Genomic DNA, 57,671 nt, shown 5'->3' on the forward strand with positions numbered 1-57,671 from the left:
CAAAAAATCTACACACATTCTTTAACAAAAAATCCTGAAAGTGATATTTGGATAATGCTGACAAGTTTTTCGCAGGTAAGTCTTCTAGTTTCAATTGGAAATGATTTTGTAAATCCTAAGTCAAAAAACAAAAAACGAGAAGATAAATTAGCTGAGCATTTTTTTGACAACAAAGGATTTAAGTTCTCTGAAAATCAAAAAATCAATTTTACAGAAGCTGCATTAATTAAATATTTTGAGCCAGTTTATAATAGTGAATTTAAAAACAATTTTCCAAATGAGAGACACAAATCGTATTCTGAATGCTATGATTTGGATATTAGAGCGGTAAATATCGAAATAGACACAACAGAACACATAAGAAAATTATTTACAAAAAAAGCAGGAAACAAAAGCTATCATTCTGCAATGTTTGAATTTAAAAATGATGAAGACCGATTAAGTTTCTTAGGAATGATGAATGACCAATAATACTGCTGCTAACAAGGTATTTATGAAAGGCGGGCTGACCGTCATATTTTCAGCGACAGGAGTTCTATTGAACAGTAGTGCAAAACTGAACTTTAGTGCTTCTAAACCCGCCCTTCATAAATACCCGTCCCGTTAGGCGATATTATACACAATGCTGCAAACAGAAACTAAAAAAGCTATTAGAGTAATTTCCGAAAAATATTTTCATCAATTAACTTTCGATCGTGATGTACTAAAAATACACAATGAATTAAATCTAATTTCAATATATCATATTAAAAAATCTGAATTTGAAGTTAAATATAATTGTGAAGATTTTTATGACTCTATTTTAATCGAAGAATCGGAAGTTTTTGATGTTTTAATAAATATTTTTGAAAGAAGTGAATTAGAAAAAATTTCAAAGAGTAAAATGGAATTAATTACGATTGATATTCTTTTAGAGGAAGGAGAAATACAATCAGTTGAAGATATTAAAAATTTCTTTGAATTTTACAAAGTTATTGAGCAAGATTACCTTAATGTAGGAGGAAATAGAATTTTACAAGAGTATTACAAAGGATATTTAATTCTTAAAGATGATTTTAAATATAATTACAAATCGAATGTTATAAAGATAAAATAACATCACCTAACATTGTATTGCCAAGCAGTGCTAAAGTACTTCTATTGTACTTTTTTGTTATATTTGAACTATGGTATTTCTATTGAAGTTCAGCGCTAAAAATCCCCATTTTCAACAATACTCGAACTTAAAAATTAAAAAACTATTGAATAAACAGAAATCAAATATATCATCAAGTTTAATAAACATAAAATAAATGATCCTAATTTTTGACACATACTATTATGAAAATAAAGCAAAAACAGTTTGCATAAGTTTTGAAGATTGGGAAAAAGAAGATGATTATCAGATCTATTCTGAAACAATTTCAAATAGCAATGAATATGTTTCAGGAGAATTTTATAAAAGAGAACTTCCTTGTATATTAAGTTTAATTTCTAAAATAGATGTAAAAAAAATTGAATTTATCATCATTGATGGTTATGTTTTTGTGGATGATAACTCAAAACTTGGTCTTGGTGGATTTCTTTATGAAAAACTGAACAAAAAAATACCGATAATTGGAGTTGCAAAAACAGATTTCATTTCTCTTACTAAAAATAAAATTTCTTTATTAAGAGGAAAAAGCAAAAATCCATTATTTATTTCATCAATTGGAATAAATCTGAATGAAGCAACAGAGAAAATAAAACAAATGAGTGGAGAATTTAGAATTCCAACTTTACTAAAAAAATTAGACACACTCACAAAAGAAAAGTAAAAACTACTGGTAACAGGCGTTTGGCAAGATTGCGAATTTTGTAGTAAATACACGTTTTCATTTCGCAAGAAATTTTATCTTTAACAGAAAATAATCGGTTCCGAAGCTCGCAACCTCGCCAAGCGCTGGAACGTTATCGGCAATTTTATGAGAGAAACCCTAACATTAAAAGAAGTTAATGAGTTTTTAGAGTCATTTAAAAATAATATTTTTGACTTAATCATCTGCGTAGACAATATTGAGCAAATCATTGAACAACAGAATAAAGATATCAGAAAAATCAGAATAATTAATCCATTTTTAGGTCATTATGTTTCTCTATGTTATTCTTATTGCGCAATAACACTATCAAAATTATTTATTGACAAAGAAAAACGAAGTTTAATAAAATTTATTAATAAACTTGAGAATTTTGTTTATGATGAACACTTGAAAGAATTATTGAAAAAAAATACTGAAACATTTGATTCGGGTGACGTTGGTGAATATGATTATCTTTTCAAAAATAAGAACGAAATCAAAAGTAAGATTGAAGATATAAAACTATTAATTAACCCATCTCAAAATCTTGTAGATAAAGTAAAATCAAGAAGAGATTCTTTTTACGCACATTTTGACCCTGATAAAGTAAAGAACATTGAAGTAGAATCATTAACAGAAATCAAAGAATTAACAGATATTGCACAAAGAATTTATGATTCGTTTTTTAGAGGATTAAAAAATTCTACTTTTTTATTCATAAATTTCTGGAGCATTGATAAAATTTTGGAATTTAATATAGATTATTTTGACAAATTAACAGAGGAAATCGAAAAATTGGAAAAGGGAAAATAAGTAAACCTTCATATAACATTGGTAACCGCTGCACAACTCACTAATTTGTAAAAAGCAACCTCTTTTAAAGCGATTTAAGTGAGGTTTGTTTTTTAAACAGAATACAAAATTCTAAAAATTCCCGTGGCTTAAAATTGAGGTTTTGAAGTGAGAAAAAAGTGGTTTGGTAAAAACTCATTACTTTTCTTGTTTTAACCCGAACTTAGGTTATTTAGTAACTTTTTTGTTATATTTGGGCTTCATTTTAAACTTAAATAAAATAAATATGCTTCGAAATTATACCGGCTTAGCAATAGTATTAATCGTTTTTCAATTGACTGGATGTACATCTGTTAAAGAACAAGGAAAAGGAACAAAAGAAGATAAAGATTTAGCGGAATTGGTTTCTCTAATGGATGGTAAATTTTCCAGTGAGCAACAATCGAAAACAGACAGCAGTTATTTTGATATAAGCCTTGTTATGACTCCTATTTGGAAAAATCGTACAGATGGCAAATGGATGTATGTAGAGCAAGCGGTATCTTCTCAGCTTAAAAAACCTTATCGTCAAAGAGTATATCATTTGCAGCATACTTCTAAAAATGTTTTTACAAGTGATATTTATACATTAAAAGATGCCCAGAATTTTATCGGAATGCAAGATGATACAGCTAAACAGGAGAATCTAACCTTTGATAAAATTGAACTTAAAGACGGATGTACAGTGACATTGGTTAAGAATAAAGACATTTACGAAGGAGGAACAAAAGACGATCATTGCCCTTCCGATTTGAGAGGAGCAAAATATGCAACTACAAAAATCACACTCAGCAAAGGAAAATTGGTATCTTGGGATCAAGGATTTGATGCTTCTGGAAAACAAGTTTGGGGCGCAACTAAAGGCGGTTATATTTTTATAAAAAAATAATTTCTATAGATTTATTATTCAAATAAGTAATAGGAATCAAACGTAGGTATCAATTTTAAAGCGAGCCAAAATAATGGTTTAACATTTTGGCAAAATCCATAAGCAAAAAACATGAAATCCATTATTAAGCTAACTGTATTACTATTTTCACTGAGCATCAATTTGTGGGGACAAAATGCTAAAAAAAATTTTATACAACCCATTAAACAAATATCATTGACTAATAATGTCGATGATATTTCTTTTTTAGACAAATGGATCGGTTCTAAAAAAGTAATCGGTTTAGGTGAAGTTACTCATGGATCAAAAGAAATTTTTGAGTTTAAAACACGGCTTGTTCAATACTTAGCATTGAAAAAAGATGCAAAAGCAATCGTGATCGAAGCTAATATGGCAGATTGTTTCGATATTAACAAATTCGTATTAACAGGAGAAGGAAATCCAAACGAACTCATTAAAAATTTGAAAATTGCAACCCTCAATTACAAAGAGTTGGTAGATTTATTAACCTTATTGCAAGACATAAACAAAACAAGAGAGCCAAAAGACAAAATAGAATTTTGGGGTTATGATGTGCAAGCTCCGCAATCGGCAGCAAAAATGTCACTTGCTTACTACGAAAAATCAGGATTAACATTACCGGAAGATATTAAAACAGGTGTAAACGAAATAATAAATTCGGGGAAAAATATTTTTAGCATCAATCCTAAAAACGTGGAGAATTATCAAAAAAGCATTGATATGTTTTACACTATTTTTCAAACCAATAAAGAAGCATTGATAAAATCCGGAAATGAAAATGATTATCTCTTTAATGAAAGGTTGATCTATTCTGTAAAGCAATCTTTTATGCTTTTTTCTGCAAAATCTCAAATGGATGCATTTTTCATGCGGGACAAACTTGGTTTTGAAAACATAAAATGGATTGTAGAAAGTAAGAAAAAATACCCTGTTATCTATTGGGCTCACAATGCTCATGTTTTGAAGAAAGAACTTTTTTATGAAAATTTTATCACAACAGGAAATTACCTTGCTGATGAATTTAAAACGGATTATTTAGCAATTGGTTCGGTTTTTTATGAAGGTTCAGTTAGAGCCATAAAAGACGAGAAAAATCCCAAATATGAAAATATTGATCTACCATTAGCCGAAGCTGCAAGTGCCGAAACATTCTTTTCAAAGCAAAATTTTGAAAACTTTGTTTTAAATATCCAACAGGCAGCAAAAAATAAAAACTGGGCAAAGATTTTGACCGACACCACAACTATTCGCAGTATAGGTTCTGCATATCAACCCAATGAACCGGGCAGAAATTATCGAAAAACCATATTCAACCAACAATTCGATCTGATATTTTTTGTACGAAAAAGCAGCATACCTACAGAAAACAAATGAAACGACTATACAAAATAACAGTAACATTTATCTTGGGAATTTGCATCAATTCAATTTGTTTAGGACAAGATACAAATGATATGCTTTTAACGAAAAAATTGGATAGTACATTTGCAAAAGTATTTTCAGATAATGAACCAGGTGGAAGTGTATTTATTCAAAAAGCGGATAAAATTCTTTATAACAAATCTTTTGGTTTGGCTGACTTAAAGAAAAATACAAAATTTACGGATAAAACAATTTCAAATATCGGTTCATTAAGCAAGACATTTGTGGCTTATGGAATATTAATTCTTCAAAATCAAGGAAAACTTTCCATTGATGATAGCATTGATAAATTTTTCCCAAATTTCAAAAACAAAGAATTAGCAAGGAAAATAAAAATAAAACATTTGCTAACACATACTTCGGGGATTCCTGACAATAGAAATGTTGAAAAAGACAGTATTTATTATTTAACGGCTAAAGATTGGGAAAACTTTAAACCTCTTTTACAAACAGATACTTTAGAATTTGAACAAGGCTCTAAGTGGAATTATTCAAATCCAGCGTATAACGGTTTGGCTTTGATTATAGAAAAAGTGAGTAAAATGAAATGGCAAGAATTTATTAGAAGAAATATTTTTTTGCCTGCAAAAATGAAAAACAGTAAAATTACTGATGGTGATTTTCCAAGTAAAAACATTGCCCATAGTTATAGAAAAATAGGTGATAAATTTGAAGAATATGATTATGGAGAATATCCAACTTTTTGTGCTTCAGGAAATGGCGGGGTTTGGAGTTCAATATCAGAATTAAGAAAATACATCTTAGCATTAGATAATTGCTCTTTTACAGATTGCTCAACAATTGAGTTTTCAAAAAAAATTTGGCGACCAGAAAATTGGAAATCAAAGAATGAACCTGTTCATTCAATGGTTTGGTTTGTTCATAGAGCTATATTTGATGATTTTGGAGACGAACAGTGTCAAGTTATTGAACATTCTGGAGATCAAGCAGGTTTTAAATCACACTTGATATTAATTCCTGAAAAAGATATTACAATTATATGGTTAACCAATAATGACAAATTTATAACCGGGTTAATCCGAAAGATATTATTAGAATTACATTACATAGAATAAAACGGCTCGACTTTCGATGGAAGGTTTGAGTTTTTTCTTTTATAGAATCAAAACTCAATATTGAAAATATGTTCTTAATTTTAGATGAAGCCATTATCGAAAATTTTGCATGGTATTTAGCCATGAATAAAGATGAAAAACTAAAAATTAATTGAAAATTTGAAAATCGATGAAAAAACAATTGAACAATTAGTTTTTTTAGCATTCCCCATTCAAAACCTCCTGTTTAGCTGCATCCAATTTTTTCTTGACAGATTTTAGTTCTTTAATTTTTTCATCAAGCTGAAGCAATTTTTTATCTAAAATGGATATTTTTTGCTCAATGGATAACTTATTTTCATACCAAGCATCTATCACTTCTTTTATTTCGGACAAAGTAAAACCGACTGATTTTGCTTCTTTTATAAATTCTAATTTTTCTACAATCTCATCAGAATAATAGACATAATTATTGGTTTTATTTTCAGGTTTTGTAGTTCCTTTAAATAATCCTGATTTTTCATAAAAACGTATAGTACCAATTGGTACTCCCGTTTCTTTTGATAGCTGACTGATAAGTTTCATTTCAATTTTTTTAAAAAATAGTAAACCATACAGTATACTGCATACTTTTCAGTTACAAAATTAAATATTAATTTTGCAACACAAAAATAAAAAACATTAAAAAATGGCTAAAACAATTTTTATTACGGGAGCATCATCAGGTTTGGGAAAAGCTACGGCAAAATTATTTTCTGCAAAGGGCTGGAACGTTATTGCTTCCATGCGCAGACCCGAAGAAGAAAAAGAACTTTCCAAAATATCCAACATACAACTTATAGCATTAGATGTTACCAATTCTGCTCAGGTTAAGGAAAATATTGCAAAATTATTGCAAACAACTTCGGTAGATGTAGTGTTTAATAATGCCGGTTATGGTTTGGGTGGTACTTTTGAAGGAGCTACCGAAGAACAATTGCAACAACAGATTGATACCAATTTGATGGGAGTTTTTAGAGTAACACAAGCATTTCTACCGCATTTCAGAAATAAAAAAAGCGGGATGATCATCACTACAACTTCTATCGGTGGACACGTTGCTTTTCCATTTTTTGCACCTTATCACGCCACAAAATGGGCTTTAGAAGGTTGGAGCGAAAGTTTGTATTATGAACTTAGTGCACACAATATTCAAGTAAAAACAGTAGCACCTGGTGGAATATCCACTGATTTTGACGGACGCTCATTAACATTGGCAAAACACGATGCTTATGAAAGCGTATTCAGTAAAGCAGAAACTGTTCTAAGAGATCCAAAAAGAAGAAAAGATTATTCTACTCCGGAACAAATTGCTGAAATCGTTTACGAAGCTGCAACCGATGGAAAAAATCACTTAAGATATATTGCAGGGAAAGATGCAAGAAAAATTTACAAAGTACGAAGACTATTCGGATACAAATTTTTTATGGGTCAAATGAAAAAAGCGTTTAGTTTATAAATTCTTCTTTCATTAAATAATCTACTAATGCTTCTCAATTATTAAATAATGAGGAGCATTTTTTGTGGTTCAACATTAAAACTTTGGTATTTCATTTTTCAGTAATTTAGGCAAAGTATTTAATCCTAATGCAAACGAATTTCAAAAAAACAGAAAAAGGCTAAAGTAAAGCAAATCTTGTTATGAATTTCAGAGGATTTACACTGACAATTAAAATTTTAAACAATGAAAAAACTTTCATCAACACAAAGCGAAGAATTAATCAAAATAGTAAAATCTCGTTTTGAAAAAAATAGGAATCGCCATAAAGATCTTGAATGGGAAAAAGTGCAAGCAAAATTAGAGACAAATCCCGAAAAATTATGGTCACTCTACCAAATGGAAGAAACTGGCGGTGAACCAGATGTGGTAAGTTTCGACAAAAAAACAGGCGAATTTATTTTTTATGATTGTTCAGCAGAAAGTCCGAAAGGTAGAAGAAGTCTTTGCTACGACTATGATGCATGGATGTCCAGAAAAGAACATAAACCTGAAAGCAATGCCATAGACAAAGCAAAAGAAATAGGAATTGAAATCTTAACTGAAGAACAATATCGCGAATTGCAAAAATTTGGAAATTTCGATACCAAAACTTCAAGCTGGGTGAAAACTCCTTCCGAAATCCGAGAACGCGGCGGTGCTGTTTTTTGCGATCGCCGTTACAATCATGTTTTCTTATATCACAACGGTGCGGAATCGTATTATGCAGCGAGAGGTTTTCGGGGAATGTTAAAAATTTAGAACCTATTTAAATTTTATTCAGTACTATTTTATACTATTTTCTTAATTTTAACATTAAGATTTTCAGTTAATTAAATTTAAATACCATTAAGAAATCAATACATTGATTTTTTAAACTAATGATCTTAATTTGATTTTGTCGAACCTAAAGGTTGCTTAATGTTAAAAATAGATTTAAAATTTGAACAAGCACTTAATTTCATAAAATAATTTGATTAAATTTATATGGAGTTTTAATTTGATTCGTTAAAATACAAATAGCCGTTAAAAATAGTATGCCAACAGAAAATTTTAAAATAAACGGCCTCTCTGATGAGCAAATTATCCAATCCAGAAAAGAGTTTGGCAAAAATCAATTAAACTTCAAAAAAGAAAATTTTCTCCTGACTACATTTCTCAGTATCATAAAAGAACCGATGATTATCTTATTATTGGTTGCTACATTTATTTATTTTATTAGCGGAGAATTCAATGATGCTTTATTTTTGATTGCTGCCATTTTTATAGTTGCAGGAATTTCATTTTTTCAGGATACACGAAGTCATAATGCGTTGGAAAAATTGCAGGAATTTATTCAGCCCAACTGTAAAGTGATCCGAAACGGGAAAACCGAAGAGATCAAAAGCGAAGATCTCGTTCTTGGTGATGCTCTCATTGTAGAAGAAGGAACACTGATTGCAGCAGATGGAGAAATACTTCACTCCACCGATTTTTCTGTAAACGAATCCATACTTACCGGTGAATCTTTACCCATTTCAAAAGATAAAAATGCAAAAGAACCTTTCATTTTTAAAGGAACAACAGTAGTTACCGGAATAGCCATAGTAAAAGTAACCCAAATTGGAAACAATACGCAATTAGGCAAAATCGGAAAAAGCCTCGAAAATATTAAGAAAGAAAAAACACCTCTTGAAATCCAGATCAATAATTTTGTAAAAAAAATGGTAATTGCAGGATTGGCCATTTTTCTTATTGTTTGGGGAATCAATTTTTACAATTCTCGCCTCGTTATTGATAGTTTGCTTAAAGCGCTCACTTTGGCAATGAGCATTTTGCCGGAAGAAATTCCGGTTGCCTTTACCACATTTATGGCAATGGGAGCTTGGAGATTGATGAAATTGGGAGTAGTGGTAAAACAAATAAAAACAGTGGAAACTTTGGGAAGTGCTTCTGTTATTTGTACCGATAAAACCGGAACACTCACTGAAAACAAAATGAGTCTCGCAAAAATTTATACTCTTGAAAATCAAAAAATTATTAATCCTTCAGAAATAAAAGATGAAGCCGAAAAAGAACTCATGAAAATTGCAATGTGGGCAAGTGAACCTATTCCTTTTGATCCTATGGAAATAGCTCTCCATCAAGCCTATAGCGAAATTTTTGAAAATGATGAGCGCCCTTTTTATCATTTATCCCACGAATATCCACTGGAAGGAAAACCACCAATGATGACTCACGTTTTTGAGAACGAAAATCATAACCAAATTATTGCAGCAAAAGGAGCTCCCGAAGCAATTATTAGTCTTTGCCATTTAACAGAAATAGAAAAGGAAAAAATCTATAACACGATACAAACCATCGCCATTGACGGATACAGGATTTTAGCTGTTGGCGAAAGTTTTTTCAAAGAAACTTTACCTGAAAAACAACAGGATTTACCATTTGTATTTAGAGGATTGGTTGCATTTTATGATCCTCCGAAAGAAAATATTTCTCTGGTTTTAGAAAATTTTTATCAGGCAGGAATAGAGGTCAAAATTATTACGGGAGATAATAAAACAACCACTGCTGCTATTGCTAAACAAATCAATTTTAAAGGGTATGAAAACAGTATTTCCGGTGATGAATTGATGCAATTATCAGAGGAAAATTTTAAAATTGCTGTCCAAAAAAACAATATTTTTTGCAGAATGTTTCCGGAAGCAAAATTAAAAATTGTAAACGCTTTAAAGTCCGAACAAAAAATTGTAGCCATGACCGGAGATGGAGTAAATGACGGGCCTGCATTGAAATCCGCTCACATCGGAATTGCAATGGGACATAAAGGAACTGAAATTGCAAAACAAGCTGCTTCACTCATTTTGCTGGAAGACGATCTTTCTAAAATGGTGGATGCAGTAGCAATGGGAAGAAGAATCTATACCAATCTCAAAAAAGCCATCCAATATATTATTTCCATTCATATTCCAATTATTTTGACGGTTTTTATTCCTTTGGCTTTAGGCTGGAAATTCCCGAATATCTTCTCTCCTATTCACATTATTTTTCTGGAATTAATTATGGGGCCGACTTGTTCCATTATTTATGAAAATGAGCCGATTGAAAAAAATGCAATGTCTGTAAAACCTCGTCCTTTCACAACTACTTTTTTCAATTTGAAAGAATTGACAACCAGCATAATACAAGGAATTGCAATTACAATAGGAACACTTAGCATTTATAATTATTCGGTTCATAATAATTGGGATGAAATTACAACACGAACGATGGTCTTCATCACATTAGTTTCAGCCAATATTTTTTTGACGCTGGTTAATCGATCATTTTATTATTCATTTTTTACAACTTTGAAATATAAAAACAATTGGATTCCGGGAATAATTGCAATTACCGTTTTGCTTTGTATTTCAATGCTTTATCTTTCACCATTTACAGATTTTTTTAAGTTCAGAACTTTAGATTTTCAACAACTTTTAATAAGTGTTGGTGTTGGTTTTATTTCTGTGGTTTGGTTTGAAATCGTAAAATGGATCAAAAGGCTAAAAAATTGAATGCATCATTAGCATTAATAGCTTAATTTTGAAAAACATATGAATATTACACAAAAAAATAGAAGTTTCATCGCGTTTTCCCGATTTTATAATTTTTAAAAACCTTTGAATGTCAAGAAAAACGCTCATCCTTTTAGGGTTCATAATTTTAAAATTTTTGATTCAGTATTCTCTTATCGATTCAGGATATGATTTACACAGAGACGAATATTTGCATCTGGATCAGAGCAATCATTTAGCATGGGGATATTTGTCTGTTCCGCCGGTTACTTCTTGGATTTCATATATCATTAAATTATTAGGAAACGGATATTTTTGGATAAAATTTTTCCCTGCATTATTTGGAGCATTAACCATTTTGGTTGTTTGGAAAACTGTTGAAGAACTAAAAGGTGATTTATTTGCACAAATTCTTTCTGCAACAGGCATTTTATTTTCTGTTTTTTTGCGGCTAAATACACTCTACCAGCCAAATTCTTTGGATGCTCTTTTGTGGACTACTCTATTTTTTACGTTGATAAAATATTTTTTTAATACCGAAAAAATAAAATGGCTCTACTTTTCAGCAATTGTATTTGCATTAGCCTTCTTAAATAAATACAATATTGCTTTTTTAATTATAGGATTATTTGCTGGACTGATATCCACTTCACAAAGAAAAATATTCCTCGAAAAGAAAACCTATTTCGCAATTGTATTGGCTTTGCTACTCATTTTGCCCAATCTGATATGGCAGTATTACAATGGTTTTCCTGTCATCCATCACATGAATGAATTAGCCCGAACACAACTTGTAAATGTAGACCGAATAGAATTCTTCAAATCTCAGATTTTATTCTTTTTTGGCGAAATTTTTATCATTCTTGTCGGATTATATGCTCTTCTTTTTTATAAAAATTTTGAAAAATTCAGGTTCATTTTCTGGACTTTTATTTTCACAATAATGGTCTTTGTCTATTTCAAGGCAAAAGATTATTACACTATTGGTTTATATCCTGTTTATATTGCTTTCGGAGCAGTATATGTATCTCAAATCCTAAATCGAAAATCTGCAATTATTTTCAAAATTATTCTTATAGCATTTCCAGTCATTTTCTTTGCATTTATTTATGATTTTGCATTTCCAAACAAAACTCCGGAATACATTATTCATCACAATGAAAAATACAAAAAACTCGGAATGCTGCGTTGGGAAGACGGAAAAAATCATCAGCTTCCACAAGATTTTGCAGATATGCTCGGCTGGAAAGAACTTGCAAAAAAAGTAGATCGCATTTATTCTAAATTACCAAATCGTGAAAATACTTTAATCTTATGTGACAATTACGGACAAACCGGAGCCATCAATTTCTATTCAAAATACAGAATACGTGCAGTTTCTTTCAATGCAGATTATCTCAATTGGTTTGATCTCAATAAAAAATATGCAAACTTGATTCGTGTGAAAGAACGTTCCGGAAGAAATACCGAACTTCAGGAAACTTCGCCATTTTTTCATAATTCTAAAATGGAAGATTCTATTACTAATAAATATGCAAGGGAATTCGGAACAGTGATTTTTAGTTTTGAAAATGCTAAAATAGACATCAATCCGAGACTTAAAAGTGAAATTGACGAAGTGAAAAACAGAAAATAAAATTTTTGATGTCATAGTTTAATTACATACTATTATATATTTACAATTTTGATTTTCTATAAATTACAAAAATATGCTCGAAATTTGTCATGCTGAAAGCATCTCTACAAAGATTATTTAGATTCCTACGGAATGACAAACTCCCTGTTTATAAGGATTTTTAAATATGAAGTTAAGTTATGACCTCAATAAATTTTTTATATCACATTCTTTTAATAAATAATAAATCTACAATTTCTCAGCAAGACAATAAAATGGAAAATATATTTAATGAAATTAAAAGAGTAAATGATAGTCTGCAAATAGTTTTTAACGAAAGAAAGTAATATCCACAATAGTTTTAAATGCAAATGATGTTTCGATACTATTACATTTTATTGGCAATTACATTTAGCTGTAACGAAAAAACAGAAGACAAAGATTTTGATTGACCGATAATAGATCAAAAGATAAAAGAAAATGTTGCAATAAAGAAACTTTCCCATCTTCCTGAAACCAAAAATTATGGAAACGAAAAGATGGAAAGCAAAACCAGAACTGCTTCCGTATTGCAAACTGTTTCTGTTTCTAACTCTTCCAGCAATACATTTAGAAGATATGATGATGGTCGATCTATTTATTTTGATAACTATAAATGCGAGGCAAAATATACAAAGGATACTCTACATATTCTCATCAATAACAACAACAGCTATTACGGAAACGGAATACTGATCAAAATTTTTGAGGGAAAATACATCATCACAAATGTAGATCCCAAAACATTAAAAAATGAACAGAAATATGTAGAATATCCTTTAATAGATCAAAAAGTAATTGTAGATAAGAAAAGCTACAAAAAGAATGATAGCATTTTCGGATATGTAAATTATTCTTGCAAAATTATGGATAATCATCTCAAAAAAATGGAAGGCTACTTCAAAGCAAAAATTAAATAGTATTTAAAATTAGCAATCTTATTGATCAGCACATTAAAAATAATACGATAATTGTAATTCCAATTTGTAATCTGAAAAATTGGACATTCATATTTATTAAATTTTTCTTATCAATTCAAATTTAGTTACAGGTTGATAAATCAATGGTGCATGTTCTACTTCAACATCGTTTTTATCAAGTCCGAAGGCATCATTATCACTTTGTGCCATTTTTTTCAGAAAGAAGTAAGAGTTCAGGAGAATACCTTCGCGAAGTGCAAATTCATTTTCCACTGAAAGAAATTTTTCAATAACAATAAACTTGAAGTCGGGCTCGTCGTTATATTTAGTGGAACCATCAGGATGAATGTGAAGATTCAGTTCTTTATTTTTCACTAATTCTTGCACAATTTTTTTGAAATACATTTCTGTTTTCGGTTGAATTTTGAAGCCAACATTGATATTGATTTTTATAAGCTTATCATCTATAAGTTCGGTTACATCATAAGAAAGGGTATAAGGTGTTTCTATATAATTGATATGGATAAACCAATATACATCAGCACGTTTAGGTTTTTTTGCAAATATTGATTTGATGATCTTCTCCTCCACTTCATGTCTTCGATTGGCTTTTGTAAGATAAATAAGATGAGTAGAAAATTTTGGAATTTCTCTATCTGAGCTCAGTTCTTTGATTTTTTCTGCATATTTTCCTAAATCTACAAAATGAGTAAAACGGTTATTGATTTTTCTGGCATAATACCAAACATACATTGTAAGGAAAATAAACAATTCAAAAAACAGGAACATCCATCTTTCCTTAATTTTAGCCACGTTTGCAACAAAGAAAGATGTTTCTACCAAAACAAAAACTGCCAAAATTGCAAATACTATAAATTTATTCCATTTTAGCTTATAGATAAGGAAAAAACCAAGCAGATAAGTTGTCATCATCATAGCAATTGTAATGGAAAAACCGTAAGCTGCTTCCATATGTCCGGATTCTTTAAAGTATAAAATCATCAGAATACAGCCAAACCAAAGAATAGTATTAATGCTCGGAATATAAACCTGCCCTTTCATTTCGGTTGGTTGGCGCACTTTTACTCTTGGGTAAAAATTCAGGTTAATAGCTTCGCTGATTAATGTAAAAGATCCGCTTATTAAAGCCTGTGAAGCAATAATAGTAGCTGAAGTGGCAATAATAATACTCGGAATTAAAAAACCATTCGGAATAATTTCAAAAAATGGATTTCTGCCATCCAAAACATTACTATTCTGATGCATCATCCATGCAGCTTGCCCTAAATAATTAACTATTAAGCTCATTTTTACAAAAATCCATGTAATTCTGATATTTTTAATTCCGCAATGTCCCAAATCCGAATACAATGCTTCTGCACCAGTGGTACATAAAAATACAGCTCCTAAAAGCCAAAAACCTTTCGGATATTGAGTAAGCAATTCGTATGCATAATGTGGACTCAGTGCTTTTATAATTTCGGGATGTTTGGTAATAGCTATGCTTCCTACAACAAGAAGCATTGTGAACCATATTGACATAATTGGTCCGAAAAATCTTCCTATTTTTTCGGTTCCGAAACGTTGAAAAAAAAATAATACTGAAAGTATAAAAATCACGATTCCGATGGTAATACCATTTCCGGGAACAATGATTTTTTCCAATCCCTTTACCGAATTCAAACCCTCAATTGCAGAAGATACGGAAATAGGAGGCGTAATAATACCATCAGCCAATAATGTAGTTGCACCGAGAATGGTAGGAATTACAAGTTTTTTTCCGTATCTGCGAACCAATGCATAAAGTGAAAAAATACCACCTTCTCCATCATTATCTGCTTTTAATGTAAGCCAAATATATTTTGCGGTAGTCTGAATCAGAAGTGTCCAGAAAATACAGGAAACTCCTCCATAAACCAAAATTTCTGTAATAGGACGATCACCAATAACGGCACGAAGTGCATACAGCGGACTGGTTCCTATATCTCCATAAATAATTCCGAGTGCTACTAGCAAAGAAGCGGCTGTTACTTTTTGAAGGGATAAATCATTTTGCTTTTGCATTTTTTTAAAATTTTATAATGCAAAATTGTTTCAAAAAGCATTAGTGAAATATAAAAATTAAAAAGAAGATATAAAGAAAATATAAAGATGAAACACCTTATTGAAAACGATAACCGATACCACTTTCAGTAATAATATGTATTGGTTGATTCGGATTGTCTTCTATTTTTTTTCGTAAACTCCCTACAAAAACCCTAAGATACTGTGTCTCTGTCTGATAAGCAACTCCCCAAACTTCTTTTAATATAATTTGATGTGTCATAACGCTTCCTTCATTCTTAGCAAAAAGAGCCAGTAAATTGAATTCTGTAGAAGTGAGTTTGAGAATTTCTCCATTTCTAAAAACAGTTCTCGCAGATAAATTAATCTGCAGATTGCCAATTTCTATAATATTAGAAACTGAAACCGGCTCATTCTTTCTGATTGCAGAACGTATTCTTGCTAATAACTCTGCTGTACGAAAAGGTTTTGAAAGATAATCAGTAGCACCATTATCCAAAGCATTCACAATATCTTCCTCTCCATTTTGTACAGAAAGGATAATAATAGCTTTGTTGTACCATAGGCGCAATTCTTTGAGAACTTCATGTCCATTTTTGTCCGGCAAACCTATATCAAGAAGAATAAGTTCAGGAGGATGATTGGCAGACAAAATAATTCCTTCTTTTCCAGTTTCTGCAAGCCTTACTTTATAGCCGTTACTTTCCAGAGTGATCTCAAGAAGTTTCCTAATTTGCGGTTCATCATCTATAACTAAAATCTCGGTTTTACTCATTTTTTAGATTATTAATATAGGATAATTCCGACGGAATTGTAATCGTAAATTTTGCACCACCATCAGGATTATTTTCAAGTTTTACGATTCCATTCTGCGCTTCTGCAAAACCTTTTGCAATGGAAAGTCCCAAACCGCTTCCTCCTGATTTAGAACCAGGCAATCGATAAAATTTTTCAAAAACTTTTGAAATTTCATTTTCAGGAAAACCGTTACCATTATCAGAAATCGTGATAACGCATTTTCCATTTTCTTCTTTAACTGAAATTTCGATTTTGCTTCCATTTGGCGTATATTGGATAGCATTATGCAAGATATTCAGCAATATCTGTTCTGTAAAACCGGTATCAATTTTAAAAAGCGGTAGATGTTCATTAGGTGCAAATATAATTTCAGATCCATTATTTATTGTCACTTTTTGAATAATGGAATGGATAAGTTCATTTATTTCGCACCAATCGGCTTTCGGTTTCAAAATTCCACTTTCCAGCCGGCTCATATTCAGTATATTTTCTACCTGTCTGTTCAATCTCAACCCAGCTTTTCCTATTTCACCCAATAAATCGTTTTTCTGTAATTCTGAAAGTTGATTATTATTTTCTTTTAATACATCTACAGAACCTATTATAGCAGAAATAGGTGTTCGCAATTCATGGGAAAGAGAATTAAAAAGCGTGTTGTATAGTTTTATTGTATGTTCTTTTTCTTCATTATCTCTCGCTTTTTTTTCAGATTTTTTTATATTGAAAGTAAGAATGGTGTTCAACAAAGCAATTATAAAATATGATAAAAACATGAGCGTATCTTCAGTATTATTAATATTGAAAGTAAATAATGGAGGAATAAAAAAATAATTCCAAATGAAAGCGCTCAAAATTGCAGATATCAATACCGGAAAAATATCGAATAGCATTGCCAAAACGGAAACTGTCATCAATAAAATAAGGGCAACTGTTCTATAACTTACTATTCCTTTTACTGAAAAACATACGATGGAAATAATAAAAACCACAGCAATACTTATAATGTATTGCAATGAATGGGGTAATTTCCGGGTTTCTGAGATATTCACGGTTTATTCTTTGAAACTATAAAAATAATCAAACCGATATAAAGATTTTATAAAATTTTACATAAAAAACTGCCTCAAAAAAAGACAGTTTATATTGTATTTATTCCCATTCAATTGTTGCAGGTGGCTTGCTGGAAATATCATACACAACTCTATTAATTCCCCGAACTTCATTGATAATTCTGTTGGACACAATTTCCAAAAAATCGTAAGGAAGTCTGCTCCATGTTGCCGTCATAAAATCTATAGTATTAGCAGAACGAACAGCCGCAGTATATTCATACGTTCTTTCGTCTCCCATAACTCCAACTGATTTTACCGGAAGCAAAACCACAAAAGCCTGCGAAACTTTCTCGTATAAATCATGTTTGTATAATTCTTCAATGAAAATATCATCGGCTTCCTGCAAAATCTTTACTTTTTCAGCACCTACTTCACCTAAAATTCTGATTCCTAAACCAGGACCAGGAAACGGATGTCTGTAAACCAAATGATGCGGAATTCCCAATTCTTCGCCTACTTTTCTTACTTCATCTTTGAAAAGTTCACGAAGCGGTTCCAAAAGTTCAAGTTTCATTTCTTCCGGAAGTCCACCTACATTATGATGAGATTTGATAACAGCAGATGGTCCTTTTACAGACTGAGATTCAATAACATCGGGATAGATCGTTCCTTGTGCTAAAAATTTTGCACCCTCGAATTGGTGCGATTCTTCATCGAAAACAGAGATAAATTCATTTCCGATAATTTTTCTTTTTTGTTCCGGATCGGAAATTCCGGCCAATTTGGAAAGAAATCTTTCCGATGCATCTACCATTTTGATATTCATGTGAAAATGCTCACCATAATTTTCCATTACTTTTTTGCCTTCGTCTTTTCTTAAAAGTCCAGTATCTACAAAAATGCAATTCAATTGGTCACCAATCGCTTTATGAATAAGAACGGCTGCTACAGAAGAATCCACACCTCCGGAAAGCCCAAGAATTACTTTTTCGTTCCCGACTTTTTCACGGATTTCGTCTATCGTCCTTTCAATATAATTGGTTAATTTCCAGTTTTTTTCAGCTTTACAAACATGAAAAACAAAGTTTTCAAGCATTTTTGCGCCTTCTTCCGTATGTGAAACCTCAGGATGAAACTGAAATGCAAAAATATTTTTGTTTTCATTTGCCATTGCTGCAATTACATCCGATTTTCCGGAGATTTCAAAACCTTCGGGAACGGTTTCCACTTCATCAAAATGACTCATCCAAACCGTAGAATTTTTGGAAATTCCGGACAAGACAGAATTGGATTTCAAAATTTCAAAATTGGCTTTTCCGTATTCACCTTTTGTTCCTTTTTTTACCTTTCCACCCAAAAGATGAGCCGTGAGCTGCATTCCATAGCAAATTCCCAGAACCGGAATTCCTAAATCAAAAATTTCTTTATCTACCAAATGAGCTTCTTCTGCATTCACAGAACTTGGACCACCGGAAAGAATAATACCTACCGGCTTTTTTTCAAGAATTTCTGATAAAGCTGTATTGAATGGCAACACTTCCGAATATACTCCAAAATCTCTTATTCTTCTGGCAATAAGCTGGTTGTATTGTGAACCAAAATCTAAAATGATAATTCCGTTTTGCATTGTTGTATAAAATGATAAAATAACTGTTAATTTTTTTGACTACAAAAATTTTAAAAAACTATTCCTTATTTCGCAGCCGTTAGAAAAATAAAAAGCCCCGATTTTTTCGGGGCATATTTAAAACTTACCAATATCTTCTCTGTAGTATTCATAATCATACTGAACAGAAACCACATCTTCATATACTTTTTTACGAGCTTCTTCATAGGTTTTTCCGGTAGCAACAAGATTTAAAACTCTTCCTCCGGTTGTAATAATGCTATCTCCCTGTCTGGAAGCTCCTGCAAAAAATACCTGACTATTCTTTACTCTGTCGATATGTTTTACTTCATAGCCGATTTCATATTTTCCGGGATAACCTCCGGAACACATTACAAGACAAACTGCTTTTTCGTCTTTGAATTTCAAGTTTATCTCTTTTCCTTCAAGACAATCGTGGATTACATCTAAAAGATTATTCTCCAAAAGCGGCATCAAAACCTGAGTTTCAGGATCTCCGAATCTCATGTTATATTCCAAAAGATAAACACCTTTCGAAGTCACCATCAAGCCAAAGAAAATTACTCCTTTAAACTGAAGTTTCTGAGACTCTAATCCGGCAATGGTAGGTTTTAGAATATTTTCTGTAAAATCTGCCATATGTTCTGCGGTAAATTGCGGACTTGGAGCTACTGTTCCCATTCCTCCTGTATTGTTTCCTTTGTCTCCATTTCCGGCTCTTTTATAATCTTTCACAGGAATACATGGAAATAAATTTTTTCCATTGGAAAAAGCAATTACGGAAGCCTCAAAACCGTCGAGATATTCCTCAATAATAAGCTGAATTCCAGCATCTCCATGAATTCTGTCAATCATAAAAGAACGGATCACAGATTTTGCTTCATCCAGATCATCACAAATTACCACTCCTTTTCCACCGGCAAGTCCACTTGCTTTTATTACTAAAGGAAATTCCTGATTTTCTACATATTTTATAGCATCATTGTAAGCATCAAAAATTTCTGCTTTTGCAGTTTTAATTCCGTTGGCTTGCATGAATTTTTTAGAAAAAGCCTTGCTTCCTTCCAGTTCGGCAGCACGCTTTTTTGGCCCAAAAACCAAAAGATTATGATTTTTAAAATCATCTACCAAACCTTCTACCAAAGGAGCTTCCGGACCTACAATCGTAAGATCTATCTTTTCTCTAAGAGCAAAATTACGAAGTGCAACTATATCGTTTTCATAAACATTTTTTCCCCAATTATCCGTAGAAGCGTTTCCTTTTGCAAAATACATTTTGGAAATTCTCGAATCATCTTTCAGTTTCCATGCGAGAGCGGACTCTCTCCCACCGTTACCTACAATTAATACTTTCATATTTTATAATGTAATTATTTTAATTCTCAAAAATACGTTTTGAGCAGGATATTTCAAAGTGATTTTTGACAGTTTCTCATTATTTTTAATGAAGGAAATGTCTCATTCCCGTAAACATCATTGGAATTTTGTGTTCATTGGCCGCATCTATACTGTCTTGGTCTTTTACACTTCCTCCCGGCTGAATGATTGCTTCAATATTTTCTTTGGCGCAAAAATCTACGACATCACTAAACGGAAAAAACGCATCGGAAGCCAAAACCAAATTTCCCGAAAATTTTTCTTTTGCTCTTTCCACAGCTTGTTGAGTTGCCCAAATTCGGTTTACTTGTCCGCCTCCGATTCCTAAAGCCTGAACTCCGTTTGAAACCACAATAGCATTTGATTTTACATATTTTACCACTCTTTGTGCAAACAATAGTGCTTTCTTTTGATCTTCTGTAGGCTGAATTTCGGTAACCACCTTTATATCTTCAGAAAATTGATTGTCATTATCCTGAACCAAAATACCGCCATCTACTTTTACCCAAGTTTGTTTATCCAAAACCGGATTTTTAATTTTTATAATCCTTACATTTTTCTTTTTTCTTAAAATTTCTAAGGCGTTTTCATCAAAATCTGTTGCCATTACAATTTCAAGGAACGTTTTATTAAGCTCTTCTGCTGTTGCTGCATCCACTTTGTAATTCATCCCGATAATTCCTCCAAAAATGGAAACGGGATCACATTCAAAAGTTTTCTGATAGGTTTCTAAAGCGGAACTACCTATTGCAACTCCGCATGGTGTAGAATGTTTTACGGCACAACAAGCCATTTCATTTTTAAATTCATTCACCACTTTCCAACAAAGATCCATGTCACGAATATTATTGAAAGACAATTCTTTACCTCCCAAAATTTCAAAATCTTTCATTGCCCCGTTTTCGGAAGTAGAAACATAATACGCAGCCGACTGATGCGGATTTTCACCATATCTTAAATCTGAAACTTTTTTGTAAGAAGCATTAAGATATGTTGGATATTCTTCGTCCAAAAGCATTTTGGAAATGGCTGCATCGTAAGCAGAGGTAAGATTGAAAACTTTTCCTGCGAGCTGCTTTCTGGTTTCGGGTTTAGAGTTTCCGGTTTCTTCTATTTCCTGCTGAATTTTAGCATAATCTTCAACATCTGTAATCACCGTTACAGATTCAAAATTTTTAGCTGCCGAACGAAGCATTGAAGGTCCGCCAATATCGATAAATTCTACCTTTTCTTGCAAAGAAATATCTTTACTCACATTTTCAAAAAATGGATAAAGATTCACAATCACCATATCTATCAAGCCAATTTCATGCTGCTGAACGGTTTTCATGTGTTCTTCATTGGAGCGAACCGCCAAAAGTCCACCATGGACTTTTGGATGCAATGTTTTTACTCTTCCATCTAACATTTCAGGAAAACTGGTAATTTCATCAATCTGAATCGGGTTTAATCCCGAATCTTTCAAATGTTTGAACGTTCCTCCTGTAGAAATCAGTTCATAATTTTGGTCTTCCAAAAATTTTGCAAAATCTGTTAATCCGTTTTTGTCCGAAACACTTATCAATGCTCGTTTCTTCATTTTATATTTTCTTTTTATTATTCAATACTTAATTAAGCCTTAAAAGATTTTGTTAAATCTTATTTCTTAAATTTTCTTTTACAGAACCAAACCATTCATTTCTGATAATACTTAAAACTATTGCGTCTATCCGATTTCCTTTTGCATCAAAAGCAAAATTTCTCATCACTCCTTCTTCTACACAACCAATACTCTTCATCGCCGCAATACTCCTATTATTCAGATTATTAGCTCGAAAACCTACTCTTTCTACTTCCCATATTTCAAATGCAAATTCCAACATCAGATATTTACAGTTTTTATTAACATGAGTTCCCTGATATTTTTTTCCGTACCAAGTAAATCCTATTTCAAGGGTTTTATTGTATTCGTTTATCAGATAAAATCTGGTACTTCCGATAGCTTTCTGGCTTTCTTTGTCGAAAACAATAAAAGGATAATCCGTTTTATTTTCTTTATTTTTTAAAGCCGTTGAAATGTATCTTCTTAAATTTTCACGACTGTTTGGTCCTAATGCATTGAACTGCCATATTTCCGGTTCATTCTCAGAATATTCTAATAATAAATCAAAATCTAACTCTTCTAACGGACGTAAAAGAACTTTATCGTTTTCTAAAATATATTCTTTTGTTAAATCTATCATACTCTATATTTGTGTTTCACGCATTCCCCTCTTTTGAAAGAGGGGTGCCGAAGGCGGGGTGTTAGATATGTTATGAAAAATGATCAATAATAAAATCTTCCAGTTCCTTCATCACGTTCACTATGTCGTTTTTAATCCTAAAATCTGAAATTCTAAAAATTTTTAAATCTAAAGATTCTAAAAATTGTTGTCTTTTATCATCATATTCCTCTTTATCATCATGACTGGTACCATCTATTTCTATTACTACTCCTAAAGACTTTATGTAAAAATCCACTATGTAGTTTCCTATAATTCTTTGCCTGTCAAAATCTATATTATGAAACTCTTTATTCCTTACTTGCTTCCAAAAAATTACTTCAGAAAGTACATATCCTTTTCTCAAACTTCTTGCTTTTGTCAAAAGTTCTTTGTTTTTAGGAAGTGTAACTATTTTTCTTCGGAAAACTTCAATTCCATAAATGTATGTTAAGCTCTTTTTTTCCATTTATCAAATTTTACACACCCCGCCTTTCGGCACCCCTCTTTTTAGAGGGGAAAATTTAGGATTTTATTAATAGCTTTCGGGAAAATTTCATACTCAAGTTGGTAAATTTTTTGGGCTAAAATTTCCGGCGTATCATTTTCTGTAATTTCAACCTTAGCCTGAATAATAATTTCACCTTCATCAATACCAGAAGTAACGAAATGTACAGTTGCCCCGCTTTCTTTTTCTTTAGCCTCAATTACGGCATTATGAACATTCATTCCCCACATTCCTTTTCCTCCGTATTTAGGCAATAAAGCAGGGTGAATATTTATAATTTTACCTTCCCAATTTTCACAAAATTCAGGCTTTAAAATAGATAGAAATCCTGCTAAAACAATAAGATCAGTGTTCGATGGAATTATTTTACTTAATTCATTGCTGAAGTTTTTTCCTCTGGGAATTAATATGTTTTCCAAATTGTGATTTTGAGCTCTTTCCAAACCATAACATTCTCTGTCTGCAACCACCAGATTGATTTTTGCATTCTGAATTTCATTATTATCGATACTGTCAATGATTCTTTGAAGATTGGTTCCTGACCCGGAAACGAGTACAACTATGTTTTTCATATTATTAATGTAACAATGTATCAGTCTAACAATGTAACAATATTTTCAAATTGGTAAGCTGTTATATTGCTATATGTACATTAAATAGAAAGATTTATCTTTTCGTTTCCTTTAACTATTTCACCAATTTCATAAGCATCATCCGAAAGATGCAATACTTTTTCTGCATGCTCTGCATCTACTACTACAACCATTCCAACACCCATATTAAATGTACCAAACATTTCTTCACGGGCAATATTTCCTCTTTTTTCAAGCTCTAACATGATACTTGGAATTTTAATTTTAGAGGCATCTATGTTTGCACACAATCCATCAGGAATAATTCTTGGTATATTTTCGTATAAACCGCCTCCCGTAATATGGGCAATTCCGTATATTTTTATTTCTTCTAATAATTTATGAATGTCTTGATAATACAACTTGGTAGGAACCAATAACGTTTCATACAAAGGTTTTCCTTCAAATTCTTCTTCAAAATCAGGAAATATTTTCCTCACCAAAGAAAACCCGTTAGAGTGAAATCCCGAGCTTGGCAAAGCAATAATTTTATCTCCTTTTTTTATTTGGGAACCATCTATAATTTGATCCTTTTCTACAATCCCGACACAAAAACCCGCAACATCGTAATCTCCAGGCTGGTACATTCCGGGCATTTCGGCTGTTTCACCACCAATTAATGCGCAATTATTATCTTTACATGCTTTCACCATTCCTAACACTATTTCTGCAGCAATTTCAGAATCTAATTTTCCACAAGCTAAATAATCTAAGAAAAATAAGGGTTTTGCACCATGACACAAAATATCATTAGCACACATCGCAAAACAGTCTATACCAATAGAATCATATTTTTTGGTATCTAATGCTATTTTTAGCTTAGTTCCTACTCCATCTGTTCCGGAAACCAAAACCGGATTTTTGTATCCACCGATTTCATAGAATGCCCCAAAACTTCCAAGATGGTTCAATACATTCGGATTATGGGTTTCGCCTACTGCTTTTTTTATTTTGTCAACAGTTTTATACCCTTCTTCTTTATCTACACCTGCTGATTTATATGTATTATTCATTTTCAAAATTTTAAAAAAGCATTCCGAAAAAAGATAGTTTTACACTATATAGTAGAAAACCTCCTTTTCCGGAATACTTTACGTTTCATTACTTTACTTTCATTTTCTCTGAAAACTGAAATTTTCAGAATCTTTATTGATTTACTTCAAACTTTCTTAAATAAAAAAGCCGACAATCTTGCAGATTATCGGCCGTATTTTTTCAGACACTTTTAGAGTCAAATTTATTCACCTCTTTACTACAAGGTGGAAAATTGCTAAACGTTATCCTATTTTTCATTTTCTTACTTTGTACAAATTTACAAAAATTAAATTAATTATCCAGTTCGGATTTTATTTTTTGAATTTTGTTTTCTAATTCTTTTTGTTTTTCTTCATTAATGATTCCTTTTCCTTCTTCAAAATTATCTTTGAATTTTGGCAATGAAAATGTTTCCAAAATATTTGCACCACTGAAAGGCGATCTTGCTTCAAAAGCAGCCAAAACATGTTTTCCGCCACCAGGTCCGGTAGCTGTAGCCATAAGAAAAGTAGGTTTTTCTCCAAAATGTTTGCGGTCTTTTATTCTGGAAATCCAGTCGAATACATTCTTGAATGCTGCTGTATAAGTACTGTTGTGTTCTGCTAAAGAAATCAACAATAAATCGGAAGCATCAATTTTTTCTGCAAATTCCAAAGCCAGATTTGGGATACCGTCATGATTTTCACGATCAATGGTAAAAATTGGCATTTCATAATCGTGCAAATCAAGAACTTCCACTTCATGATTTTGAAACTGATCTGCTACATGCGTTACTAATTTTTTATTAATAGACTCTCTTGAGCTACTTCCTGCAAATGCCAGTATTTTCATATTTTTTAAAGATTTTTCGATTTTATAAGCAAAACCTTGCCAGAAAAAAAATCCTGACAAGGTGTCATAATATAAATATTTTTAAAGTTTTGGCAATTCCATTGGAATTTCCATTAAAAGAATTTCAGAATCATCTAAAGATTCAATATCTAAATTGTCCGTTTCCCAAATTCCGAGTCCATCTTTTTCAGAAAGTTCTTTTCCCGCAATTATTGCTTTTCCTTTAATTACAAAAGCATAGACTCCGTTTCCTTCTTTGTGCAATTTATAATTTTTTGAAGTTCCTTTGTCAAATTTTGCCAGATTAAACCAAGCATCCTGATGAATCCAAACTCCTTCATCATCTGGATTTGGCGACAAAATTTGCTGAAAATCGTTTCGGATTTCTTTTTCTCTGATATTTATTTGATCATATCTTGGCGCTACTCCATTTTCTCTGGGAATTACCCAGATCTGCAAAAATTTTACAGGTGTATCCGCTGCGTTCTCCTCGCTGTGCATAATTCCAGTTCCGGCAGACATTACTTGGATGTCACCATTTCTGATGATTCCGGAATTTCCCATATTATCTCCGTGTCGCAAATCTCCTTCCAAAGGAACGGAAATAATCTCCATATCACGATGTGGATGCATCCCAAAACCCATATTTCCTTCTACAAAGTCGTCATTTAGAACTCGTAAAACTCCAAAATTTGTTCTTTCAGGATCATAATAATTACTAAAACTAAATGTATGATAGCTTTTCAGCCAACCATGATTTGCATATCCTCTGCTTTCTGCTTTATGATAAATTGTTTTCATAAATAAAATATCTCATTTTTTACTTTGTGGTGCAAATTTCAGTAATAGCTAAATAAAAATTGTTGATATAAGATAAGAACGAAAAAATCCACCAAAATATGGCGGATTTTATGATAAGAATAATTTTTTCTTAAAAATGAATCTGTTGAATTTCTTCTTCTATTTCTTTAGGAGTTTCTTTTTCCTCTTTTATAAATATTAAAGTAACAATAGAAGCAATCAACATACAAACTCCACCAACTACAACATAATCAATAGCCATATTTCCAAAAACATTTGAAACAATAGGACCACCAAAAATTCCGTTTACAATCTGAGGAATTACAATAAAGAAATTGAAAATTCCCATATAAACTCCCATTTTTCTTGCTGGGATAGAATCAATGAGCATAGCATAAGGCATTGCTAAAATACTTGCCCAAGCAAAACCAAGACCTATCATAGAAATCCAAAGATTGTTCACATCTTTAATAAAATACATGGAAATCAATCCTAAACCTCCACATAATAAAGCCAAAGCATGGGTTTGCTTTTTCCCAATAAATTTAGCAATTGGTGTTAACGCAAATGCAAAAAATATAGCATAAAAGTTATATCTTCCAAATAAATGTCCTGTTAAATCTCCAGCCTGATTGAATTTTTCTGAGCTGGTATCTTCCGGAGAAAGTCCAAAATGATGAGTTGCCAATGCACTGGTGGTAAAAACCCACATCGTAAATAAAGCAAACCAAGAAAAAAACTGAACAATTCCCAATTTTTTCATCTGATTCGGAATATTAGCAAAATCTTTAAAAATATCAGAAAACTTAGAATGCTCTTCTACAATTTCTTTTCCATCTGCAAATTCTGCAAATTCTTGAGGAGAATATTCACGTGTGGTAAAAATAGTATAAAGAATAGATAAAATAAGAACACCCGCACCAATATAAAAAGCATAAATTACATTATTGGCTACATAACCTTCTGGAGCTACATTGGAAACTCCCCATTTGGTAAGCCATCCCGGTAAATCTGAGCCTATAACTGCACCAATTCCAATTAAAATAGTTTGAACTGAAAATCCTACTGTTCCCTGATGTTTTGGAAGCATATCTCCTACCAAAGCACGGAAAGGCTCCATCGCAATATTAACAGAAGCATCCATCATTGCAAGAAAAATTACTGCCAACAAAAGTACATTTGCAGCAATCAAATGAGTAACAGACGCGGCGTTTGGAAGCAAAACCAAACCAATGGCACAAAGAACGGCACCAATTAAAAAATAGGGTTTTCTTCTACCAAGCGGACTCCAAGTATTATCGCCCATGTGTCCGATAATTGGCTGAACAATGAGCCCTGTAATTGGAGCTACTAACCAAAACCACGATAATTCATGAACGTCTGCTCCCAAATTTGCAAGAATCCTACTTGCGTTTCCATTCTGTAAACCGAATGCCATCTGAATTCCCAAAAATCCCATACTCATGTTGATAATCTGTAGAATGGAAAGATTAGGTTTTATTTTTTTTGCCATAGTTTATATTATGATTGATAAATGATTATTTAATTCTTCTTATTTTTTTAATTCTAAAATTAATGCAATTTTTGGTGAAACTGTTAATGTATTTGAAGCATCCAATTTATAGGTTTTTCCTGAAATAATATCTGTCCCGGCAGAATAATTTTTCAAAGATTCTCTAAATCGTGATAAATCAAAAGATTGTTCTTTTTCATTATTATTAAGAACTACCATTACGCTTTCATTTTCATTATATCGAAAATATACAAAAACACCATTTTGAGGAATATAATTTTTGGTTTTTCCTGTATGTATTACTTCTTTTCCCTTTCTCCAGCTCAGCAATTTTTGAGTAAAAGAAAAAAATTCTTTTTGCTCAGAAGTTTGTGTAGCAGGATCGAATGCATTTTGTTGATCACTTTTCCAGCCACCTGGAAAATCTCTACGAATATCTGCATCACCACCTTTGTTTTTGTCGCCTCTCATTCCGATTTCAGAACCGTAATAAATTTGCGGAATTCCACGAACGGTAGAAATTAAAGAAAGTGCTAGTTTATAATATTCAGGCTTTGAATCAAACATTTCATTCCATCTTTCCGTATCATGATTTTCAAAGAAAACAAGAAGATTATTAGTATCCGGATAAAGAAAATCGCTTGTAAAAATATTGTATAATTTAATCATACCGGTATCCCAACCTTCTTTTTCTTTCAATGCTTTCGGCAAATCGGCATACAACATAAAATCCATCACTGAAGGAAGATTGGAATTGTAATTTGCTGCTTCACCCACTTTGGAATTTTTTTGCCAAACAGAAATCTGTGCAGCAGTATACAACCATGTTTCACCAACAATATTGAAATTCGGATATTCGTCCGTAATTGCTTTTGCCCATTTTGCCATTGCTTCCTTATCATTGTAAGGATACGTATCAACACGGAGACCTCCCAATTCTGCATATTCGATCCACCAAATTGCATTTTGTGTTAAATATTTTAAAACCAAAGGATTGCTTTGATTAATGTCAGGCATTGTAGTATCAAACCAACCATCCAAAGCCAGTTTTTTATCTATTTCAGAAGCATTGGTATCGAATTGAGTCGTGGTTTTATAATTGGAACGTTTGAATCCTTTTTCTCCATCATTAAACCAATGAATCCAATCTTTCATAGGCAAATCCTGAATCATCCAATGTGAAACTCCCCAATGATTGGTTACATAATCCAAAACGAGCTTCATATTCCGCTTTTTTAACTCTCTGGAAAGTTCACTGTATTCTTCATTAGTTCCGTAGCGTGCATCTATTTTGTATAAATCTGTCTGTGCATAGCCGTGATACGTTGTTGTTTTCTCATTGTCTTCACAAACCGGAGTAAGCCAAACTGCAGTTGCTCCTAAATTTTTAATGTAATCCAAATGACTAATAATTCCCTGTAAATCTCCGCCATGTCTTCCGTTTGGTAGATTTCTGTTTGCTTTTTCGGTAAGATTTGGGCGAGAATCATTGGTTTCATCACCATTTGCAAAACGATCCGGCATAATGAGATACATCACATCTTTGGAACTGAACGATTCCCGATTTGCAGAATTTGGAATTCTCTGTTTTAATTCATAAACATAAGAATCTACTGTCTTTTTTCCGTTTTTAATGGTGATGTTGAATTTCGGAATATTGATTTCGTTGATATTTACCGTTAAAAAAACGTAATTCGGATTTTCAACTTTCTGCAAATTTTTAATCTGAATTCCATCTGATAATTCGATCTGATTCTGAGCAATGTTTTTCCCATAAACCAAAATCTGAAGTTCCGGATTTTTCATTCCTTTCCACCAAAATGCAGGCTCCACTTTTTGGATTTGGGAATTGAATATGGAAAAAAAGCTAAAAGAAAAAAGGAGAAATATTTTTTTCATTCTATAAAATATAAAATCTTTAGCAGTGAACGCACCTTTATGGTGCGTTCCTACAAATATTATTTCACAGGTTTCAAAGAAATTGCATAACCACCGCTTCTTACCAAATGTACTGGAAGTTTGGTTTTGCTGGTTACCGTTTTCTTGTAAATATGATAGCTCTGCGGATTGTTGATATAATCGGCATCTTTTCCATCTTCGTAAATGGTAGCTTCATATTTTTTGTCACTATCTAAAAATGAAAAATTTACGGTGTAATCTCTTGCATTTTCATCGGTAATTCCACCAACAAACCAATTATCCGTGCCTTTTGCTTTTCTCGCTGTATGGATATAATCTCCAGGTTCAGCGGATAAAATTTTGGTATCGTCCCAATCTGCAGCTACATCTTTTATAAATTGAAAAGCATCCATGTGTTTTGCATAATTTTCAGGTAAATCTGCAGCCATCTGAAGAGGCATATACATTACTACATAAAGTGCCAACTGTTTTGCCAAAGTAGTTTTTACAAAACGTTTGTCACCCGGAAAATAGTAATCCAATTTTGTCTGGAAAATTCCCGGAGTATAATCCATTGGACCACCCATCCATCTTGTGAAAGGTAAAATGGTCTGATGGTCGGGATTGTTTCCTCCAAATGCTTCGAATTCTGTTCCTCTTGCAGCTTCGGCGGAAATGTAATTCGGATAAGTACGGCTTTCTCCAGTTGGACGAACCGATTCGTGAGAATTTACCATAATTTTATATTCGTTTGCTTTTTCAGCAATTCTGTAAAAATGGTTGATCGTCCATTGAGAATAGTGATGTTCTCCTCTTGGAATAATATCTCCAACATAGCCTGTTTTCACAGCATCATATCCGTATTTGTTCATCAATTGATAGGCTTTGTCTGCCCATCTTTCATAATTGGTAGCAGAACCGGAAGTTTCGTGGTGCATAATTAATTTAATTCCTTTGGAATGTGCATAATCATTCAACATTTTAATATCGAAATCCGGATATGGCGTGATAAAATCGAATACAAATTCTTTGGAATGTCCAAACCAATCTTCCCAACCAATATTCCAACCTTCAATCAGAAGTCCACCGAAACCATTTTCCGCAGCAAAATCAATGTATTCTTTTACTTTGGTGTTATTGGCAGCGTGATTTCCATTTGGTGTTAATTTTGAAAAATCTGTAGAATCAAGATGAACATTACTTGCCGTAGAATATGCCCATTGCGATTTTCCGATTATCATTTCCCACCAAACTCCCATGTATTTTGTTGGGTGAATATAAGAAGTATCTGTATATTTGGTTGGTTCGTTGAGATTGAAAAGCATTTTGGATGCCATTACTTCTTCGGCTTTTGGCGAAGCAATAATGGTTCTCCAAGGTGTACTTGCAGGTGTCTGAATATAGCCTTTTGCTCCTTGTCTGTCGGCCGTAAGATGTGTTTTAAATTTAAAATTTTTAGCATCCACTTCCAAATGTGAGGCGGGATAATCTAAAACAGCGGCTTCTGCAACATTAATATACAAAGGTTCTTTTCCTTCTTTCTTCAGCATTACCGGAGCCTGAATTGCATCTTTAATAAGTTTTTGAGAAGCATTGGAGTCAAAAGATTTTGGCCATTGATTTGGAATTTCCGAAATTTTTGTGGTTTGATACTGATATTCCTGAGAATCGTAATCGGCAGGAATCCACCAAGTTTTAAGATCCGAAGGAAAATCGAATTCAGAATCTTCTTCCCGAATGACAAAATAATTCAGGTTATTTTGTTGGGGAAACTCATATCGAAAACCTAATCCATCATTGAATAAACGAAACTTAATAACAATATTTCTATCCGTTTCCTTTTGACTTAAAGTAACCGCCAATTCGTTATAGTTATTGATATAATTTTTCTTCTCTCCCAAAACAGGTTGCCAAGTTTCATTTTTGGAATCTCTTTTTTCGTCGGTTTTTGTAAAGCCGTTATTAAGATCAAATTTTGCATCTTCGGCTTTTGCAATTTCAGAAGCAAATTTTATAGATGAATCTTTGAAAAGTCTTAGTCCTAATTTGGAATCTTCCACAACTGTATTTCCATCATATTTCAAATTATAATACGGAATCCCGTTTTTTAGATTGAAATTCATTTCAAACTTTCCATCTGGAGATTTTAAAGATTGTGCGTTCAGAAAGGCAGAACTTAGAAAGGCTAATAAAAGTCCTGTTTTTAGTTTTTTCATAAAGGATTTTTTCTAATTTCTAAAAATAAAAAAACTGCTGCTAAAAAGCAACAGTTTTTTTATTTAAAATCATAAAATAGTCTTATAAATTATGACATAAATGTTTTATTTTTTAATGAAAAGATATCTACCATCTATGTCATTAAAATAAACATCATAAGTACCAGCATTTAATGGAATATTTGCTCCATCTTGAACACCTTGTCCAGACAATTCTGTACCAGCTCCCCAATTAACACTCCAAGAACTATTTGCTCTAAATTTAGCACCACCATTATTAGAAACAACTAAATCTTTTATTGACCATTGATGAGGATCAAAAGAAGATTGAGTAAGTAAAGTACTACCACTCCATCCATTTAAATCACCAGCTATATCAATAGTAGAATAAGAATTCATAACTCCACTATATGCATTTATAGTATAAGTTTTAGCTGATAAATCAACTTCCAATGTAGAATAACCCGAAGAAATACTAATTGCACTTGGATCTGGATCTTGTTCTGTTGGTCTTAAAATTAATGAATTTGGTCCATTAGTCCCCCATTGCGGAGCCCATTGTCCTAAAACTTCTAATAATTTAAAATAACCGGAATTAAATTTCCCTGTAAAATAGAATTTACTTGTTGTATTTGGATCTCTGAATAAAGCTTGATTATTATTATTATTATTCCAAGTTCCATCTATAGTAGTAGCATCACCTACTAAAAATAAGTTTTTAAATGCTATATAAGGAGTAACTTTTATCGTAACAACATCTGATACTTTAGTAATTGTTCCTCCTGTAGATTGAGTTGTTGCACTTACTCTTACATCAATTTCTGATTCAACTCCTGCCTGAACTCCAGTTTTAAGAACGGCGTCATTCAGCATTTTGTTTGTCCAATCATAATATTTTGAATTGGATGTGCTACCTGCACTTTGGAAATCTGTTTGTCCTTTTTTTGCAACTTCTATTTTATATGTCACACTTGCTCCATAATTATCATAATCATCCCAATTTACTGTCGTTACAACACCATCAGGATTTGAACTACTCAAAACAAATGCGCTACCGGAAGTAGGCGTTTTAATTACAGGAGCATTAGCCGGATAAGTGGTTACTGAAAATGAAATAGTATTGGAAACTGTAGATCCAGATTCAATTCTGATATAAGCAATTTGAGAAGCATAAGGGCTTAATCCTGCTTGAAGCATTGCTGTATTCAATGCTTTGATAGTAGTTTTAAAAGTATTGGTAGTAGAAGTTCCCAATTGTACTTTAGTTGAAAAATCTTGCTTAGATGATATTACAATAGAATAATTACCTGAACTAGCACCTTTTTCCCAAGTTAAAATAAATGGATTATTATCCATACTTGGATAAAGAACATTACTTCCTAAAGTAGTATCATTGAGCTTAAAGGATGGTTCCTGAGAAGTCCAGTCTCTATCCGCATCATTGTTACAAGAGATAATAACAAAAGATGCTACTAATGCTACGAATAAATATTTAAATATATTTTTCATTTTATTAAATTAAAAATTAAAAATTACAGGAATTAAAAAATTATATTTTGGTAATTTTATAAGTACCTGCTTTCAGATTTACCGTAATCTTATACGAACTTCCGTCACCTACAAATTTGATATTACCATTATCCCCTTTTGGTCCTAATAATCGTGAATCTCCTTGAGAAGAAATATTTCCCCACTCTAATGCTCCAAAAGATTTTTGTCCTAATATTTTAAATTCTGCATCTGCAGGCAAAGTAGTTGTAAATTCAAAAACGCCTACTCCAGTTTGGGTCATCGCTAAGGCATTTTCAGCAACCCAATTAATTCCTGCAATATTTCCTACAACATAGACTTCTGGAAAATCGAAATTTGGAATAGGTGAAGCAGTGATTGCAAGCGAACGAGCATCCGATGCATCAATTGCAATTTTATAAATACCTGTTGTTCCAGTAAATTTCATATTCTCATCCCCATCTTGAACTATCGTACTAGGAACTTGTTTAAAATATTTATATGAAGCTCTTGTTCCAGCCTGATCTATACTATAGTTCAAAGGATTCCAGTCTTGTTGTCCTAAGAATCTGAAGGGTTGTCCACTTTCAAGATATGTATAGATATAAGACATGTTATCTTTTTTATGAAGTATTTGAGCACTACTAGCATTCCAGCCTACATAACTTGCTGCACCTACTAAATAGAAATCAGGATATACAAGAACATAAGGAGTAATCATTAATGATGTTATATTAGAAATTTGTTGAGAAGATTCTGTTGTCCCAATATATGCCTTTACTCTTAAATACATTTTCTTGGAAACAGTAGGATCAGTAATTCCTACACCTGCAGCAGCATTATTCATTTGTTCAACAGTAAAAGTTGCTGATTTTAATGACTGAGGAAAAGTTCCTAAAATAAAAGGTTTAGCAAAATTTTCTGTACTAGAAGCTTCAACTTTATATTTGATCTCTGTAGGTAAAGAGTAACTTGCAGCATCCCATTTAACAGTCAAAGCAGGATTTTTTGGAAAATTTCCGTCAAGAACTAGGGATTCTGTAGAGAGATCCATTACAACTGGAGAACCATTTGGCTCTATTGTCAATTGTTCTCTATCATCGCATGATATAATACCGATAAGCATTAAAACTGCAAAGATTATTTTATATACAATATGATTTTTCATTTTAAATTTATTTTTAATGAAATTAATAACCTGTATTTTGAGAAAGATTACTATTTATGTTAAGATATTTGTTTGGAATTGGGAAAAGAGTTCGATAATCTGGCAAACTATTTCCATTAATAGAGCCTCCTTTCCATTGCCAATTGTATCCAGATAAATATTTTCCGAATCGTATTAAGTCTTGACGTCTATGTCCTTCCCAATATAATTCTCTTCCACGTTCATTCAATATAAAATCTGCATTTAAAGCTGATTGTAAAACAGTTGGAGCTCCAGCTCTTGTTCTAAGTGCATTTACATAGTTTAAGGCTGTAGTTATACTTCCTTTACCATTTACAACTGCCAATTCAGCGTACATTAGATATGCATCTGCCATTCTAAATAAAGGAAAATCTGCATCCGTAAAATTAGAATCGCTACCATTTGCACCAGTTGAAGTCTTATTTGAGAATTTTATAAGTTTTGTTCCCTGAGCAAATTTAGAATAATCAGAAATAAATGCAGGATCTGTATTTCCTGAAACAGTCATAACACGAGGGTCAGTTCCTACTGATCCTATAAATTCTTGTCTTACTCTAAAGCCTTGCCATCCAAAATCTATTCCCAACGTAGCTCCCACTTCGTTTGTACAGCTTGCATGAATTAAGTAAGTTGTACCACCGTACGTTTTAGTTTTAATTCCATCAAAAGCTATTGGAAATATTATTTCATTCTGCGCTCCGTTCGTATTGTTATCTGCCTTGAATAAATTAGCATAAGGAATCGATGCTATTGAATATGAAGATCCAATTACCTTTTCAACTTCTGCTAATGCTTCTGAACTTTTATCTTGTCCTAAATATACTTTTGCATTAAGATATAATTTTGCTTTTAGCATCCAAGCTGCTGCTTTGTCTGCTCTACCATATTCATTTGTTTTTGGAGCAGCTAAATCTGCATCTATAGCATTGAGTTCACCGATAACATAATTGAATACATATTCTCGAGATTGCATCTGAGGAACTGTACCAATAGGATCATTTTCTGTAGCAAAAGGCATTTTACCATAGATATCAATAGCATGATACAATGTTAAAGCTCTTAAAAACCTTGCTTCTGCTCTAAAAGTTTTTATTTGTGCCTTTAAGTCTGCGGAAACACCCCTTGAATTCAATTTTTCATCTGTTGTTTCTCTTAAAAATTCGTTAACCAATCCTACTTGAAAAAAAACTCTTGCAAAAAAAGCTTCGTTGAAAACATTATCAGCATTCCAAGTATTGAAGTTAAGATCTCTGATTGTAGGATTGTCACTTTCTCCCCAAGCAATAATAGCTTCGTCGGTAGTGAGCTCTTGTAATTGCCAATATCCTCTTAAATATTGAGAAAAACCTTCATTTGGACCTCCATCTGCTTCAGAACCTAAATCTGAATTACCTGTTGGTGATGTTTGTCCTGTTACAGCCAATCCTGCATAAATTTTAGCCAAAAATTGTTTGTATGAAGCCGGATTAGCATAAAACTGTTCAGATGTAAATAGCTCATCATCATTTACTTCTACATCAAGATCATTAAGACAAGATGAGGTAGTGAAAAGAAATAAGCCAGCTATTGCTAAGTTTCTTAATTTTAATATATTAAATCTCTTAATTTTCATTTTGATTAAATTTTAAAAATTTGCATTAATACCTAAGGTAAACATTCTTGCTCTCGGATAGATTGTTGAGTCTCTACCATCGTTAAATACTTCCGGATCTATATTTTTATATTTTGTAATGATGAGTACATTTTGTGCCGCACCGTATACTCTTAAAGAAGTGCTATTTCCTATAAATTTATTGAATGTATATCCTAAAGTAACATTATCTAATTTTACAAAACTTCCATCTTTCACATAATAATCAGATACTTTGTAAGTAGTAGAAAAATGCGTATCACTAAAACTTACTGGGGAGTTATTAATAGTATTATCAACTGTATTTATGATATTTCCTAATTGTGATCTATCTGCAGATATTTGGTCATAGACATAATTTCCTATACTTGCTCTCCAACCCATAGAAAAATCCCAATTTTTATAGGTAGCATTGGTTAAAAATCCCATAGTAACATCTGCCTGTGGTTTTTTATATATATATTTATCGGCAGTTGTAATTTGTCCATCTCCATTTCTATCTACATAAGCACCCTCTATAGGATTTCCATTAGAATCATACACTTGTTGATAAACATTAAATGCATAAGGAGAATATCCTTCAGTAAAGGTTTGAACAAAACCACCTAAACCAACTCCTCCTTTATCAATTTTGTCAATCTGTAAATCTTTAATTTCAATTTTATTGTATGATAAATTATAATTGAAATTCAAAGTAAAGTCTTCATTTTTTACAGCTTTTACATCCAACCCAAAATCTACTCCTCTTGATTGTAAATTACCAATATTTCTTGGTCCAATTATTCTTAAATTTTCTAATGGACCTTCCGGAACAATAGATAATAAATCTTTGGTATCTGCCAAATAGAAATCTAAGGTACCTTTGATTCTATTATTAACAAAACCAAAATCCAATCCTAAATTATACTTTGTACTTTCTTCCCATTTAAGATTGTCGTTATATCCATTAGGTTTTGCAATTTGATAAAAAGTATTACCAAGCTGATAGTATAATGTAGAAGAAACATCATAAGTTTTAAAATATTCATATCTATAAATACCTATATCCTGATTTCCTATTTTACCAACACTTGCTCTTAGTTTTAAATCCGAAAGCGTAGAATTTCCTTTAAGAAAATTTTCTTCTGAAATCTTCCAAGCCGCTGATACACCTCCAAAGTCTCCCCATCTATATGTTTTACTAAAACGAGAAGAGCCATCATGTCTGTAATTAACGGTAACTAAGTATTTATTATCCCAACCAAGATTCAATCTTCCGAAAAATGCCTGTAAATTTTGATCAGGTTTAGAATCTGGATTATAAAAATTATTTTCAGGATTTAAAGAATATAATAATGTATTTCCCGATGATGAACTTACTTTATGATAATTTTGATATTCATATCCACCCAATGCTTCCAAATTAAATTTACCAAATGTCTTAGTATAATTCAATTGGGCATTCATGTTCTTATTCAATAAACTTTCATCTGAAAAAGAATTTTCTCCATAAAAATTAAAAACATTTTTAATCGAATAATATCCATTTCTAGAATATTTATTAGTAGTTACATGTCTATCTATTTCTTTACTGTCAATTCCGGCATTAGCAATTAATCTCAATTCCGGTAAAAAATGGAATTTATATTCCACATTGATATTACCAAAAAATCTTTTAAAATTTTCTACATTACGCTTGTTTCTCAACATACTCACAGGATTGGCAACTCCTTTTGGATTGTATGTTCCTGTAAGAGGGTTGTAAATATTACTCAAAGTTTCATAGTATCCATCATACGCAGAAGTAGAATCATAAACCGGCTGAGTTGGATTATAGGAAATCGCATTTCCTATTGCAGCTTCATCCGCTTTATTGGTAAAAGTATATGAATACGTTCCTGTTAGATTAAACTTCAAATGGTCATCAAAAAATTTCGGACTCAAAGCAAAATTTGCAGTACTTCTTTTAAATCCTGAAGTAATCAACAACCCTGTATTATCCATATTAGCAATAGATAAACGAGCCGGAACTTTTCCAAATAGACTTCCTGATACAGAAGCATTCATCTCAGCAGTAACAGAAGTTTTAAATATTTCCTTTTGCCAATCTGTATTTGCAGTACCCAACTGATTCAAATATATAGGATCTGTAGTGTACTGATTAATCAATCTTCTATACTCATCACCAGAATAAACATCAATTTTTTTAGCTAATGTATTAACTGTTGTATAAGCATTAATAGAAGCTCTCAATCTTTTGCCTCCTTTTTTGGTGGTAATAAGAATTACACCATTGGATCCTCTAGAACCATAAATTGCTGTAGAAGCAGCATCCTTCAAAATAGAAAAAGACTCTATGTCATTGGGATTGATTGTTGACAAGGAAACTCCATCAAGAGGTAAATCATCCACTACTAATAAAGGATCATTACTAGCATTGAGAGAAGAACCTCCTCTTACTCTGATTGTTGCTTCATTACCTGGTGTACCGGATTGCGTTATAACCAATCCGGAAGAGCGTCCATTAATGAGACCTTCAGCCGTTTGTACCGCTCCTTTGTTAAAATCTTCGGTAGATAATGCAGTAATAGATCCTGTCAGATCTGTTTTTTTCTGCTTACCATAACCAACCAAAACCACTTGCTCAATCTCTTTTGTTTTCAATGAGTCGGCTTGTGCGTGCATCATTGTCCCTGCTATGAGAAATGCAGGAGCAATTTTCAAAACTTTAGTATAGTTTCTCACAAAAAATAAAATTTAAGGATTAATATTCATTTCTTTTTCCCCGCCTTTTTTTGGAAAAAAACGGCCTTCTAATTTATAATTTTTTCATAATGCGTTAAAAAAAATTTAACTTTTTGTAATTTTATTTTAAAAAAGATAAATAACAGTGAGCTTAAAAAAAATACAAAATATTGAAAATCAATTAATTAAATGAAAGCAATTTTTTAAGAGAATTTTTTAGTTTTAACACTTATTCAAACAAATGTTTAACGTTTTTTAATTAAAGAAACTATATTATCTACTTTTCATCTTAGACATTACCATTTTCTTTTCATCTAATTTCAACTTATATTTGCAAAAATTACTATTTAGAATGTCAAACAAAAAAATGATTACGGCGGCTTTGCCTTATGCAAACGGACCGGTTCATATAGGACATTTGGCAGGAGTATATATTCCGGCAGATGTTTATGCAAGATTTCAGAGAAGATTGGGAAAAGATGTAGCGTTTATCTGCGGAAGCGATGAACACGGAATTCCTATTACTATAAGAGCAAAAAAAGAAGGAGTTACACCACAAGATATTGTGGATAAATATCACGAAATCATCAAAAAATCTTTTGCCGATCTGGGAATTTCTTTTGATGAATATTCCAGAACTACTTCCAAAAAACATTACGAAACCGCTTCGGAATTTTTCAAAACAATGTACGAGAAGGGAAAATTTACCGAAGAAATTTCCGAACAATATTTTGACGAACAAGCCGGAGAATTTTTAGCTGACCGATACATTGTAGGAACTTGCCCAAATTGTGGAAACGAAAACGCTTACGGAGATCAATGTGAAAAATGTGGTTCTACTCTTTCTCCATCTGAATTGATAAATCCAAAATCTATGTTGAGTGGAAATGTTCCCGTTTTGAAAGAAACAAAAAATTGGTATTTACCATTAAATGAATACGAAAGTTTCCTTAACGAATGGATCATTGAAGGTCACAAAGAAGATTGGAAACCCAACGTTTACGGACAGGTAAAATCTTGGCTGAACGATGGTTTAAAGCCTCGTGCAATGACCAGAGATTTGAATTGGGGAGTTCCGGTTCCGCTTCCAAATGCTGAAGGAAAAGTATTGTATGTGTGGTTTGACGCACCCATTGGTTACATTTCTTTTACCAAAGAATGGGCTGAAAAAAATGGAAAAGACTGGAAAGAATATTGGCAAAGTGAAGAATCTGATTTGGTACATTTCATTGGAAAAGATAATATTGTTTTTCATTGTATTATTTTCCCTGCAATGATGAAGGCTCACGGAGATTTTGTGATGCCGAAAAATGTTCCCGCTTTTGAATTTTTAAATCTTGAAAACGATAAAATTTCCACTTCAAGAAACTGGGCAGTTTGGGCTCATGAATATGTGGAAGATTTTCCCGGACAGCAAGACGTGTTGAGATATGCGCTACTTTCTTCTGCTCCGGAAACAAAGGATAACAATTTTACTTGGAAGGATTTTCAAACAAAGAACAATTCGGAATTGGTAGGAATTTTCGGAAACTTTATTAATAGAGTTGCGGTTTTAATTCATAAATATTATGATGGAATTGTTCCTCAAGGTGATGCAAATGCTCCTGAATTACAAGAAATCAACAAATCAGCAAAAGAAATTTCGGGATTTTTGGAGAATTATGAATTCAGAAATTCTTTATCAGCTTTAATGAATTTAGCCCGTTTCGGAAACCAATATTTGCAAACAGAAGAACCTTGGAAAACCATTAAAGACAATCCAGAAAAAGCGGCAAATTCTTTATTTGTCGGAGCTCAGATTGCAGTTGCATTGGCTCAATTGTGTGAACCATTTATGCCTTTCAGTTCAGAAAAATTATTGAATATGTTCAATATTGAAAAAGCAAACTGGAGCGATATTGAAACAAAATCTGTTTTTATTGAAACAGGTCACAAAATCAACGAAGCCTCTCTTCTTTTCTCAAAAATTGAAGATGAAACGATTGAATTTCAAATTCAAAAACTAGAAAATACCAAACAAAACAATAAAAAAACCAACCCTAACGCAAATCCTATGAAAGACGAAATCTCTTTTGATGATTTTACGAAAATCGACCTAAGAACAGCCACGATTTTGGAAGCTGAAAAAGTAGAAAAAGCCGACAAATTGCTGAAACTAAAAGTAGACACAGGTGTTGATGTAAGAACTGTTGTTTCTGGGATTGCAGAAAGTTTTACTCCGGAAGAAGTAATCGGAAAGCAAGTAATGATTTTATTGAATCTTGCTCCAAGAAAAATCAGAGGAATTGAATCTCAAGGAATGTTATTACTCACTACAAAACCTGATGGAAAATTAAGTTTCGTAACTCCAGACGAAAAGGTAGAAAACGGAATTGAGATTGGATAAATTTTTTATATTTACACATCAAAATATAAACTATGAAAAATCTTATCTTAATTGCTTTTTTTGTAGGAGTTTCTATCCAAGCTCAAAAAAAAGATTTTGAAAAATTTCTGACAGATAAAGAAAATAATTCATACTCTTTCAAGCTGGATAAATCGGAAAACGATAATGTTTGGGGATGGTATAAAATTGATTTTAGTCCAAATGATGCTTTCCTGAAATCGTCGGAATTTTATATTCATATAAAATGTTATGAAAAATCTGCTGCAATACTAAATTATATTCATACTGGGAAAAATAATGAGATAGAAAAGAAGAAGGTAAAATCCACTGAATATAAGAAGATTTTGAGAGAAGATACTCTTCATAAAATTTACGACCAGCAATGTGCTAAATAATTGTAAATAAAAAAGATTTTGGAAAATTTCCAAAATCTTTTTTATTTTTATGGAATGAATATGCTTTGGGTATATTCAAAAATAAAATATGAGAAAGATAGATCTACTTTTCGCTGAATATGCCGAAAGCCACAGAAACTCGACTAATAAGTTGATTCATTGGATTTGTGTTCCGTTGATTTTCTGGACTATTATTGGCTTTATTTCTCTTATTCCTGCTCCACATTTTTGCGCTCAATATTTTGGTTGTATCAGCATTGTAAGTCTTATAGCAATTTCGTTGGTTACCATTTTCTATTTCAGATTATCTTGGAGAATAGCAATTATCATGGTTTTTCTCATGCTTCTTATGGAACATTTTGCTTATGCCGTAAATATTCATTTCGGGAAAAAATCGTGGATCGTATATTTATCTGTTTTTATTATTACTTGGATTTTGCAATTTATCGGCCATAAAATTGAAGGCAAAAAACCAAGTTTTCTCAAAGACATTCAATTTCTTCTGATTGGCCCAATTTGGTTATTGCATTTTATAATGAAGAAAATCGGAATAAAATACTAATACTTATACCGAATTCATCATTTTCCTAATACAAACACAGCCGGAATTTTATGAAGTTCCGGTTTATTTTTTTGCCAATCTTTGATGCCTAAAGTTTTGATAAATTCTTCTGTGGGATGATTGATGTTTGCAGCAATACAAAGTTTCGTATTTGGTGAAAGAAATTTAATTAAATCTTCTATAAGCTGATTATTTCGATACGGCGTTTCCATGAAAATCTGGGAATAGCCCGTCTTCTGAACCTGATTCTCCAAAAACTGAATTTTTTGTTTTTTTTCAGATTTATCAATAGGAAGATAGCCATGAAATGTAAACTGTTGCCCATTGAAACCACTGGAAATCAAAGCCAAAATAATGGAGGAAGGTCCGTTAATCGGAATTACTTTTATATTGTTTTCATGGCACCATTTTACCATAATGTTTCCGGGATCGGCAATGCATGGAAGTCCGGCTTCGGAAAGCAACCCAAAATCCTGCCTTTCCTTCATCAATTTTTGGGCTTCCTTTAAATCAGAATTTTCGGAATATTTATCCAATAAATATAATTTCAGTTCCGATTGCTTTTTTTCAGGTGCAAAAAATTTAATCACTTTTCTTGCCGTTTTTTCATTTTCCACGAAGAAATAATCGGTCTTTAATAGATATTCTTTTACAACCGGAGCAAAATATTCAATCGGAGATTCTTCGGATAAATAAGCAGGAAGGAGAAACAGCATTTTATCGTTTTTTAGTTCGTTCTTTCAGTGAAGGTTGTGGAAAATATTCGGTTAAGTCCATAGAAAAAGTAACGGAAGTAATTTTCCATTGCCCATTAATTTTCATAAGTGTCCAGATTTCTTTACCCCAATTTTCCATTTTTCCATCGTACCAAAAACTGTAGTCAAAATTGGCAGAAGCTACTGAGCCGTCTTCAATTATTTTAATATTATCAAATTTTTCTTCAGATTTATTATCTTTTTTGATGAACTTGATAAAACTTTTATAATTATCCGTAAAATAACTGATGCTTTCAGGCTTTTTCTCCAAACGTTTTTTTTGCGTTTTATCTTTATATATTCCCTGCCATAAAACAGGCTCCTGAAAAAGGGAAACAAACTTTATACTATCTCCTGTTTTTAGACATTGCATAAAATCATCCATTGTTTTTCGAATCGCAGTTTCATCTTTACTTTGTGAAAAGAAAAAACTACTCATCAACAAAAACAATACAACTACATATTTCATTTACTTTAAAATTTTGTTTTTAGTTTGTGGATATTATCATACAATAACAAATCGCAGCAAAAGATTTTATTGGCGAATTTATAAAAAAATGCTCGTGGAAAAAATAATGTTTGGATAAAGTTCAAAATTTTTAAAATAGATATAAGTTTCGGCTAAAACCAACTCTTCATTATTTTTTTAACGGGCTAAAGCCCGTTCCTATTGATATTTTTGATCCAAACTTCTATATTCATTAGTATTTACTTAACAATTCAAGTACGATTAAAACCCCAAATTTTTGTTAGAATTATAAACTCAAAAACGATACCCAACTCCCAACATCCCTTTTCCGGTCACGTTACTACTGTCATAATAATCATTTTTGTTACCCAATCTTCTTGCAATACCAAAACTTGCCTCAAAAATGATATTCCTTTTTGTAGTCCATTTTCCTCCAAGACCGATTCCGGCACCTATTGTTGTTCTTTGTTTTTCCTCCTTTGTAGAAATTGAAGTACCATTATAGACAAAATAAGAGTTTTCAAGAGTGTGAGTAACAGGTACAAAACCTTCTACAAAAAATCCGCAAGCATATTTTTTTCCAAAATAGATTCTGTAAAAGGGAGAAACTTGCCAAAATCCGCCACTATCTTCAGTAGATTTTCCCAAATAAAAAAATGTATTGACTCCAATTCCGGAATCTTTTTTCAAAAGTCTTTCGTAAGAAATGTTTAAAAAAGATCCTCCAATCAATTCAAAAGGACTTAGCATAACATCATTTTTTTGTGTGGCAGATACACTTTCATTTTCTGAAATTTGTGCTTTACTATCTATTGCGAATCCTGACAATAGTAGTGTAAAAATAAAAATTGTTTTCTTCATAATGATTGATTTTTTATTACTCTAAAATTACTTTGTCAGTATGAGCAAAAAAATAATCATAATTAAGAAATGAATGGCTTATAGTTAAACAAAAAAAAATCTCAAAGTGAAGACTGTTTTTGTTTTTTATAGAAAGATGTTTTTGTTTTTGAAAAAAATTCGGGTGTAACTCCGAGATATGTTGCAATTATTTTATCTTTCACCCGATGGTTTATTTCGGTAGAATCATTTAGAAATTTTTCTACTCTTTGTCGCTGATTCAGTGTATTCATAAACTGAAAATGCTGCAAATTACGATTAACAAATTGTTCCAGAATTTTAGAGTATAAACTTGTGAGAATATGAGAGGTATTGAGAATATTATAAAAATTATGACGCGAAATGCTTAACAAAAGAGTATCCTCCAAACATTGTATATTCTCATTATTAGGCTCTTGACCTGAGAAAGAAATCAGATTTGTACAAAATTCGTTTTCAAAAATAAAAGTTCTTGTAATTTCTGTTGCATGAACATTAAAATAAAAAATACGTAATACTCCTTTCAAAACAAAAAATATCCTGTCGCAATCTTCTTTTTCGCTTATGATAATGGTATTCTTTGTATATTTTTTAATCGTAAAATTTTCTGAAATTAATTTTTTTTCAAATTCAGGAATTTCTCCGTTCATTGAGATTCGTTCCCATATTTTTTCAACATTCATGCAAAAAATTTTACCCAAATATATAGAAAAATCGCGTCAAATATTTACATAAAATGCTTACCAAAAAAGTGGATTTATAAATTCTGGTTTAAGAGTTTTTTAGAAATATTTTCACAAGCCTTATCCAATAGCTGGAATACTTTTTCAAAATCTTTCATACTTCCCCAATACGGATCGGGAACTTCACCGGAAGCATGGTTTATATCTGCATATTCTAATAACAATGCAACTTTTTGTCTTTGCTCTTCATTTTCAGATAGAGAAACTACATCTTCATAATTATTAATATCCATACAGAAAATTTTATCAAAATTTTCCAAATCCTTTTTAGAAATCGGTCTTGAATATTGTCTTGAAATATTAATTCCGTGATTCGATGCTGTTTCAATAGCTCGTTTATCAGGATGTTCTCCTTCATGCAATGAAATAGTTCCGGCAGAATCTACCATAAAACTATCTGGAAGTTTGGATTTCAGAATTCCTTCTGCAAGAGGACTTCTGCATATATTTCCGAGGCAAACCATCAATATTTTCATAGGTATTGAATAAATAAGTTCCGAAGTAATGAAAAAATGAAGAATATTACTATCCTTCATTTATTTCTTTATGCTCAATTTTACAATTTAATTATTGCTTTATTTTCTCCGTAAGTTCTTTTACGTATTTTTTAATTTCCTTGTCAATTTTGGAAATATCTTTTATTGTTTCGCAGGCGTACATTACCGTAGAATGATCTTTTCCGCCCATTTCTTCCCCAATTTTAGTAAAAGTGGAATTGGTGTATTCTTTTGCAAAATACATCGCCAATTGTCTTGGAAGTGCGATTTCTCTTCTTCTGGTTTTAGAAAGAAGATCTTCTCTCTTTATTCCGAAATATTCGCAAACCACCTCCTGAATATACGGAATATTGATGATTTTCTTTTTATTGGAAGCAATTTTGCTGATCGTTTCCTTTAAAAGTTCAAGAGTTAGATCCGATTTATAAATGGTGGAATATGCAATCACAGAATTGATAACACCTATTAAATCTCTTACACTGCTTTTCACTTCAGTAGCCAAGAAATCCAACATATCATCGGTAAGAACAATTCCGTCTCTGCTTAGTTTATCTACAATAATTTTTCTTCTGGTATCAAAATCAGGAGCTTTGATTTCCGCAGTAAGTCCCCATTTGAAACGGGAAACAATTCTTTCCTGCGTATCCATGATATCAACAGGAGCACGGTCGGAAGTCAAAATAATTTGTTTTCCGTTCTGGTGCAAATAATCAAAAATATGGAAAAAACTATCTTGCGTTGCAGATTTTCCTGATAAAAACTGAATATCATCAATGATAAGAACATCCACCATTTGATAGAAATTGGCAAATTCAGTTTGCTTATGAGCTTTAGCTGCAGATACAAATTGCTGAATAAATTTTTCTGAAGAAAGATATAAAACTACTTTATCCGGAAATTGATTTTTTACTTCCAAACCAACTGCGTGACCAAGATGCGTTTTTCCTACACCAAAACCTCCGTGCAAAAATAAAGGATTGAAAGCCGTTGCTCCCGGTCTTTTGGCAATAGATTTTGCCACAGTTGCCGCAAATTTGTTGCATTCTCCTTCTACATAATTGTCAAAGGAAAAATCAGCTTTCAGATTAGAATCAATATTTACTTTTTTGATTCCCGGAACTACAAACGGATTTACAATATTATTTTGGAAGTTGTGAGGCAAAGTTTCCTGAATTTTTGGTTTGGAAACGGTATTTCCTTTTACATTTACAGTAATAGGTTTTTCCTTTCCGGAAGGTTTGTTTTCCATTACAGAATACCAAAGTTTCACTCCCTTTCCGAAATTTTTTTTCAAAGCAGCAGATAGCAAAGACAAATAATTGTCTTCGATATATTCTTTATAAAAATCGCTTGGAACCATCAATGTAAGATTATTGTCCACCAAAGAAACTGGTTGAACTTTATCAAACAATAGGTCAAAAGAATTTTCAAGCTTTTTTATGTCAGAATTTTCCTCTGCCGCATTGAGATTATCCTTCATAAAGTGAAGACATTTCTCCCAAATTAATACTAAATTTTCGTTCATGTTTCAACTGCAATTTGTCGGTTAGGTGATTAGTTTTTATAGGAAATACAAATATGAAAATTAAAATTATTAAAAAAAAACTTTTGATGTATTGATTTTTTAAAAATATATTTGTATGTCTTATTAACCACTTAAAATGATACATACAACTCACACATTACGAGTTCGTTACGGAGAAACTGATCCTATGAAATACGTCTATTACGGAAACTACGCAGAGTATTTTGAAGTAGCCCGAGTAGAACTTTTCAGACGCCTTGGATTGTCTTATGACGAGATCGAAAAACGAGGAGTTTGGCTGCCCGTTTCCGAATATAAAATTAAATATCTGAAACCAGCACTTTATGACCAAAATCTTGAGATCCATACCTATATCAAAAAAATTCCGGGAGTAAAGATCGAATTTGAGTATGAAATCTATAATGAGGATCATCAAAAAATTACTGAGGCTTCCACTACTCTTTTCTTTCTGGATTCAGAAACGAATAAAATTATAAAATGTCCTGACTATCTTTTGAAATTGATTGAAAAAAATTGGAATGAATTATAAGTATTATACTACAACTATAATACAGTTCCGATTTCAACTTCATAAGGCTCTTTTCCTTTTTCAAAAATTCGGGTACTTTCCGTTCCTTCAACGGTGATTTTATTTCCAATTCTGCGAATCCAATTTCCTTCACGAAGTCCGACAACTTTTATGTCATTCTGTGCTAAAAATTCTTTGATTCGAGTTTCTCTTGTCTCACCATTATGTTTCAAATCCGGATTTGGGTCTAAATAATGTGGATTGATATTAAACGGAACCAAACCCATACATTCAAAACTTGGCGGATACACAATCGGCATATCATTCGTTGTTTTCATATTGATCCCACCAATATTGCTTCCGGCACTGCAACCAAGATACGGTTTCCCTGATTCTACATTTTTTTTCAAAATATCCATCAGATTGTTTTCATGCAATGTTTTCACCAAAAGAAAGGTATTTCCGCCACCCGTAAAATATCCTTTTGCCGAATTAATTGCCGAAATTTTATCTTCAAATTCATGAAGACCTTTTACCTTTATTCCAATTTTAGAAAAAAAATCTGCCGCTTTTGCTGTATAATTTTCATGAGAAATTCCTCCCGGTCGTGCAAAAGGAATGAAAAGAATTTCATCAGTTTCTTTATAAAGTTCTATAATTTCATCTTTGAGATATTCTAAATATTCACCACTGAAAAGCGTGGATGTAGAAGCAAGAATAATGTTCATTTTTATTTTATATTTAATTTTCTTCCAAAAAAAACAGTTTCTCCTTTTAGATACCTGATTATTTTTTTCAATGCTTTGTTAAGATTTCAGTTTATAGATACTAAAGACCATTTTCAAGATTACAGGAAAATTTCATGTTCGGACAAATTTAGAAAATAGTTATGTTATGCTAGAAAATTCTGTCTGCTTTTAATGCTGAAAAATATTTTTTATTTCTGATTTCCATGTGAGAAACTATTGAACTATCTTTGCGAAAAATCAAAAACAATATGAAATTTTTTATTGATACTGCTAATCTTGACCAAATAAAAGAAGCTCAGGATTTAGGAATTTTAGATGGTGTTACTACCAATCCTTCCTTGATGGCAAAAGAAGGAATCAGCGGAAACGAAGCTATAAAACAACATTATAAAACCATCTGCGAAATTGTGGACGGAGATATTTCTGCGGAAGTTCTTTCTACAACATACGAAGAAATGATAAAAGAAGGTGAAGAATTAGCAGCAATTCATCCGAATATTGTGGTGAAAATCCCAATGATAAAAGACGGTGTAAAAGCGTTAAAATATTTTTCTAATAAGGGAATCAAAACCAACTGTACTCTAATTTTTTCAGCGGGACAAGCATTACTGGCTGCAAAAGCCGGAGCTACTTATGTTTCACCATTTTTGGGAAGATTGGACGATGTTTCTACGGACGGACTGAATTTAATTGAAGAAATCCGTACTATTTACGATAATTATATGTACGAAACCGAAATTTTGGCAGCATCTATCAGAAGCTCTATGCATATTATCAATTGTGCGAAAATTGGTGCAGATGTTATCACTTCTCCACTTGCTCCGATCTTGAGTTTATTAAAACATCCTTTAACGGATAATGGTTTGGCGCAGTTTATTGCGGATTCTAAGAAGTTGGTGTAGATTTTAATAATTTATTGGATAAATAAATACAAAAACCGAATTGAAATCGGTGATGTTTTTGATGCAAGGCAGAATCCAATAAAAATTAAAAACAAAAACTCCTGAAAATTTTTCAGGAGTTTTTGTTTTTTAAGCCTTCGAATAATTCTCAAAAAACAACGGAATACTTTCAATACCTTTATAGAAATTGAATAATCCGTAATGCTCATTCGGAGAATGAATGGCGTCAGAATCCAAACCAAATCCCATTAAAACCGATTTCGCACCTAAAACTTTCTCAAACATTGCCGTAATCGGAATACTTCCACCACCTCTGTACGGAAGAACTTCTTTTCCAAAAGCCGTTTCCATAGCTTTTTTAGCCGCTAAAAATTCTTTTGTTTCGGTGGGTAAAACATAAGGCATTCCTCCATGATGTGGAGTTACCTTTACTTTTACATTTTCTGGAGCAATTTTTTCAAAATATTTTGTGAATTTCTCCGTGATTTCTTCCGGAGTTTGATATGGAACCAAACGCATAGAAATTTTTGCAAATGCTTTGGAAGGAATCACAGTTTTTGCACCTTCTCCTGTATAACCTCCCCAAATTCCGTTGCAATCCAAAGTCGGACGAATAGAAGTTCTTTCCAAAGTGGTGTATCCTTTTTCACCTTCTACTCCATTCAAACCGATGGATTTTTTAAATTCTTCAGGATTGTCTTTCAACTTGTTCATTTCTTTTCTTTCTTCATCAGAAACTACTTCTACATTGTCATAAAATCCATCAATAGTAATATGTCCGTCTTCATCAATTAATTTAGCAATCATTCTACTTAAAACATGGATCGGATTTGGAACTGCACCTCCGTAAAGTCCGGAATGCAAATCACGATTCGGACCTTCCACTTCTACTTCTACATAGCTTAAACCTCTTAAACCAGTGGTAACGGTTGGTTGTTCATTAGAATAAATATGAGTGTCGGAAATCAGAATGCAATCGCAGGAAAGTTTTTCTTTATTTTCATTTACCCAATCTCCCAAACTTACAGAACCGACTTCTTCCTCTCCTTCCAAAATAAATTTCACATTACAAGGAAGCGCATTGGTTTTCATCATGGCTTCAAAAGCTTTCAAATGCATGAAGAATTGACCTTTATCATCAGCTGAACCTCTTGCAAAAATAGCCCCTTCCGGATGAAGTTCTGTTTTTTCGATATACGGTTCAAACGGAGGTTTTTTCCATAAATCCAAAGGATCCGGCGGTTGAACATCGTAATGACCGTAAACCAAAACTGTCGGAAGGGTTGCATCTAAAATTTTTTCTCCGAAAACAATCGGATATCCTTTTGTCTCACAAACTTCTACATTATCGGCACCTGCATTTTTCAGATGTTCGGCTACCACATCGGCACATTTCAGGACATCATTTTTATACGCAGAATCTGCACTGATAGAGGGAATTCTTAAAAGTTCAAATAATTCATCTACAAAGCGTTGCTTATTTTGATGGATGTAATTAAGGGTTTCTTGCATTTCAAATTTAATTTTGCTAAAAATAAAAAAAATGTCCCGCTATTGCAAGACATTCAGTATATGTTTTTGATTTCGATTAGTGATGTTCCACTTTTGCAGAATCTTCAACTTTTGCAACAGCAGTGCTATCTTTTTTAGTCGCTTCGTGATGTTCAGGTTTTGCTTCTACATGTTCAGCAGCAGCATGTTCTCCTTCTTCTGCACCTTGCTCATCATCAGAATATCTTTCAGTACCTTCTTCCAGTTTCAAACGTCCAAGATTTCCTCCTTGTGGTGGTTTTTGACAACTTATAACCAATGCAACTGCAGCTAATGCTAAAATCAATTTTTTCATTCCAAAATTTTTAATGGCTCAAAAATAAGAAATATTGAAGTTTTTAACAAAATTTTTTTTAATATAATATATCACACAAAATAGTTATTGAATTAGAATTTTCAAATCTTGAAATTTGTAAACAATAAAATCAACCTTAAAAATTAAATATTATGAATCCTCCAAATGTAGTTCGTTTTTTTGAAGGAGAAACAACCTCAAAATTAACTCAAATAATTGACGATTTTGCAAAAAAAAATCCGAATTGGGAAATTATATCTGTTTCACATATTGTAGAAGTGGGAGTTAAAATTTCAGTCGCTTGCGTTTTTAAGTTTAGAGATACTGTAAAAAATGTGAATGTAGAATCACAATTGATTGAATAATTACACATTCAGAATCATAAGTTTATGCCTTTATTCTGGACTTTCACACCGATTTTAAAATTATTTTTCCTTTTTTGCTTTGGGTAAAAATCAAATACTTTTCACCGCCATCTTTTAGCTTGTATTTTTTACGGATTTGTTCAGGTGTTAAAGGATGGTTTTTAGAAATAATATTGTATTGCTCTCCTTTTCGAAGTTCTTTAGCGTCAATGGTTTTTACTTCAAGTGTTCTTCCCGGAAAATTTTCAATAGAGTTTTCTGAAGTGTACAAATGTGTATTAGGATGGAGTTTTTTAAGATTAAATTTTTTTGAAACCCAATTGAAACAACCCGCTTTCAAAATAGAATTGTTGAGAATATAAAGATATTTTTGCGGTTCAGAATATTCTACATCTTTTTGTGAAATAATTTCATCAGAAATTTCGAAAGAAAAATCCGGTTCATTCGTATTCAGATTTATACAATGAATCTGTGTTTCTTTCGCCACTGGTTTTGAATTTTCTACTACTAAAATTTCTTTCACATCATTTTTTACGGCAACAATATGAATTTCAGCAATATTATGTAACACAGATATTAAATATGAAATGTCAATCAGTGGAGAAAGTTTGATTAAAATTTTATCCGAAATTTTTAAAAGATTATTCTGAATTTTAAGGACATTCGGGGACAAATCTTCTAAAAGAAATACTTTATTTTTATTGGAATCTCTTCTGGCCGGATCCAAATAAATGACATCAAATTTTTCCTGATTTTCATCGAGAAAATCTTCTAATTTTTGATTGATGAATGTCGCTTTTTTTCCTAAAATCTGCCAGTTGTGCTTTACGATTTCTAAAAGTTCAGAATTTTGCTCGATTAAAGTTGTTTCTTCAAAATTTTGCGACAGAAAATAAGCATCAATTCCAAAACCGGTTGTAAGATCCAATAGTTTTTTACCTTTCACCAAATTTTGTTTATACTGGGATGTAATTTCGGAGGAAGATTGTTCCAAATTCAAATTCGGTGGAAAAACAATGTTTTCTTTCTGCAAAAAAGGGAACTTTTTTTCGGCAACTTTCCTGCCTTTTATCTGCTGAACAATTTCCTGCATCGAGATATTAGGAAACGGAGATTTTTTTAATAACAAAGTATGTAAATCTGTATTTAGATTTTCGTTGATGTAATTTTGAATGCTCTTATTTAATATTTCTTTTCCCACAGATTTTATTAATTTTCTTCCAATATTACATATAAAAAATTAATAGTTGAAAGTATTGCAAATTATTTAGCTTTTTCGATTTGAAAAATTTAAAATTTTTATTAAATAAACAAATTCACATATAAATAAAAATGTATATTTTTAATAAAAAGAATAATATATAAAGAAATTATAGAAATACAATAAAATAATTATTACTTTTATAAAAAACAAAAATGATCATGGAATTAATTAAATGCCCCAAATGCAAAAATAGCATTAGTAATCAAACTGAAATTTGTCCCAAATGTGGTTTCTCACTTCTTAAAATAAAAGATACACCTCTACAAGAAAGTAAAGGAAGAAATCCGCTTGTTTATAGTCCTATTTTAGGTATCCTTTTAGTATTGGCCAAATGTTTTGCTTTTATAACATCTCAACAACCATCAAACTCAAGTGAGATGCCACATATAAATCCCAGCTCGCTGTACTATCCCAATGACGGCTTAAATGATCCTGTTAGTTCATATACGAGTATAGAAAGAGATTCAGCATTAGTTATAGAAAAAAAATACAATTCTTTAAATAATGATTTCAGGGTTTTTGTTATTGATAAACTCGATAAAGAATCAAAAAAAGAATATTCTAAAATTGCCGATCATTTGGATAAAGAGAATGTAAAATTTGAGGATTTTTATGTAGCAATGTTACATGAACAAGAAAATAGCGTTCCTGTTTCCAAAGCTCAGCAAGATCCCTATAATTATCTTGTAAAAGTAAATGAAATTATGTTGAATTTTCAACATAAATATAATATCTCGGACGAAGAATTAAGAAGTATTATCACATTGTTTCTTCAGAATGAAAATGCAAAAAAATTAGTAACCTCAAGATATTAAAATGCACTGAAAAATGACAATACAATAAAAACTATAACAAATAAAGCTGGAATATACAGATTTGTTTATATATCCTAATCTATCATCTTTTATAGAAAATATAATCCGTAATGATTGGCGCAATTCCTGAATTTTTCAGCAAAGCATTGATTTGTCCGCGATGATAAGTAGAATGATTAATCACATGAAAAAGGATTTCAAAAATAGTATTGGTAAAAGCATCACCGGAAGAAGTTTTATAATCAATAGTAGTTTCAAAATCATAGTTTTCAATAATTTTCAAACTATTTCGGAAATTATCATCATTAATATTTTCCCATATTTCTATCGGATTTTCCTGCCAAACGCTAAACGATTTTTCATTCAAAATTCTGGAATTCCAGATTTGATGTGCATTTATCGTATGATTGATTAAAGAAACTGTTTTTGCCTCTACATTTGAAATATTTTCTTTGATCGTCCGAATTATTTCCCCATTTTCATAATGAGTATATTCTAATAAATCTTTGATTTTTTCTTTCATAGTTATTCAAACATTTCAGCCCAACGAACGGGTTTTATTTTGGTTTTATCGTATAATTCTTCTACTGATTTTTTTACTTCTAATTTTGGATAGAGATTTACGCCAATTACTTTTATTTTCCCATCTTCTACCCATTTTTGCTCTGCAACTGCTCTATCATAAATCTCTTTCTGAATTTTTCCGGATTTCAGATTTTCCAAATAGCCTCCCGTTTCTTCTATTTCCAGAAAATAATTCCAAGATTTTTCGGCAAATTGCTGAGTGATATTTTCCACATAATAACTGCCGTTAGAAGCATCTTCAAAAACGTTGATAATGCTTTCGTAAGCAAGAACGATCTGCTGTTTGAAAGAAATTTCTTCAGACAATTCTGTAGCATTTTCCAGTTTATAATTATTAGAAAAAACCGCATCTGCACCACCAATCATGGCAGCAGAAAGCTCTAATGTGGAACGAATCAGGTTGTTTTCTTCATCGTTTTTGGCTTTGTTTCGGAAAGATGTTTCGGCAAAAATGTACGGAATTTCATTAAGTCCAAATTCTTTGGAAAGCTGATTAAAAATAAGTTTCAACGCTCTTACTTTGGCCATTTCAAAAAAATAATTTCCTCCAATTGCTAAACGAAAAATAAGTTTTTTAAGAATTTCAGCGCCAAAAATTTCCACCAAATCTTTAGCTTTCGCCAAAGCAATTGCCAATTGTTGAATAATAGACGCTCCCGCATTCTGATGAAGCGAAATATCTACACAAATGTTTCTTTTAAAATCTTTTGCCAACAATTCTTTTGCTAATTGCTCATTGATATTTGCTTCATTATCATTGAAAACATCAATAAGGGAAAAATACCGATCGGTTTCATTAGGACTGATATGCTCTGCTAATTTTACATTGTTAATGAAAATTGTTTTTTCTTCCAAATTTTCTACATTTTGATCTAGCAAAAATGCAAATACATCCTCTTTAAGATTTTCATTATATCTGGAAACCAAATGTGTGCTTTCTTCTACTTTTGGAAGAATTTCAAAAGATTTTGAAACAGAATTGTAGTATGGTTGTACTATAATGTTTTCCAAGTTTTCTTTGCTAAGAATGCTATAAATATCTTCAGTCTTTAGCTGTTTTTTTACAAGATTCTCCCAATCTTCAAAAGTTGTCGGCTGAAACATTTTCTTAATTTTTTTGGATTAATAAAAACTCTGTTTTATAGAAATTAACACATTGATAAAAAGCAATTTAAGCCAAAATAAAAACGCGATTAATCGCGTTCCTTTATTTCTTAATATTAGTACTATCAGCTACCAGAATGAAAATTTCTTCATTAGGTTTTTTCATAAAATAGTTTTCCCTTGCAAATTTTTCTTTTTCCTTCTTATCATTCATCAGCTTTTTATAGAAATTATCATTCTTTTCATATTCAGTTTTATAATACTGAAGCTGCTTTTCGTACTTATCAATTTCTTTATTTAACTCATTGATTACCAGAAAAGAAGTGCTATCAAAGAAAATCATCCATACCAAAAAAGAAGTAATAGTAATGAAATATTTGTTTAGAATATATTTTCTAAAAAATTTCCATGTTTTGGATGTTGGCTTAATATCTTTTATCAGATCCGGTTCCATAGAAGTTTAATAAACTTTTTTAAGGGAATTATTGATTACAGTAGTCAGAAAATCAATGGCTACATTATTATGTCTCATGTTAGGAACAATAAGATCGGCTTCATTCTTTGATGGCTCTATAAATTCCTGATGCATAGGCTTTAAAGTAGTTTGATAACGATGCAAAACTTCATCCAAATCTCTTCCTCTTTCCTGTGTATCTCTACGAATTCTTCGTATCAATCTTTCATCAGAATCAGCGTGTACAAAAACTTTCAGATCATATTCTTTCAAAAGTTCCGGATTGGTCAAGACCAAAATTCCTTCAACAATCAAAACATTTTTAGGTTCTACTAAAATATGATCTCCCGTTCTGGAATGCGTTACAAAACTATAAAGCGGTTGATGAATTGTTTCTCCTCTTTTCAAGGCTTTAACATCTCTTAAAAGTAAATCGAAATCAATAGATTTTGGATGATCGTAATTTAAAGCCTCTCTTTCAGAAAGCGAAAGATGCTGATTATCATGATAATAATTGTCCTGCGAAAGAACATTTACACCTTCTGCATTCAGCTGTTGAAGGATCTTATTCACTACTGTGGTTTTTCCGCTTCCGGTACCACCTGCAATTCCTATTACAAGCATTGATTTTGTTTTTACAAATATACTACTTTAATAACTTCAAAAAAATTTAAATTTAAGCTGAAAATTCATTTAAATGAAATTTAAAATAAAAAGTATAACTATCTATATAATAAATATTTAATAAACTCTATTTAAAGCATAAATTAATGTCAGAATCTTTTTTCGATTCCCAAAATATAATACGCTACAGCTATTACTCTTGCCAAAAATTCCCGTGATTGGTTACGATAATAGCTTTCATTTTTATACACATCTTGTGCATCAAAACCCAAAGCATTCATTCCATTATTTCTTGCATAAAACAGAGCTCTGAGATTATGAAAACCCTGAGAAACAATTATAACATTATTCTGCTTGAAAATATTTTTGCAATTATTGATGGATAGCTGAGTTTTAAAACCTTTAGTATCTTCCATTATGATTTCTTCAGGAACACCTTCTTGGTAGATCAGGTATTTTTTCATAGCGGCAGGTTCATCATAACCTTTGCTTTTTTCGCCGCTTACCAGTATTTTTTTAATTTTTCCATGATGATAAAGCAATGCGGCAGCATCCATTCTGGCTACAAAATATGGATTTACGACACCTGATCTCATTTTCGGAGAAGTCCCTAAAACAAGCGCTGTTTCTCTTGGAGGAATTTTTGAAATTTTAGTGTACGTTCTTCCGTTAGTCAAAGCAAAAACCCAAACATTTGCCAAAATCATTAGCAACACACCGATTTCCACCAATGCAAAAAATGATTTCAATATGTCCAAAATTTTTTTCAAATCAAATCAAAATCTATTTTTATTTTTTTACTTAAAACAACTGACATACAAGCCAATATATGTCCCGCTTTTTCTTCTTTTTCGGTAAGGTATTCATTTTCAAGAAGCTCTACTTCTCCTTCCAAAAGTTTACATTCACAACTTCCGCAA

General features: G+C 31.8%; 55 protein-coding genes (2 of these 55 cut by a window edge). 19 read left to right on the forward strand and 36 right to left on the reverse strand.

Annotated elements, in window-relative coordinates; all coding sequences use genetic code 11:
• From AC2A1C_RS00260 to AC2A1C_RS00290, 7 genes are all read left to right on the forward strand, one after another.
• Positions 1-471, forward strand: the 3' portion of a protein-coding gene (locus AC2A1C_RS00260) for a hypothetical protein (RefSeq protein ID WP_484022322.1). Its footprint begins 591 nt before the window's first position; only the last 471 of its 1,062 coding nucleotides appear in the window; its start codon lies off the left edge, out of view; the stop codon is at positions 469-471.
• A 151-nt stretch (positions 472-622) separates the two neighbouring features.
• Positions 623-1,096 (forward strand): hypothetical protein, encoded by a 474-nt coding sequence (locus AC2A1C_RS00265; protein WP_484022324.1) that lies wholly within the window; start codon positions 623-625, stop codon positions 1,094-1,096.
• A gap of 196 nt (positions 1,097-1,292) precedes the next feature.
• A complete protein-coding gene (locus AC2A1C_RS00270) occupies positions 1,293-1,796 on the forward strand; it encodes an endonuclease V (RefSeq protein ID WP_484022326.1) in 504 nt (167 codons plus the stop codon).
• 147 nt (positions 1,797-1,943) lie between these two features.
• Complete coding sequence (locus AC2A1C_RS00275) at positions 1,944-2,630, forward strand: hypothetical protein (protein WP_484022328.1); 687 nt, start codon at positions 1,944-1,946, stop codon at positions 2,628-2,630.
• Positions 2,631-2,895: 265 nt separating this feature from the next.
• On the forward strand, positions 2,896-3,537 hold the full coding sequence (locus AC2A1C_RS00280) for a chromophore lyase CpcT/CpeT (protein ID WP_484022330.1): 642 nt from the start codon (positions 2,896-2,898) through the stop codon (positions 3,535-3,537).
• 111 nt (positions 3,538-3,648) lie between these two features.
• Positions 3,649-4,932, forward strand: coding sequence for an erythromycin esterase family protein (locus AC2A1C_RS00285; RefSeq protein ID WP_484022332.1), 1,284 nt, complete (start codon positions 3,649-3,651; stop codon positions 4,930-4,932).
• A gap of 98 nt (positions 4,933-5,030) precedes the next feature.
• A complete protein-coding gene (locus AC2A1C_RS00290; protein ID WP_484022333.1) occupies positions 5,031-6,056 on the forward strand; it encodes a serine hydrolase domain-containing protein in 1,026 nt (341 codons plus the stop codon).
• Between the two features lie 198 nt (positions 6,057-6,254).
• On the opposite strand, the gene AC2A1C_RS00295 is transcribed toward AC2A1C_RS00290, so the two are convergent.
• The gene (locus AC2A1C_RS00295) at positions 6,255-6,620 is read right to left on the reverse strand and encodes a MerR family transcriptional regulator (protein WP_484022335.1); all 366 of its coding nucleotides are present in this window, start codon (positions 6,618-6,620) and stop codon (positions 6,255-6,257) included.
• 103 nt (positions 6,621-6,723) lie between these two features.
• Here AC2A1C_RS00295 and AC2A1C_RS00300 point away from each other — a divergent pair, with 103 nt between their 5' ends.
• From AC2A1C_RS00300 to AC2A1C_RS00320, 5 genes are all read left to right on the forward strand, one after another.
• Positions 6,724-7,533 (forward strand): SDR family oxidoreductase, encoded by an 810-nt coding sequence (locus tag AC2A1C_RS00300; protein ID WP_484022337.1) that lies wholly within the window; start codon positions 6,724-6,726, stop codon positions 7,531-7,533.
• A 225-nt stretch (positions 7,534-7,758) separates the two neighbouring features.
• Positions 7,759-8,313, forward strand: coding sequence for a DUF4256 domain-containing protein (locus AC2A1C_RS00305; protein WP_484022339.1), 555 nt, complete (start codon positions 7,759-7,761; stop codon positions 8,311-8,313).
• 275 nt (positions 8,314-8,588) lie between these two features.
• Entirely contained in the window at positions 8,589-11,084 is a 2,496-nt protein-coding gene (locus tag AC2A1C_RS00310) for a cation-translocating P-type ATPase (protein WP_484022341.1), read from the forward strand.
• Between the two features lie 109 nt (positions 11,085-11,193).
• Positions 11,194-12,720, forward strand: coding sequence for a glycosyltransferase family 39 protein (locus AC2A1C_RS00315; RefSeq protein WP_484022343.1), 1,527 nt, complete (start codon positions 11,194-11,196; stop codon positions 12,718-12,720).
• Positions 12,721-13,238: 518 nt separating this feature from the next.
• Positions 13,239-13,658 (forward strand): hypothetical protein, encoded by a 420-nt coding sequence (locus AC2A1C_RS00320; RefSeq protein WP_484022345.1) that lies wholly within the window; start codon positions 13,239-13,241, stop codon positions 13,656-13,658.
• A 96-nt stretch (positions 13,659-13,754) separates the two neighbouring features.
• Here the strand turns inward: AC2A1C_RS00320 and AC2A1C_RS00325 are convergent, their stop codons facing one another.
• The 19 genes from AC2A1C_RS00325 to AC2A1C_RS00415 form a co-directional block, all read right to left on the reverse strand.
• Positions 13,755-15,722, reverse strand: a complete 1,968-nt coding sequence (locus tag AC2A1C_RS00325; protein WP_484022347.1) for a KUP/HAK/KT family potassium transporter — start codon at positions 15,720-15,722, stop codon at positions 13,755-13,757.
• 97 nt (positions 15,723-15,819) lie between these two features.
• Positions 15,820-16,497: a response regulator gene (locus AC2A1C_RS00330; RefSeq protein ID WP_484022349.1), complete on the reverse strand. Its 678-nt coding sequence runs from the start codon at positions 16,495-16,497 to the stop codon at positions 15,820-15,822.
• Positions 16,490-17,569: a sensor histidine kinase gene (locus AC2A1C_RS00335; protein WP_484022351.1), complete on the reverse strand. Its 1,080-nt coding sequence runs from the start codon at positions 17,567-17,569 to the stop codon at positions 16,490-16,492. Before AC2A1C_RS00335 ends, AC2A1C_RS00330 begins: the two co-directional genes overlap by 8 nt.
• A 100-nt stretch (positions 17,570-17,669) precedes the next feature.
• Positions 17,670-19,199 (reverse strand): glutamine-hydrolyzing GMP synthase, encoded by a 1,530-nt coding sequence (gene guaA, locus AC2A1C_RS00340; RefSeq protein WP_484022353.1) that lies wholly within the window; start codon positions 19,197-19,199, stop codon positions 17,670-17,672.
• A gap of 117 nt (positions 19,200-19,316) precedes the next feature.
• A complete protein-coding gene (gene purD / locus AC2A1C_RS00345; protein WP_484022355.1) occupies positions 19,317-20,555 on the reverse strand; it encodes a phosphoribosylamine--glycine ligase in 1,239 nt (412 codons plus the stop codon).
• Positions 20,556-20,640: 85 nt separating this feature from the next.
• Positions 20,641-22,155 (reverse strand): bifunctional phosphoribosylaminoimidazolecarboxamide formyltransferase/IMP cyclohydrolase, encoded by a 1,515-nt coding sequence (gene purH / locus AC2A1C_RS00350; RefSeq protein ID WP_484022357.1) that lies wholly within the window; start codon positions 22,153-22,155, stop codon positions 20,641-20,643.
• Between the two features lie 52 nt (positions 22,156-22,207).
• Complete coding sequence (locus tag AC2A1C_RS00355) at positions 22,208-22,798, reverse strand: GNAT family N-acetyltransferase (RefSeq protein ID WP_484022359.1); 591 nt, start codon at positions 22,796-22,798, stop codon at positions 22,208-22,210.
• Between the two features lie 70 nt (positions 22,799-22,868).
• The gene (locus tag AC2A1C_RS00360; RefSeq protein WP_484022361.1) at positions 22,869-23,285 is read right to left on the reverse strand and encodes an endonuclease domain-containing protein; all 417 of its coding nucleotides are present in this window, start codon (positions 23,283-23,285) and stop codon (positions 22,869-22,871) included.
• 41 nt (positions 23,286-23,326) lie between these two features.
• Positions 23,327-23,896 (reverse strand): phosphoribosylglycinamide formyltransferase, encoded by a 570-nt coding sequence (gene purN / locus AC2A1C_RS00365; protein ID WP_484022363.1) that lies wholly within the window; start codon positions 23,894-23,896, stop codon positions 23,327-23,329.
• A gap of 80 nt (positions 23,897-23,976) precedes the next feature.
• A complete protein-coding gene (gene purM, locus AC2A1C_RS00370; RefSeq protein ID WP_484022365.1) occupies positions 23,977-24,969 on the reverse strand; it encodes a phosphoribosylformylglycinamidine cyclo-ligase in 993 nt (330 codons plus the stop codon).
• 313 nt (positions 24,970-25,282) lie between these two features.
• Positions 25,283-25,822 carry an NADPH-dependent FMN reductase gene (locus AC2A1C_RS00375; RefSeq protein WP_484022367.1) on the reverse strand — a complete coding sequence of 180 codons (540 nt, stop codon included), beginning with the start codon at positions 25,820-25,822 and terminating at the stop codon, positions 25,283-25,285.
• A gap of 81 nt (positions 25,823-25,903) precedes the next feature.
• Entirely contained in the window at positions 25,904-26,623 is a 720-nt protein-coding gene (locus AC2A1C_RS00380) for a pirin family protein (RefSeq protein ID WP_484022369.1), read from the reverse strand.
• A 130-nt stretch (positions 26,624-26,753) separates the two neighbouring features.
• Positions 26,754-28,136, reverse strand: coding sequence for an MFS transporter (locus AC2A1C_RS00385; RefSeq protein ID WP_484022371.1), 1,383 nt, complete (start codon positions 28,134-28,136; stop codon positions 26,754-26,756).
• Positions 28,137-28,175: 39 nt separating this feature from the next.
• Positions 28,176-30,035, reverse strand: a complete 1,860-nt coding sequence (locus AC2A1C_RS00390) for a glycoside hydrolase family 13 protein (RefSeq protein ID WP_484022373.1) — start codon at positions 30,033-30,035, stop codon at positions 28,176-28,178.
• 59 nt (positions 30,036-30,094) lie between these two features.
• Positions 30,095-32,251 (reverse strand): glycoside hydrolase family 97 protein, encoded by a 2,157-nt coding sequence (locus AC2A1C_RS00395; RefSeq protein ID WP_484022375.1) that lies wholly within the window; start codon positions 32,249-32,251, stop codon positions 30,095-30,097.
• Positions 32,252-32,356: 105 nt separating this feature from the next.
• Positions 32,357-33,760, reverse strand: coding sequence for a SusE domain-containing protein (locus AC2A1C_RS00400; RefSeq protein WP_484022377.1), 1,404 nt, complete (start codon positions 33,758-33,760; stop codon positions 32,357-32,359).
• Between the two features lie 40 nt (positions 33,761-33,800).
• Positions 33,801-34,928, reverse strand: coding sequence for a SusE domain-containing protein (locus AC2A1C_RS00405; protein ID WP_484022379.1), 1,128 nt, complete (start codon positions 34,926-34,928; stop codon positions 33,801-33,803).
• Between the two features lie 22 nt (positions 34,929-34,950).
• Positions 34,951-36,561, reverse strand: a complete 1,611-nt coding sequence (locus AC2A1C_RS00410) for a RagB/SusD family nutrient uptake outer membrane protein (RefSeq protein WP_484022381.1) — start codon at positions 36,559-36,561, stop codon at positions 34,951-34,953.
• A gap of 12 nt (positions 36,562-36,573) precedes the next feature.
• Complete coding sequence (locus AC2A1C_RS00415) at positions 36,574-39,303, reverse strand: SusC/RagA family TonB-linked outer membrane protein (RefSeq protein WP_484022383.1); 2,730 nt, start codon at positions 39,301-39,303, stop codon at positions 36,574-36,576.
• A gap of 352 nt (positions 39,304-39,655) precedes the next feature.
• On the opposite strand from AC2A1C_RS00415, the gene metG reads away from it, so the two are divergent.
• The 3 genes from metG to AC2A1C_RS00430 all read left to right on the forward strand — a co-directional run bounded on the left by metG (position 39,656) and on the right by AC2A1C_RS00430 (position 42,646).
• Complete coding sequence (gene metG / locus AC2A1C_RS00420) at positions 39,656-41,689, forward strand: methionine--tRNA ligase (RefSeq protein WP_484022385.1); 2,034 nt, start codon at positions 39,656-39,658, stop codon at positions 41,687-41,689.
• 32 nt (positions 41,690-41,721) lie between these two features.
• On the forward strand, positions 41,722-42,084 hold the full coding sequence (locus AC2A1C_RS00425) for a hypothetical protein (protein ID WP_484022387.1): 363 nt from the start codon (positions 41,722-41,724) through the stop codon (positions 42,082-42,084).
• Positions 42,085-42,172: 88 nt separating this feature from the next.
• The gene (locus AC2A1C_RS00430) at positions 42,173-42,646 is read left to right on the forward strand and encodes an Mpo1 family 2-hydroxy fatty acid dioxygenase (protein WP_484022389.1); all 474 of its coding nucleotides are present in this window, start codon (positions 42,173-42,175) and stop codon (positions 42,644-42,646) included.
• A gap of 17 nt (positions 42,647-42,663) precedes the next feature.
• Here the strand turns inward: AC2A1C_RS00430 and AC2A1C_RS00435 are convergent, their stop codons facing one another.
• The 6 genes from AC2A1C_RS00435 to dnaA all read right to left on the reverse strand — a co-directional run bounded on the left by AC2A1C_RS00435 (position 42,664) and on the right by dnaA (position 47,514).
• Positions 42,664-43,362, reverse strand: coding sequence for an SAM-dependent methyltransferase (locus tag AC2A1C_RS00435; RefSeq protein WP_484022391.1), 699 nt, complete (start codon positions 43,360-43,362; stop codon positions 42,664-42,666).
• Between the two features lies 1 nt (position 43,363).
• The gene (locus tag AC2A1C_RS00440) at positions 43,364-43,870 is read right to left on the reverse strand and encodes a nuclear transport factor 2 family protein (protein WP_484022393.1); all 507 of its coding nucleotides are present in this window, start codon (positions 43,868-43,870) and stop codon (positions 43,364-43,366) included.
• A gap of 294 nt (positions 43,871-44,164) precedes the next feature.
• Positions 44,165-44,731 carry a hypothetical protein gene (locus tag AC2A1C_RS00445; RefSeq protein WP_484022395.1) on the reverse strand — a complete coding sequence of 189 codons (567 nt, stop codon included), beginning with the start codon at positions 44,729-44,731 and terminating at the stop codon, positions 44,165-44,167.
• 101 nt (positions 44,732-44,832) lie between these two features.
• Entirely contained in the window at positions 44,833-45,432 is a 600-nt protein-coding gene (locus tag AC2A1C_RS00450) for a Crp/Fnr family transcriptional regulator (RefSeq protein ID WP_484022397.1), read from the reverse strand.
• Positions 45,433-45,506: 74 nt separating this feature from the next.
• Entirely contained in the window at positions 45,507-45,968 is a 462-nt protein-coding gene (locus AC2A1C_RS00455) for a low molecular weight protein-tyrosine-phosphatase (protein ID WP_484023142.1), read from the reverse strand.
• A gap of 91 nt (positions 45,969-46,059) precedes the next feature.
• Positions 46,060-47,514, reverse strand: a complete 1,455-nt coding sequence (gene dnaA, locus AC2A1C_RS00460) for a chromosomal replication initiator protein DnaA (RefSeq protein ID WP_484022399.1) — start codon at positions 47,512-47,514, stop codon at positions 46,060-46,062.
• Positions 47,515-47,650: 136 nt separating this feature from the next.
• On the opposite strand from dnaA, the gene AC2A1C_RS00465 reads away from it, so the two are divergent.
• Entirely contained in the window at positions 47,651-48,064 is a 414-nt protein-coding gene (locus AC2A1C_RS00465; RefSeq protein ID WP_484022401.1) for an acyl-CoA thioesterase, read from the forward strand.
• A gap of 14 nt (positions 48,065-48,078) precedes the next feature.
• Here the strand turns inward: AC2A1C_RS00465 and pepE are convergent, their stop codons facing one another.
• Entirely contained in the window at positions 48,079-48,771 is a 693-nt protein-coding gene (gene pepE / locus AC2A1C_RS00470) for a dipeptidase PepE (protein ID WP_484022403.1), read from the reverse strand.
• A 269-nt stretch (positions 48,772-49,040) separates the two neighbouring features.
• Between pepE and fsa the strand changes: the two genes are divergently transcribed.
• Positions 49,041-49,694 (forward strand): fructose-6-phosphate aldolase, encoded by a 654-nt coding sequence (gene fsa, locus AC2A1C_RS00475; RefSeq protein WP_484022405.1) that lies wholly within the window; start codon positions 49,041-49,043, stop codon positions 49,692-49,694.
• Between the two features lie 129 nt (positions 49,695-49,823).
• On the opposite strand, the gene AC2A1C_RS00480 is transcribed toward fsa, so the two are convergent.
• Both AC2A1C_RS00480 and AC2A1C_RS00485 read right to left on the reverse strand, forming a co-directional pair.
• Positions 49,824-51,206: a dipeptidase gene (locus AC2A1C_RS00480; RefSeq protein WP_484022407.1), complete on the reverse strand. Its 1,383-nt coding sequence runs from the start codon at positions 51,204-51,206 to the stop codon at positions 49,824-49,826.
• 76 nt (positions 51,207-51,282) lie between these two features.
• Positions 51,283-51,540 (reverse strand): hypothetical protein, encoded by a 258-nt coding sequence (locus AC2A1C_RS00485; protein ID WP_484022409.1) that lies wholly within the window; start codon positions 51,538-51,540, stop codon positions 51,283-51,285.
• A 152-nt stretch (positions 51,541-51,692) separates the two neighbouring features.
• On the opposite strand from AC2A1C_RS00485, the gene AC2A1C_RS00490 reads away from it, so the two are divergent.
• Entirely contained in the window at positions 51,693-51,905 is a 213-nt protein-coding gene (locus AC2A1C_RS00490) for a hypothetical protein (protein ID WP_484022411.1), read from the forward strand.
• Between the two features lie 43 nt (positions 51,906-51,948).
• On the opposite strand, the gene AC2A1C_RS00495 is transcribed toward AC2A1C_RS00490, so the two are convergent.
• Positions 51,949-53,106 (reverse strand): class I SAM-dependent methyltransferase, encoded by a 1,158-nt coding sequence (locus tag AC2A1C_RS00495; RefSeq protein ID WP_484022413.1) that lies wholly within the window; start codon positions 53,104-53,106, stop codon positions 51,949-51,951.
• A gap of 221 nt (positions 53,107-53,327) precedes the next feature.
• On the opposite strand from AC2A1C_RS00495, the gene AC2A1C_RS00500 reads away from it, so the two are divergent.
• Entirely contained in the window at positions 53,328-53,984 is a 657-nt protein-coding gene (locus tag AC2A1C_RS00500) for a hypothetical protein (RefSeq protein ID WP_484022415.1), read from the forward strand.
• 82 nt (positions 53,985-54,066) lie between these two features.
• On the opposite strand, the gene AC2A1C_RS00505 is transcribed toward AC2A1C_RS00500, so the two are convergent.
• The 6 genes from AC2A1C_RS00505 to AC2A1C_RS00530 form a co-directional block, all read right to left on the reverse strand.
• The gene (locus AC2A1C_RS00505) at positions 54,067-54,507 is read right to left on the reverse strand and encodes a DinB family protein (RefSeq protein ID WP_484022417.1); all 441 of its coding nucleotides are present in this window, start codon (positions 54,505-54,507) and stop codon (positions 54,067-54,069) included.
• 2 nt (positions 54,508-54,509) lie between these two features.
• Positions 54,510-55,673, reverse strand: a complete 1,164-nt coding sequence (locus tag AC2A1C_RS00510) for a methylmalonyl-CoA mutase family protein (protein WP_484022419.1) — start codon at positions 55,671-55,673, stop codon at positions 54,510-54,512.
• A gap of 103 nt (positions 55,674-55,776) precedes the next feature.
• The gene (locus AC2A1C_RS00515) at positions 55,777-56,127 is read right to left on the reverse strand and encodes an FtsB family cell division protein (protein ID WP_484022421.1); all 351 of its coding nucleotides are present in this window, start codon (positions 56,125-56,127) and stop codon (positions 55,777-55,779) included.
• A 6-nt stretch (positions 56,128-56,133) separates the two neighbouring features.
• Entirely contained in the window at positions 56,134-56,751 is a 618-nt protein-coding gene (udk, locus tag AC2A1C_RS00520) for a uridine kinase (protein WP_484022423.1), read from the reverse strand.
• A 149-nt stretch (positions 56,752-56,900) separates the two neighbouring features.
• A complete protein-coding gene (locus AC2A1C_RS00525; protein ID WP_484023144.1) occupies positions 56,901-57,458 on the reverse strand; it encodes a SanA/YdcF family protein in 558 nt (185 codons plus the stop codon).
• Positions 57,459-57,517: 59 nt separating this feature from the next.
• Positions 57,518-57,671, reverse strand: the 3' portion of a protein-coding gene (locus AC2A1C_RS00530) for a 2Fe-2S iron-sulfur cluster-binding protein (RefSeq protein WP_484022424.1). The gene runs 968 nt beyond the window's last position; only the last 154 of its 1,122 coding nucleotides appear in the window; its start codon lies beyond the right edge, outside the window; the stop codon is at positions 57,518-57,520.

The sequence above is a fragment of the Chryseobacterium sp. HNCC26DJ241 genome (genome assembly GCF_057180505.1).

What these genes read in the sequence shown, in the direction of transcription:
- AC2A1C_RS00265 (WP_484022324.1), top strand. Translation starts at nt 623, where the DNA reads ATGCTGCAAACAGAAACTAAAAAAGCTATTAGAGTAATTTCCGAAAAA.
- AC2A1C_RS00270 (WP_484022326.1), top strand. Translation starts at nt 1,293, where the DNA reads ATGATCCTAATTTTTGACACATACTATTATGAAAATAAAGCAAAAACA.
- AC2A1C_RS00275 (WP_484022328.1), top strand. Translation starts at nt 1,944, where the DNA reads ATGAGAGAAACCCTAACATTAAAAGAAGTTAATGAGTTTTTAGAGTCA.
- AC2A1C_RS00280 (WP_484022330.1), top strand. Translation starts at nt 2,896, where the DNA reads ATGCTTCGAAATTATACCGGCTTAGCAATAGTATTAATCGTTTTTCAA.
- AC2A1C_RS00285 (WP_484022332.1), top strand. Translation starts at nt 3,649, where the DNA reads ATGAAATCCATTATTAAGCTAACTGTATTACTATTTTCACTGAGCATC.
- AC2A1C_RS00295 (WP_484022335.1), bottom strand. Translation starts at nt 6,620, where the DNA reads ATGAAACTTATCAGTCAGCTATCAAAAGAAACGGGAGTACCAATTGGT.
- AC2A1C_RS00300 (WP_484022337.1), top strand. Translation starts at nt 6,724, where the DNA reads ATGGCTAAAACAATTTTTATTACGGGAGCATCATCAGGTTTGGGAAAA.
- AC2A1C_RS00305 (WP_484022339.1), top strand. Translation starts at nt 7,759, where the DNA reads ATGAAAAAACTTTCATCAACACAAAGCGAAGAATTAATCAAAATAGTA.
- AC2A1C_RS00310 (WP_484022341.1), top strand. Translation starts at nt 8,589, where the DNA reads ATGCCAACAGAAAATTTTAAAATAAACGGCCTCTCTGATGAGCAAATT.
- AC2A1C_RS00315 (WP_484022343.1), top strand. Translation starts at nt 11,194, where the DNA reads ATGTCAAGAAAAACGCTCATCCTTTTAGGGTTCATAATTTTAAAATTT.
- AC2A1C_RS00320 (WP_484022345.1), top strand. Translation starts at nt 13,239, where the DNA reads ATGGAAAGCAAAACCAGAACTGCTTCCGTATTGCAAACTGTTTCTGTT.
- AC2A1C_RS00325 (WP_484022347.1), bottom strand. Translation starts at nt 15,722, where the DNA reads ATGCAAAAGCAAAATGATTTATCCCTTCAAAAAGTAACAGCCGCTTCT.
- AC2A1C_RS00330 (WP_484022349.1), bottom strand. Translation starts at nt 16,497, where the DNA reads ATGAGTAAAACCGAGATTTTAGTTATAGATGATGAACCGCAAATTAGG.
- guaA (WP_484022353.1), bottom strand. Translation starts at nt 19,199, where the DNA reads ATGCAAAACGGAATTATCATTTTAGATTTTGGTTCACAATACAACCAG.
- purD (WP_484022355.1), bottom strand. Translation starts at nt 20,555, where the DNA reads ATGAAAGTATTAATTGTAGGTAACGGTGGGAGAGAGTCCGCTCTCGCA.
- purH (WP_484022357.1), bottom strand. Translation starts at nt 22,155, where the DNA reads ATGAAGAAACGAGCATTGATAAGTGTTTCGGACAAAAACGGATTAACA.
- AC2A1C_RS00355 (WP_484022359.1), bottom strand. Translation starts at nt 22,798, where the DNA reads ATGATAGATTTAACAAAAGAATATATTTTAGAAAACGATAAAGTTCTT.
- AC2A1C_RS00360 (WP_484022361.1), bottom strand. Translation starts at nt 23,285, where the DNA reads ATGGAAAAAAAGAGCTTAACATACATTTATGGAATTGAAGTTTTCCGA.
- purN (WP_484022363.1), bottom strand. Translation starts at nt 23,896, where the DNA reads ATGAAAAACATAGTTGTACTCGTTTCCGGGTCAGGAACCAATCTTCAA.
- purM (WP_484022365.1), bottom strand. Translation starts at nt 24,969, where the DNA reads ATGAATAATACATATAAATCAGCAGGTGTAGATAAAGAAGAAGGGTAT.
- AC2A1C_RS00375 (WP_484022367.1), bottom strand. Translation starts at nt 25,822, where the DNA reads ATGAAAATACTGGCATTTGCAGGAAGTAGCTCAAGAGAGTCTATTAAT.
- AC2A1C_RS00380 (WP_484022369.1), bottom strand. Translation starts at nt 26,623, where the DNA reads ATGAAAACAATTTATCATAAAGCAGAAAGCAGAGGATATGCAAATCAT.
- AC2A1C_RS00385 (WP_484022371.1), bottom strand. Translation starts at nt 28,136, where the DNA reads ATGGCAAAAAAAATAAAACCTAATCTTTCCATTCTACAGATTATCAAC.
- AC2A1C_RS00390 (WP_484022373.1), bottom strand. Translation starts at nt 30,035, where the DNA reads ATGAAAAAAATATTTCTCCTTTTTTCTTTTAGCTTTTTTTCCATATTC.
- AC2A1C_RS00395 (WP_484022375.1), bottom strand. Translation starts at nt 32,251, where the DNA reads ATGAAAAAACTAAAAACAGGACTTTTATTAGCCTTTCTAAGTTCTGCC.
- AC2A1C_RS00400 (WP_484022377.1), bottom strand. Translation starts at nt 33,760, where the DNA reads ATGAAAAATATATTTAAATATTTATTCGTAGCATTAGTAGCATCTTTT.
- AC2A1C_RS00405 (WP_484022379.1), bottom strand. Translation starts at nt 34,928, where the DNA reads ATGAAAAATCATATTGTATATAAAATAATCTTTGCAGTTTTAATGCTT.
- AC2A1C_RS00410 (WP_484022381.1), bottom strand. Translation starts at nt 36,561, where the DNA reads ATGAAAATTAAGAGATTTAATATATTAAAATTAAGAAACTTAGCAATA.
- metG (WP_484022385.1), top strand. Translation starts at nt 39,656, where the DNA reads ATGTCAAACAAAAAAATGATTACGGCGGCTTTGCCTTATGCAAACGGA.
- AC2A1C_RS00425 (WP_484022387.1), top strand. Translation starts at nt 41,722, where the DNA reads ATGAAAAATCTTATCTTAATTGCTTTTTTTGTAGGAGTTTCTATCCAA.
- AC2A1C_RS00430 (WP_484022389.1), top strand. Translation starts at nt 42,173, where the DNA reads ATGAGAAAGATAGATCTACTTTTCGCTGAATATGCCGAAAGCCACAGA.
- AC2A1C_RS00435 (WP_484022391.1), bottom strand. Translation starts at nt 43,362, where the DNA reads ATGCTGTTTCTCCTTCCTGCTTATTTATCCGAAGAATCTCCGATTGAA.
- AC2A1C_RS00440 (WP_484022393.1), bottom strand. Translation starts at nt 43,870, where the DNA reads ATGAAATATGTAGTTGTATTGTTTTTGTTGATGAGTAGTTTTTTCTTT.
- AC2A1C_RS00445 (WP_484022395.1), bottom strand. Translation starts at nt 44,731, where the DNA reads ATGAAGAAAACAATTTTTATTTTTACACTACTATTGTCAGGATTCGCA.
- AC2A1C_RS00450 (WP_484022397.1), bottom strand. Translation starts at nt 45,432, where the DNA reads ATGAATGTTGAAAAAATATGGGAACGAATCTCAATGAACGGAGAAATT.
- AC2A1C_RS00455 (WP_484023142.1), bottom strand. Translation starts at nt 45,968, where the DNA reads ATGAAAATATTGATGGTTTGCCTCGGAAATATATGCAGAAGTCCTCTT.
- dnaA (WP_484022399.1), bottom strand. Translation starts at nt 47,514, where the DNA reads ATGAACGAAAATTTAGTATTAATTTGGGAGAAATGTCTTCACTTTATG.
- AC2A1C_RS00465 (WP_484022401.1), top strand. Translation starts at nt 47,651, where the DNA reads ATGATACATACAACTCACACATTACGAGTTCGTTACGGAGAAACTGAT.
- pepE (WP_484022403.1), bottom strand. Translation starts at nt 48,771, where the DNA reads ATGAACATTATTCTTGCTTCTACATCCACGCTTTTCAGTGGTGAATAT.
- fsa (WP_484022405.1), top strand. Translation starts at nt 49,041, where the DNA reads ATGAAATTTTTTATTGATACTGCTAATCTTGACCAAATAAAAGAAGCT.
- AC2A1C_RS00480 (WP_484022407.1), bottom strand. Translation starts at nt 51,206, where the DNA reads ATGCAAGAAACCCTTAATTACATCCATCAAAATAAGCAACGCTTTGTA.
- AC2A1C_RS00485 (WP_484022409.1), bottom strand. Translation starts at nt 51,540, where the DNA reads ATGAAAAAATTGATTTTAGCATTAGCTGCAGTTGCATTGGTTATAAGT.
- AC2A1C_RS00490 (WP_484022411.1), top strand. Translation starts at nt 51,693, where the DNA reads ATGAATCCTCCAAATGTAGTTCGTTTTTTTGAAGGAGAAACAACCTCA.
- AC2A1C_RS00500 (WP_484022415.1), top strand. Translation starts at nt 53,328, where the DNA reads ATGGAATTAATTAAATGCCCCAAATGCAAAAATAGCATTAGTAATCAA.
- AC2A1C_RS00505 (WP_484022417.1), bottom strand. Translation starts at nt 54,507, where the DNA reads ATGAAAGAAAAAATCAAAGATTTATTAGAATATACTCATTATGAAAAT.
- AC2A1C_RS00510 (WP_484022419.1), bottom strand. Translation starts at nt 55,673, where the DNA reads ATGTTTCAGCCGACAACTTTTGAAGATTGGGAGAATCTTGTAAAAAAA.
- AC2A1C_RS00515 (WP_484022421.1), bottom strand. Translation starts at nt 56,127, where the DNA reads ATGGAACCGGATCTGATAAAAGATATTAAGCCAACATCCAAAACATGG.
- udk (WP_484022423.1), bottom strand. Translation starts at nt 56,751, where the DNA reads ATGCTTGTAATAGGAATTGCAGGTGGTACCGGAAGCGGAAAAACCACA.
- AC2A1C_RS00525 (WP_484023144.1), bottom strand. Translation starts at nt 57,458, where the DNA reads ATGATTTTGGCAAATGTTTGGGTTTTTGCTTTGACTAACGGAAGAACG.